Source organism: Flavobacteriales bacterium, from assembly GCA_016716605.1.
In the GTDB taxonomy this organism is placed as follows: Bacteria; Bacteroidota; Bacteroidia; order Flavobacteriales_F; family PHOS-HE28; genus PHOS-HE28.
Genome location: JADJWA010000002.1, coordinates 1 through 54,961, shown reverse-complemented (window position 1 = coordinate 54,961; position 54,961 = coordinate 1). Strand labels below are relative to the sequence as shown.

The window sequence follows — 54,961 nt, the reverse complement described above, 5'->3', positions numbered from 1 at the left end:
TTGCGGATGTGATGGTCGAAGCCGACTTCCAGCGGGAGCGACATCCGGTCGTTCAGCTTGTATCGGTCGGCCAATCGGTTGGTGCTGTCGATCACCACCTCGGCGATGCCCGATGGGATGTCCACTTGCAGCGTGTAGTCGCGGCGCAAGTCGCCGAAGCCGATCCAGCGCGGCAGCACGGTGGCATCGGTGCGCTTCACGAACCAGGTGTTTGGGATGTGGTAGCCGTAGGTCCTTCCATCCTTCGCGGTGATGTGCAGGTCGATGGGCATCTGCATGTCGCCCTTGCGCCGGAGCGTGATCACCTGGCCCATGTCGCGATGGCGCCGCGTGATGCGCTTCACGGCGTAGTCGACGGTCTTGTCGGTCTCGATCCACTGGTCGAAGAACCAGTTGAGGTCGGCGCCGGAGAAATCGATGAACGCCTGCCTCATGTCAGCTACGGTGGGATGGCACATGCGCCATCGGTCGAAGTAGTGCTGCATGGCGCTTTGGAAGAGCGAATCGCCGAGCACGTACTGCAGGTTGTAGAGCATCACGGCGGTCTTGCCATACACGTGTCCGAATCCGCCGTAGCCGCGATCGGTCCAGTAACCGAACTCGTCGCTGTGCGTGTTGATGGGTGGCACGCGCAGGCGCACGGCATCGCGCTGATAGCCGTAGTACACCTCGCTCTCGCGCGCGAGCTCTGGTTGCGTGTAGCGCTGCTCGTATGCCGTGGCCGACGGCTCGGCCACCATGGTGTCGCCGTCGATCAGCTCCAAACCCCATGCTGTGAGGAATTGGGTGAAGCCCTCGTCGAGCAGAGCGCGGTAGGTCTCGTTGTTGCCCACCATGCCATAGAACCAGTTATGCCCGATCTCATGCACGAAGAGGCCGCGGTAGTTGGGGTCGTTGCCGCTGTCGAGGGTGAGCATCGGGTACTCCATGCCGTCGCGCGCATCGGCCACGATCATCTTCGGATAGGCGTACATGCCGATGGATTCGCTCAGCGCCTGGATCGTCTTCGCGCAGTAATCAGCGGCGTTCTGCCATTGGCTGGCGTGCGGTTCCTGCGCCAGGGCGATGCACTTCACGCCGTTCCATTCGGCCTCGCCGATGCGGTAGGTGGGATCGGCCGTGAAGGCGAAGTCGTGCGTGTTCTCACTGTGGAATCTCCACTTCTTTCGCTTGCCTGCGGAAGGTTCGATCACGGTGCTCGGGGCCTCGTCCCACGGCTTGTCCTTGAAGTTGCGGATGTCCAGCTTGGCCCTCAGTTCCGCAGGGAGGCATTCGCTCGGGTTCTGCAGCACGCCCGTGGCGTCGAGGATGTAGTGGTGGGGGAGGTCGAGGGTGACATCGAAGGTGCCGAAGTCGCCATAGAACTCGTTGCCCAGGTGCTGCTGCGTGTCCCAGCCGTGCGTGCGGTCGTACACGGCGATGCGCGGGTACCAATGCACGCCGTCATAATGCTTCCAGCCCCATGCGCTGAAGAGCTTCATGCGGCGGTAGGCGGTGAGGCTCCAATGCGTGCTGAACGAAATGCGGAAGGTGGCGCGCTCCCCCGGGGGCAGCGGCTCGGCGAGCCAGGCCTTCAGGATGGTGTTGTCCTGCTCGGTGCGCAGGTCCGCATCATCGTGCTTGAGCTCCAGCACGCGTGTTCCTGCATACGGTCCGTTGGTGCGCGACCGCCAGCTCTCCCGCTCCTGATCCAGGTTATAGGAGCCGGGCACATAGGCTTCCTGATAGAGGTGGAAGAAGACATGCCGCAGCGTATCGGGCGAATGGTTCCAGTAGTGCAGCGTGGCTTCGGCGGTGAGCACGTCGGTGCTATCATCGAGCCGTGCGTCGATGATGTAATGGACATCCTGCTGCCAATAGCCCTCGCAGGGCGGCCGGTTCTTCCAGTAATGCGGGTTGTCCGCGTTGCGGAAGGTGTTGGGCGGGCGCGTGGCATCGAAGCGCTGCGCCTCCGCAGGGCCGCGGAAGGTGATCAGCAGAAGCACGCAGGCAAGTGGCGGAAGAAGGCGCATGATCGGGTTCGCAGGGCCCGGCCAAGGTATCCGTTCGTTCAGGATGCGGGCGCCTCGCGCACTTCGAGCCGGGTGCGGCGCAGGATCCGGGCGCGGGCGATGCTGGTGTTCAGCTCATAGCCCACCAGGATCGCGATCATGTTGAAGTAGATCCAGAACTGCACCGCCAGGATGGCGCCGATGGAGCCGTAGAGGGCGTTGTAGTTGGTGATGTTGCTGAACATGTAGGCCAGCGCCTGCGAGACGATCAGGATCAGCAGCACCGCCAGTAGGGCTCCGGGCGTGAAGAACCGGAAGCGCCGCGCGGTGGGGTCGCCCGCGTTGTATAGGAGCGATACCGCTGCGATGACAACGAAGATGGTGATGATCCATTTGCCGCCGAAGAGCGCGTAGGTGACCAGGCCGCCGGGCATCAGGCCGAGGTCCGTGACCCAGCGGATGGCGATGCCGCTCACGGTGAGCAAGGGGATGGCGATCACGGCCAGGGCGGTGAGCGCCACCAGCAGGCCCAAGCTCAGCAGCCGCTGCTTCAGCGGGCTGTGCCATTTGGTGATGTTGGTGCTGCCGCTGAAGCCGGCGAGGATCGCATCAACGCTGTTGCTGGCGAGATACAGGCCCACGAGGAAGCTCACCGACAGCAAGGTGCCGTGCTTCTTCACCACCAGGTCCTCCAGGGTGCTGTTGATGAACCTGAACACCTCCAAGGGCATCATGTCCTGGAAAGTGGCGAGCAGCCTTGCCTGGAAATCAGCGATTGGCACGTAAGGGATCAGCGTGAGCAGCACGATCACCGCTGGGAAGAAGGCCAGGAAGAGCTTGAAGGCGATGGCCGAGGCGCGCGTGACGATGTGCCCTTTGGCGAGTGCGCCGATGAAGAAACGGGCGATCTGGTAGAGGTTGAATCCCTCGAATCCGGGCAGGATGATCCGCGTGGCCCATGCGATGATCCGCCGGAATGGCCGGGAGAATAGGATCTTGCGCTGCAACCGCTCGATCATGGTTCAAGCGGCCTTCAAGCTCAGATCGAGGCTGGGGGCGCTGTGCGTGAGCGCCCCCACGCTGATGAAATCGACGCCCGTTTCCGCGAAGGACCGGACGGTATCCAAGGTGATCCCGCCTGATGCTTCGGTCTCGAAGCGGCCACTGATGAGCTCAACCGCTTTCCGGAGCACGCTCGGGGTGAAGTTGTCGAGCATCACGCGATCCACGCCGCCATGGCGCAGCACCAATTCCAGTTCATCCAAGCCGCGCACCTCCACCTCGATCTTCAAGTCGAGCTGCTTGCGATCCAGGTATGCGCGCGCCGCCGCGATTGCTTGCGGGATCCCGCCCAGCATGTCGTGGTGATTGTCCTTGATCATGACCATGTCGTAGAGGCCATGCCGATGGTTGGCGCCTCCGCCGAGCTGCACGGCCCATTTCTCCAGTGCGCGCAGGGTGGGCGTGGTCTTGCGCGTGTCGAGGATGGTGCAGCCTGTGCCGTTCACGGCATCAACGTACCGTCGCGTGAGCGTGGCGATGCCGCTGAGGCGCTGCATGAAGTTGAGCAGCACGCGCTCCACCGTGAGGATCGATCGCTGCGGCCCGATCAGGTGGAAGGCCACATCGCCGACGGAGACATTCGCGCCATCCATCAGATACGGGCGGATCTGCAGGCGGGAGTCGAAGTGCTGCGCGATGGACGATGCCAATTCGACGCCGGCGAGGATGCCAGGCTGCTTCACCAAGAGCCGCGCTGAGCCCTTTGATCCTTCCGGGATGGTGGCCAGCGTGGTGTGGTCGCCAGCACCGATGTCCTCCGCGAGTGCTCGCGCGATCAGCTCATCAGTGCCCGGCGGAAGCACGCTCAGAAGTCGTTCTTGCTGTTCTCGATCCGCAGCTGCTTCACCAAGAAGCCCGATTCGCCCTTCTTCAGGAAGAAGGTGGTGCGGAAATAGCCCGTGCGCGTGCGCAGGATGCCGATGAAGTACTTGTCTCCGCTCTTGCTCACGCCGCTGTGCTCGATCACCACATCCACCGGCGGGTTCTCATTGAAGAACTTGCGCAGGATCTGCTCCGCCTGGACCTTGCTGTACACGTCGTTCGTCTCCTTCACCGTGAGGTCGATGCTGTTGATGAACAGCGCGGCGAGCTCCTTGGCGTCGCCCATCTTCATGGCGTCCACTACGCGGTCCTTCTCGGCATCCTGCGCGGTTGCGCCGAGGGCGGGAAGGATGAGCAGGGCTAGGAACAGCAGGCGTTTCATGTGCGCTTGGATTGCGCTCCCAATTTTGCAACAACCGGGCCAGTACCCGATCGGATGATGCGGGGATTTACCAACAACCATCGGCCATGAGGATCAGGCTCTTGTTCGTCGGGCGCACCGAGCGCGGCTTCGTTGGCGATGGGGTGGCCGAGTACCTGGCCCGGATCGCACGGATGGCCGAGGTAGAGCCGGTGATCATTGCCGAGGAGCGTGGGGCTGATCCGGAGCGGCAACGGCGTGAAGAGGGCCGCCGCATCCTGGCCGCATTGAAGCCGGGCGAGCGCCTCGTGCTCCTCGATGAGCGCGGTGAGCTGCTCAGCAGCCCCGCCTTCGCGCAGCGCTTGGGCGCCTGGCGCGATGCTTCGGTTCGGCAGGTGGCCTTCGCGGTGGGCGGGGCGCATGGCCACGCGGACGAAGTGCGGTCGCGCGCCGACCTCATCCTGGCGCTCTCGCCCATGACCTTCCCGCATCAACTGGTGCGCGTGCTGTTCGCGGAGCAGCTCTACCGCGCGCTGATGATCCTGAACAAGCGCCCGTATCATCATTGAGCCATCCGCTCAGCGCGCGCGCGACGCAGCGATGATCGAAGTGCCGGGCCATGTGCCGGGGAGAAGCCGATGCTCGGCGCACAAGGCGCTGGCGATCACGGCGTGAACGACGGATGCAAGGCCCTCCGCAGGCGCCGTGAATCGCCTCCGATTGCGACCAAGCCTGGCCTGCAGCCATGCGGGCGGATAAAGCGAATGGAAGAAGTAGGAGGCGTGCCACTCCGTTTGATGTTCCGGATCGAGGTGCGCCCGAAGGGTGTCCAGGTCGTAGCGGCGGAAGTGCCGATTGAAGGTGTCGTGCGCGCTGAAGAGCTCCTGCCGGGCGGGCACGGTGGCTACGATCCAATCCACTCCGGTGAACGCTTCGCGCAACTGCTTGATGAATAGCTCAGGTTGGGCCAAGTGCTCTATCACATCGAGCAGCAGCAGGGTGCGGTAGATCCTCGCTTCAGTTCCTGGGAGCGCGAGCGCGTCGGTACCGGTGCGCACCCAGGCTGATGCTCCAGGCACAGCCTCGGCCTCGGCGATATCGACGCCCACGATGTCGTGGCCGCGGGCCCGTAGATCGCGCACCACCAGCCCTTTGCCGCAGCCCACCTCGATCATGGGGCCATGGGCGCCGATGCGCAGCAGCATGCGGTGGAGCACTCGGTTCCGGCAGCGGTTCCAATAATGCCGCTCCACGCCCGCGGGGTAGATCGCGTCGAACTGCTCGCTGTCGAATGCGGTGCCGGCCGACGCCATCGGTTCAGATCGATTCCTCGATGATGTAGCGCGGCCGATGCTTCACCTCTTGATAGATCTTGCCCACGTACTCGCCGATGATGCCGAGGCTGATCAGGTTGACGGATGAGAATGCGAGCAGGAGCAGGCTGAGGCTGGCCCATCCCTCGATGGGGCTCCCGGTGATCCGCGCGACCAGCACCCACGCCCCCAGCGCAATGGCCAGCAAGAACATCATGATGCCAGCCAGGAAGACCAGGCGCAAGGGCGCGGTGGAGAAGGAGGTGATGCCCTGCCAGGCAAGGCTTGCCAGTTTCCTAGTGGGGTATTTCGAACGGCCTGCCCGTCGCGCTTGTCGGATGAAGGGCACTTGGGCGGATGGGTAGCCCATGAGCGGGAAGATCCCCCTCAGGTAAAGGTTGACCTCGCCGAATCGCTCCAAATCGGCGATCACCCCGGCATCGGCGCTCCGGAAATCGGCGTGGCCAGCCACCATGCGTGATTCCATCGCGCGCATCAGCCGGTAGAACAATTGCGCGCTGAGCCCTTGCAGGAACCCATCCACCTGACGGTCGTGCCGCACCGCATACACTACGCGCTTGCCCGAGCGGTGATGCTCGAGCATGGCTTTCAGCACGGAGGGGTCGTCCTGCAGATCAGCATCGATGGTGACGAGGATATCGGCATGGGCCCGATGCGCGAAGAGCCCTGCGATGAGCGCGTTGGCATGGCCGAAGCGCGTGGTGAGCTTGATGCCCCGCACGCGGCTCGATCCGGCTGCCAGTCCGGAGATCACGGACCACGTGCCATCGGAGCTGCCGTCATCAACGCAGCAGATCAAGCTCTGCGCATGGGCCAGTCCCGAAGCGATGAGCGCGTCGATCTCGCCGAGCAGCGCCTGCACGGTGGCCGGGAGCACCTCCTGTTCATTGCGGCAGGGAAGCACGATGCACAGCTTGTATGGCGGCTTCGGCGTCGGACTCATGGCGGGGAAGGTACAGGCCGCCATGCTCGCGGCCTCTGATCGGGGCGCGGCGCGTCTTTCCGCCATGTGCCTTATGCTTGTGCCGGACCAACCCGGCCCTGTGCTGGCGATCGTCATGGAAGAGCCCCGCTCCCGTTATCGATTCTTCGCTGTTGAGCGCTGCAACATGTGCGGCTCGCCGGCCTCACGGCATCGCGTCATGGGCAAACGCCTTGACCGGCCCCAAGGCGTGTTCCCGCGCAAGCGCATCGGCGTGTGCACCACGGTGATGAAGTGCCGCGATTGCGGGCTCATCTTCTCCAATCCGCAGCCGGTCCCGTTCGACCTGCAGGATCATTACGGCGTGCCGCCTGAGAGCTATTGGCGCGAGGAGTACTTCACTGTTTCGGAGGCATACTTCCAGGAAGAGATCGCCGAGGCAAAGCGGCTCATCGGATTCTTGCCGGGCATGCGCGCGCTGGATATCGGCGCCGGGCTGGGCAAGGCCATGATCGCCATGGAGAAGGCTGGCTTCGAGGCGCATGGCTTCGAGCCTTCCGGACCCTTCCACGAGCGCGCCATTTCCCGCATGGGCCTCTCGGCAGAACGGCTCAAGCTGGGAAGCATCGAGGGGGTCGATTACCCGGAGGGCCGCTTCCACTTCATCACCTTCGGGGCCGTTCTCGAGCATCTCTACGACCCGAGTGCCGCGATCGCCAAGGCACTGCGCTGGCTGGCGCCCGGCGGCATCATGCACATCGAGGTGCCCTCGTCGCGCTGGCTGGTGGGGCGGCTGATCAACGCCGCGTATCGCGTGCAGGGCCTCGATTACGTCGGCAACATCAGTCCGATGCACCGGCCTTTCCACCTTTATGAGTTCGGTCTTACGAGCTTCGGGCGGAATGGCGCGCACAACGGATATGCCGTGGCGCATCATGCCTACGCCGTTTGCCCTACGTACATGCCCGCCTTGGTCGATCCCTTGCTCAGGCTGGCCATGCACCTCACGGGCACTGGCATGCAGCTCATGGTCTGGCTGCGGCGCACCGGTGCCGCGGAAGGCGCTGCGCCGGACCGACCTTAGCCGCGCCGGACCATGACACCGCTCGTTTATGTCTTCTACCATGGCGATGTCTCCATTGAGGCGTGGGAGTGGCTGCTTTCCGTGCTGCTGGTGGGCGCGATGTACGTGGGATTGGCGCGGCGCAAGAACAGGCTGATCCAGCGCTCGCCTGAATTCAAGTATTACCTCTCGGGCTTCCTGGCCAAGGTGTTCGGCGGCGTGGTCTTCAGCCTGATCTATTTCTACTACTACCCTGGCGGCGATACCACGGCCTACTACTATTCCGCGCTGGCCATGCGCAACCTGGCCTTCAGCGATACGCTGGAGTACATCGATCAGATGCTGGGCGATAACTCGATGCGCGCTTGGTCAGCGTACACCGTGAACACGGCTAAGCCCTTCCAGTACGTCTTCTTCGAGGACCGGACCTTCGCCGTGCTGCGCCTCACGAGCATCATCGTGATCTTCTCCTTCAAGAGCTACATGGTCACCACGGTGCTCATCGCCATGCTGTCCTACCTCGGTGTGTGGGCGGGCTACCGCACCTTCGTGGGCTATTTCCCGCAGATCAGCGGCAAGCTGGCCATCGGGTTCCTGTTCATGCCCTCGGCGGTCTTCTGGGGCTCCTCCATCCTCAAGGATACTTACACCTTCAGCGTGGTGTGCCTCTGGGTGCATGCGGTGGATGAGATGTTCTTCAAGCGCCGCAACTTCATATCGCGGTCCTTCATGCTCGCGCTGAGCGTGGTGGTCCTGGTGCTCATCAAGCCGTACATCTTCATGGTGCTGCTGCCCTGCACGCTGGTGTGGATCTCGTATTTCCGCGTGGTCCGCATCCGAAGCGTGCTGGTGAAATTCGTGCTGATCCCGGTGGCGGTGCTCATTGCGGTGGGTGGTTCGCTCTTCATCCTCCAGCGGATCGGCGGATCGCTCGACAAGTTCGCGCTCGATTCGGCGCTGGATACCATTTCGGCCACCCAGCGCGACCTCTCGGACGACCGGCAGTACAGCTCGAACCGCTTCGACCTGGGTGAATTCGATGGGACTTGGACTGGATTGCTGGCCAAGGTCCCGATCGCCACCAATGCGGCGCTCTTCAGACCGTACCTCTGGGAGTCGCGCAGCGTGGTGATGCTGCTCGCCGGCCTGGAGAACACCATGGTCCTGTTGCTCACCTTGTGGTGCCTGGTGCGCGCCGGCCCGGTGTTCACCTTGCGCGTGCTCACGGGCATCCCTCTGGTGCTCATGTCCATCCTGTTCGCGCTCATCTTCGCGTTCGTAGTGGGCGTCACCACGCCCAACTTCGGCGCGCTCGTGCGTTTCAAGATTCCCTTGGTGCCATTCTACATGAGCTGCGTGTTCATCGTCCTGTACATGGCACAGGTCAAGCGGACCATCAAGCAGCGGAACATGGGCTTCGTGCTTTCGGCCTTCCGCATGGGCACGGGTGGCAACCTGTACCCGGGCGCAAAGTCCGTATGATGGCTCCGAGGCGCATCCTGGTGATCACGTATTGGTGCTTCGACGAGGCGCTGGTGCAAGCCTACACGCTGCCGTATGTGAGGCTCATGCTGCAAGCCGCGCCACCCGGGAGCACGGTGCACCTCGTCACCCTCGAAAAGCATGAGGTTGACCTTTGCCCGCGCGAGTCGGATGAGGGCATCGTTCATCACCCGTTCGCCTACGCGCGCTTCGGCCTGGGCGGAGCCCTGATGGCGATCCGCGTGGTGCTGCGGCTGCTGCGCCTGGTGCGGCGCTCCCGGGTCGATGCCATCCATGCCTGGTGCACCCCGGCCGGCGCATTGGGCTGGGTCATTTCGACGCTGACCGGCAGGCCATTGGTGATCGATAGCTACGAGCCGCATGCGGAGGCCATGGTGGAGAATGGCACTTGGCCAAAGGGAGGCGCGGCCCATCGCCTGCTGCTGTTGCTCGAACGCATGCAGAGCAGGCGCGCCGCGCACTTGATCGCTTGCGCCCAAGGCATGCAGGCGTACGCCCACCGCACCTATGGAACGGCCCCGGACCGTCACATGCACGTGAAGCCCGCTTGCGTCGATCTCGAGCGCTTCATCTGGAGCCAGGTGAAGGATCCCGAACTGCTGGCCGGCCTTGGCTGGCAGGACAAGTGCGTGGCGGTGTATGCCGGGAAATTCGGCGGCATCTACCTGGAGCAGGAATCGTTCGACCTGCTCCGTGCCGCCGTTGATCAATGGGGCGATCGCTTGCGCGTGCTCCTGCTCACTCCGCACCAGCGCGAAGAGCTGGAGCCGATGATGGCTGCGGCCGGGCTCGACCCCGGGATCTTCGAGATCCGCTTGGTGCCGCATGCCGACGTGCCGCGATGGATGGGCCTGGCCGATTTCGCCATCACTCCGGTGAAGCCGGTGCCCACCAAGGCGCTCTGCACGCCGATCAAGGACGGCGAGTACTGGGCGCTGGGCCTTCCGGTGATCATCACGCCCGGCATCTCCGACGATTCCGCGATCATCGAGCGCCATGGCATCGGTGCGGTGCTCAATGGATTGAACGCGGAAGCCTACCGGCGTGCAGTGATCAAGATCGATGCGCTGCTGTCCTCGGGATCGCGCCGGGCGCTCTACGATCGGATCCGGCCGGTGGCGGAGCGCTACCGTAGTTTTGGCATCGCCCGTTCCATTTACCAGGAGATCTATGGCCGATAGCACGATCATCGTTACCGGAGCCGCCGGATACATCGGGTCGCACGCCCTCATCGAATTGATGGAACGCACGCCGTTCCGGGTACTTGCGTTCGACAACTTCTCCAATTCCAGCCCGCGCACCTACGATCGCATCGAATCCATCACGGGCAGGCGCGTGCCCTCTGTGGAGCTCGACCTTTGCGACCGTGAGGCCACCTTGCGCGCGGTGGGCGAAGCGGGCGACGTGAAGGGCATCATCCATTTCGCGGCGTTCAAATCAGTGCCCGAATCGGTGCGCGAGCCTGGGCGCTACTACCGCAACAACATCGATTCGCTGCTCAACGTGCTCGAGGCAGCGGCCTTGCACCGCGTGCCCAACTTCATCTTCTCTTCCTCCTGCTCGGTGTATGGCAACCTGGCGGAACTGCCGGTGCGCGAGGATTCGCCGCTGGGAAGGGCCGAGTCGCCATACGCGCACACCAAGCAAGTGGGTGAAGGCATCGTGGAGGCGCATGCCCGCGTGATGCCCGGGCTGAACGCGATCTCGCTGCGCTACTTCAACCCCGTTGGCGCGCACCGGTCGGGGCTGCTCGGTGAGGATCCCATCAACGCGCCCACCAACCTGGTGCCGGTGATCATGCGCGCCGCCGTGGGCCGCCTGCCCGGTGTGGTGGTGCACGGCGGCGATTACGATACCCGCGATGGGTCGTGCATCCGCGACTATGTGCACGTCTCTGATATCGCGGCGGCGCATGTGAAGGCCCTGGAGCACTCGATGCGCGGGCCCTTGCAACCGAACCATGCCATCCTCAACCTCGGCACCGGCCATGGAGTGAGCGTGCTGGAAGCCATCGCGGCGTTCGAGTCCGTGACCGGGCAGCGGCTCAACTACCGCGTTGGCCCACGCCGTGCCGGTGATGTGGCCGCGATCTACACCGATACGCGCCGTACCGAAGGGACCTTGGGCTGGAAGGCCGAGCACAGCCTCCATGAGATGATGGCCACGGCTTGGGCGTGGGAACAGCACCTCCTGAAGGAAGCCACGGCGTGAGCGCGATCAGCGCCGGAGCAGCTTGCCGATGACGAGTGCGGGGCTGATCAGCGCCGCTCGCACGATCCAGGGCAGCGCCTTGAGCGGCCGCTGCGCATTGCGCCACCAGCTGCCGCCGATGGCCCAGTACGCGCGCGCCATCACGCTGCGCCTGAAACCGGCATCGTTCAAGAGGCCGCGCTCCTTAGCCTTGCGCAGCATCAGCAGGTGGTCGCGCTCGAACAGGGCGATGTTGCGGCTCATGCTGCCGCCCACCGTTCGATAACGGAACAGCGCCTCTGGCACGTGCACGCCCTTGAACCGGCTGGCCAGCCCGAGCACCATGTCCTTGTCGGCCTCGTTCGAGAGGGCAGGGTCGAAGCGCAAGCCTTCAGCGAAGCAATGCCGGAGCGCCAGCAGGTTGCTTCCCGCACCGGGCACGGCATGGCGCTCGCCCAGCAGCACGGTGCGGACGAATCCGTCCCCGACGCCGCGCTCAGGGTCACCCGTCGGCCGCAGGTCAGCATCGCAAGGCAGCATATCGCCGAACGCCCAATCGGCACCGGAGCGCTGGAGCGCCTTCATTTTCAGCTCGATCGCGCGCGGCTCCAAGGCATCATCGGCATCGAGGAAGGCGATGGCCTCGCCGCGCGCCGCCTCGATGCCCGTGTTGCGCGCGCGGCTCACGCCGCCATTGGCCTGATCGATCACGCGCACGCGCGGGTCGCCGATGGCTGCCGCCGCCGCCGCCGTGGCATCCTTCGAGCCATCGTTCACCACGATCACTTCAATGGCTGGCCAGCTTTGGCCCAGCACGGAGGCAATGGCCTCATTGATGTAGCGCTCGGCGTTGTAGGCCGGCATCACCACGCTCACCAAGGGATTGTCCGTCATGATCGTGCGAGCGCGTTGCGATAAACGGCCATGGTGCCTTGCCACATAGCGTCGAAGGAGAACATGCGCAATGCGGTGGCACGCCCGGCTTCGCCGATCGCCTTCCGGTCGGCGGCGAGCAGGCGATCCATCGATGCTGCCAAGGCATCGCCGCTGCGCTCCGCAGCAAGGAACCCGTTCACGCCATCGGTGATCGCATCCTTCGCCGCGCCCGTAGCCGTGCTCACCACCGGAATCGCATTCATCATGGCCTCGGCGTACACCAGTCCGAAAGGCTCCAGCACCGCCGCATGCAGGTACGCATCGAGCAGGCCATAGAACGAAGGCATGTGCTCGCGGACGATCCGGCCGGTGAGCAGCAGGTGGCCTTCGAGCCCGGCTTCATGGATCCAACGCCGGACCTCGGGCTCTTGGTCTCCTTGGCCGCAGAGCAGGAATCGGGCATCCGGGTGCTTGCGCACGATGATCCTTGCCGCATCCACGATGTGCCGGTACCCCTTCCATGGGATGAAGCGCGCCACGGTGCCGATCACGGGCCCGTGCCCTTTGAGCCCGAAGCGCGCGCGCAGCTCGGCCATGGCCCTCGGGTCCTTTGCCGTGTGGCGCTCAGGGGGTATGCCATTGTGCACCAAGGCGATCTTGCTCGCGGGCAGTTTTTCCTGTTCGATCAGGTGCCGTTGCGATTCGGATGAAATGGCGATGATGTCCGTCGCGAGCCTTGCGTTCCACCGATCGACGAAGAGCCATTGCCGCGCATGCATCCAATGGTAGCCCGTATCCTGCCGTGTGATCACCCGGACGGGCACCCCGGCCATGCGCGCTGCGATCAATCCGGGAACGCTGTCATCGAACAGGTTGCAGTGAACGATCTGCGGACGGTGCCTTCGGATGTGCCCGTGAATGGCAGGCAGGGCGCGCAGCAGGCCTGCCTTGCGGCGCCTATCGTCATAGGGCACCCATTCGCACGGAAATCCGAGTGCGGCCATCTCATCGATCATGGCCGGGCGCTCGGGATGGAGATTCACGAAGGTGTAGCGAATGCCGCCTTCGCGCGCTGCGCGCTCGGCGAACCAGCTGAGGTAGGGCACCGAGCTGTTGTTCGCGAAGGTGTGCAGCACATGGATCGGTGATGGCATGGTGCGCAGTGATCACGGATGTTTCGGGGCTCCTGTCCTTTTCCGATCGCCGATATCAATCCGCTTGAGCCGATCCAGCAGCGGGCGCTCCGCGACCTGATAGAGCAGCTGCGCCGCGATCAATGCGAGCAAGGTGTACGCCAGGAGCAGCAACACCTTGCCCCAAGTCAATTCGTGCAGGCCGGTGAGGCGCTTCATCGCGCTCTCGGCGAAATAGCCCACCGGCACATGCACGATGTAGAGGCTATAGCTGATGGCGCCCAGCCAATCGGTGCGCTTCGAGCCCAGGGCGGGTTTCCAGAGCAGCAAGACCGTTGCTCCGGCTGAGAGCAGCACCGGGGCAAGGTCGTTGCGCGCCAGCAGCGCAGCGAGGGTCAGTGCGAAGACCGAGGCGAATTCCTTGGCGGTGATGCGGCCCTGCTTCCACAAGAAGGCGGCTACGCCGAAGATGAAGAAGCCGCAATGCCGGAAGAGAAGGTGATCGTCAACGAAGCTCAGGCTTAGGGCGCAAACCAGGATCATGGCATTGGCCAACCGGCGTCCGTGGAGCAGGATCGGGAGCGTCAAGGCGATGGCCAGATAGAATTCGAATTCAAGCGCGAGGGTCCAGAACGCGAAGTTGAACCAGCTGCTGCCGAAGATCTGAGGATGGAAGAGCAGGTTGCCGATCACGGAAGCGGCATCGATCCCTGGCCAGTCATGCGCCTGAACGGGCCTGCCTAACATGAACAAGGACAGCAGGTGATAGCCGATCATGAGCAAGGCCGAGATGTACGCCAGCGGCGCGATCCGCAAATAGCGCTTCCACATGAACGGGCCGATCGAGGACCAGGTGTACCCGCTGCGCACCAAGCTGTATGGGATCACGAAGCCGCTGAGCACGAAGAACACCTCCACGCCGTGCTCACCGAAGGCGAGCAAGGCTTCAAGCGGATGCGGCCTCAGGGTGGGCAGCACAACGCCACCATAGTGAAAGAGCACCACGCCTAGGGCGGCCAAGCCCCGGACCGCATCGATGGTCCGGAGCGCCATGCGTGGAGCGCTTCCCGGCTTGACTGTCATCAGCTCGCGTTCGTCTGGGTCAATGCGGTTCGTTCGCGCCGCAAGTTGGACTGAACCAAGACGAAGAGGAAGTGCCTTCGGATGCCGTTGAGGATGGATGCCCTGCTCAGATTCATGCGCGCTAGCCATGCCCGGTGCCAAGGCGGCCGCCGAGCAGTGCGCGAATATCGGATGCACGCACGAAGAACAGGTCACCCACGGCGATTCCCATGCGGTGCCGTATGGCATGCAGCACCACGGCCAGCACGGCCGCATAGGCAAGCGTGCTGGCAATGGCGGCGCCAGCGATGCCCATGGCCGGTATCAGCGCGAAATCGAGGCCGATGGTGAAGGCGGCACCGACCGCAGCGGCAAAGAGGTTGTAGCGCTGTAGCCCGCCCTGCACCACCAATTGGGCCAGCAGCTTGAACGCGCAATTGAGCACGATGCCCGGCAGCAGCAGGCGGAGCGGCAGCACGGAGGCGGCGAACACCTCTCCGAAGATCAGCGTCACGGCCCACGGCGCGATCAGCGCCAGCACCGCGGCCAATCCGAGCACCAGCGTGAAGTTGATGCGCGAGACGGCCTTGAAGCGAGCCAGCATGCCCGCGTCGTGCGATCCGAACAGGTACGGCTGCACCACGCGCGAGAACGGCTCGGGCACGTGGAAGAGCAACTGCGCCAGCCCGACTCCAACAGCGTACACGCCCAAGCTGGCTGTGCCGTGGTAATGGTTCACCACCCAGGTGTCGAAGCGGTAGTTCACCATATTCACCAGGATGCTGAGGTAGCCCACCATGCTGAAGGCCAGCACCGGCCGGATGGCGCTCCAAGCCCAAACCGGTGCGGGGCGCAGGCCGATGTGGATCGCATAGAGCAAGCCCGAGAGCCCGGTGATCACGCCCTGTGAAGCGATCGTGACGATGAGCACGGCTGCCAGCATGCGTTCGGGATCGATGCGGTCGCGAAGGATGAACAGCACGGCGAAGCCGGCGGCGCTCACGCCGGCCCCGGCGATGCTGGCGAGGTTGAGTTCCCGGAAGCGCTTGCGGCTCAGGAGCATCGACAGGCACGCCGTGTTGATCAGCGAGAGCATGATGCTCGCGTAGATGAAGGCCCAATAGAGCCAATGGCCGGCGCGCTGCGGCATCAGCAGCTCGTTCGCCGCAGGCACCGCGCGCACCCCGGCAAGCAGCAGCGGCGCGAGCAGCAGGTTGATCAGCAGCAGCGTGGCGGCCGTGCCCACCACATTGCGCGATTGGCCCTCCTTGGCCGCGAAGTAGCTGATGCCGTAGCCGATGTTCAGCGAGAGGAGCATGGAGAAGAGCGCGGACTGATTGGTGATCAGGGCGTACTCGCCGCGGCCCTCATCGCCCAGCAGGCGCGTCATGAGCATGCTCGCCGCGAAATAGAGCAGCAAGGTGGGCACCTGCGTGAGCGTGGTGTAGAAGATGCTCTTCTTCAGGCTCATGGCACGCGTGCTGGTGCGGTTGCGGAAGGGGCCATGAGCGATGCGCAGGTCATAGCACGAAGGGGAGGCGCTCCAAGAGGCGTTCGTAGCGCTGTGCTTGGGCGTGCGCGATCCGGTGCTCGGCGCTCTCCGGCGGCTCGCCATGGCGCCGCCAATGCGCGAAGAGATCCAGCGCCTCCTGGTGCGAATCGCTCATGTGCACAAGGTCGCGCAGATCAGCGTATTCAGAGAGCCAGCTGCAGAAGAACGGCTTGCCCTGCGCCAGGAACTGCACCACCTTCTGGCTCGATATGCGGTTGGCGGGCGAGTTCGGGTCCATATACAGGAAGCCGAATCCACTGGACGCGATCAGCCGCTGCAGCTCCGCGTATTCCACCTCGCCGAGCATCTGCACGTTCGGATAAGCCTCCTCGAGCGCGATGCGCCTGCCGATGGGATGGCTCACCTTCACCGGGCCGGCCACCAGCCAGCGCACATCCGGGTGCGCCAGGATCAGCTTCTCCCACAAGGCGAAGTCGTGCCGGTCGTTGAAGTTGCCGATGTATAAGCCATAGCCCTCACCGTGTGGGCTTGGGGCGGATGGCCGATCGAAATCGGCCGGCAGCAGGCCATGCGGAACGTGATGCACGGACTTGTTCCGCGCGGCGAACCGGGGCATGAGGTCCTTTGCGATGCAGAAGACGTGGTCCACGTTCGCGGCGAGCTTCGCCTCATCATTCACGCCGAGGCTGTGGTCGTCCGCGCAGTGGTAAACCGTGGTCACCGGATCAAGCCCGCTGAGGGCCACCAGCCGGCTCGGGTCGAAGGTCCAAACTAGGGGCTGATGCCGTCCGGTGCGCCTCAGGTGTCGTCGCAGGCGCCATTGCACCAGTGAGTCGTTCAAGCCGCGGAGGCGGCCGCCAAGGAATGGCAGCGCGTTGTTGTAGTTGAGCACGGCCACATCCTCGGCCGAGCGTTGCTCCTGGATCCGCCACTTCAGCAGGTTCACCGGCCGCCAGCGCTTGGCCTGGTTCACGAAGAGCACCTCACGCTGCTCGGCAAGCGACAGGGCCCAGCGGTGCTTGCTGTAGCGCGGCCCATCCCAGGCTTCATTCGAAACGATCATCACCGGGTGCCCTTGAGGGATCACCTTCCTTCCATCACGCACGGCCGGGATCGGCGGTGCATTGAACAGGCCGCTGATGATCCGCTCCGAGAGCGCGCCGTAGCCGACGGAGTCCAGGTAGGCATCAACAGCGGCTGCATCCACCTGGCGATGGCCGAGCAGCACCTCGTTCACCAGTTCGAGGAAGTGATCCGGATCCTCCGCCTTGAACAGGCCCTTGCCTTCCAGCGCGAGCACATAGCTGTTGTTGGTGGAGACCGTCGGGCAATGCTGGGCGAGGTAGGTGAGGGCCTTCAGCGGTGTCCTTCCGGCGCTGACCGGCACGCTCCGCGCCGGCTCGAATTCATAGGCCACCAGGCAAACGGCAGCGGCCTTCACCAGGCTCTTGAGCTTCTCCGGATGCAGCACGCCGAGGTAGTGGACGTTGGGCAGGCTGAAGAGCATCCGGTACTGCGCATGGGCGGCTTCATTCAATGGGAACTTCTTGCCGACGACCACCAGCTGCATCTCGGGCCTTGCTTGGGCCAGCTTGATCAGCAGCGGGAAGTTCAGGGATCCGCTCAAGCCGCTGGCCAGGAGCGCGAACCTGCCGTGCTGCGAGCGGTACGCGTTCACCTCGGCCTCTTGGGATCGCCGGTCCGACGCTTGCACGCCGTGCGGGATCAGCATGCAGTTCGCGTTGATGCGCCGGTAATGATCCAGGTACCACGGGTTGATGGCCACCACCAGATCGGCGGAGCGCGCGAAGAGATGATCCATCGGGCGCTCGATGTAGGGGTCCACCACATGGTAGATGACCTTGCTGCCGCCGTGCATGCGCGCCAGGTGCATGGCGAGCGTGGTGGGGAAGAAGGACCAGATCACATCGGCGGTGGATGGCAGGATGCGCGCCACTTTGCGCGCGTTGAGCCTGTTGATCCAACTGCTCAGGCTGCGGCCTAGCACGCGCAAAGGCAGGTTGTTCCGGTAGGCCACCACGTGCACGCCTTCCGGCACGCGCCAGGCCCGCGCCCGGAACGAGAAGAGATCGGTCCAGCGCCAACGGTCCGGGAGCCCGACGAAGTACACATCGTTCTCCAAGGCGAGCTGCGCGGCATAGTGGTGCTTGGAGTACCACATGTCGCCCCATGGCTCCATGCTGAAGATGACGATGCAACGGCGCATGCTGGGCTCAGGCCCAGAGGCTGCTCGCGCAGGACCGGGTCCGGGCGAATGTAAACCGGTGGTTCGGGAGCGCTGGTTCAAAGCCCGATGCCCGCAGCGACTTCAGGCCGGCAGATCAGGAAGTTGTAGTGCGCGCTACGGCTCAAGCGCTCGGTGCGCTGCGGAGGCCATGACTTGTCGTCGATGTTGTAGTAGGCGTAGCCCAGGCCATCGACCAACTCGGCTACTTGTGCGGCCACCGTGTCATTGAGCAGCTCGACCAGCATGGTCGGCCGGTCGCGGCGGATCAGGTCGATGAAGCCGCGCAGTACCGTGGGTTCGTAGGTCTCCACATCGATCTTGATCAGGTCCAATGAGGGCTGCTTCAGCTCATCGAGCACGTCCATCACGGTCAGGCAAGGAACCTCCACGGGGATCAGGTTGCTGTCCTCCTTGTTCCATTCGGGGTCGAGGGATACGGAGAGCACATGGTCCGACCAGCCCTGGTCGTACAACGTGGCCACGCCCTTGCGGTCACTGGCGGCCGCGCGGATGGCCGCTATGCCTCCGCCGTTCAACTCGAAGTTCATCCGCATCCGATCGAAGACGCGCTGTACGGGTTCCAAGGCTGCGATCACCGCTTGCGGGGCCACCGCCTTGGCCACGAGTGAATACACGCCGGTATTGGCGCCGACATCCAGGATCACGCGAGAGCGTCGGCACAAGCGCACCCACAGCTCCAGTGAGGTCTTCTCCCACCCGCCCAAGCCGCGCCAGAACAGCTCGTTCTCGATCAAATGCCCGTGATGCCGGATCCGGAAGGATGCGCGCTCATCGACCTTCACCGTGAAGATGCCTTTGAAGTGCAGGTGCCGGTACACCGGTTCTGGCAAGCGGATCACCGCGCGCAGCAAGGTGTAGAGGGGCTGCTTGAACGGCAGGGCGTCGTAGGCCCGCTTCGCCAATCGTTTCAATGCGCTCATTGCCTTAACATGCACGGCAAAGAACGCAGACGGCGCTGAACACGCAAGGATGCTCGCAAGCGGCCTAAACTTGCCCGCATGGAAGAGCGCTTCAATCGCAACCGGGTGCTGCTGGCCGTGCTGGCGCCTTTGGCCGTGCTGGCCTCTGGTATCGCTGGGCATCAGGCCTGGGGCAGCGTGGGCCTCGTGCTGCCCATGGCGCTGGCAATGCTGATCACCGTGTTGCTGCTGATCGATCTGCGCCACCACCGCATGCAGGTGTTCGCCAAACAGCATGCGGAAGCCCGCAGCGCTTTCCATCAGATGGAGTCCATCGTCGGCCTCCAGGAGGTGCTGCGACCCGTGCTGCCCTTGCCCGCTACGCGATCCTGGGCCGCGGCGCCTGATCTGCTCCGCGAACTGGCCGTCCATTGCCTCACGCGCGAGGTGCGCGTGGCCGTGGAGGCCGGGAGCGGGGTTTCCACCTTGGTGATGGCGTATTGCATGAAGCGCAAGGGACAAGGGCGCGTGATCGCCCTCGAGCACGATGCCAGTTATGCCGAGCGTAGCCGGCAGCTGCTGGCCGACCATGGCCTCAGCGAATTCGCTTTGGTGGTGCATGCACCCTTGGTGAAGCACGTGATCGACAACCGCGAATGGCAGTGGTACGATCTGTCCTGTGTGGACCTTGATGCGCCGATCGACCTCCTGCTTGTCGACGGCCCGCCCGATACCACGCAGGCTTTGGCGCGCTGGCCGGCATTGCCGCTGCTCCAAGCGCGTCTGGCGCCACGCGCCACCGTGTTCCTCGATGATGGCGATCGCGCTGATGAGCGCGAGACCGCACGCCGCTGGAAGGAGGCGCATCCTGAAGCCACCCTCGATCACCTGCCGCTTGAAGGCGGGTGCTGGGTGCTCCGATTCTGATCAACACCGGAGCCGGCCCCTGGTCGCGAGGCCATCATGCCCTCCACGGCCTCGATCACCAGCACGCTGGAGAGCATGAGCACGAAGGGGAACTGCAGCACCAGATAGCGCCATTCGCACATGCGCAGCCCGAGCGGGAAGATCAGGGTGAGGTAGATGGCCGAAACCGGGATCAGCACCTGCAGCATCGACGGCTGCTTGCGCCACCGCCACGCCAATACGGGCAGCGCCACCCAGAAGAGTCCGTAGATGCTCAGGAACATCGCGGATTGGGTCACCTTGAAGGCCTTCATCGGCCAGGAGAGGTCTTCAAATGCAGTTAGGACCATCGACTCCGTGCCGTGCTGCGCGAGCAGGTTGCGGAGCATGCGCAAGCGGCTCATCACGTGGTACTGGAACGGGGCTTCCTGCCGGAACAGCGCTGCGTACCGGTCGAATCGGGCATTCACCTCCTGCACGGCGCGCATGGAATCGGCGCTGCTCAGTGCACCGCTCTCGATGGCGCGCACCATCGGTCCGAACCACGCCAGGCTGTCGCGCGTGTATCCATCGACGTACGCATAGGGTGGCGGCTCCTTCGCCTTTCGGCCTTCATCGTCGATCGGCGCGCCTCCCTTCCAGACCCCGTACCAGCGGATGTCGGCGCCGGGGTTCCACCAGATGTAGTCGCCGCCGTAGCACTGCATGAACTGCATGGCGTGCCCGCGCACCTCTTGCATGAAGTAATCCGGCTGGTAGCCCTGATTGGTGAGCGGCCTGAACCGATGGTTCACCATCCAGTTGCGCGTGGTCCATGCCGCATCGAGCGTCAGGAAAGGCAGCAGCACCAGCACCGCCATGCGCCACTTGCCGCCGGTTGGCCAGAAGCGCCAGGCCAGGAACGCGACCGGCACGATGAGCAGCACGCTGATGGGGCGCAGGAAGATGAGCCAGGCGAGGATCAGCCCGGCGAGCAGCAGCAGCCCTTGCTTGCGCTCCTCTAAGGCCTTGTCGAGCAGCCAGGCGTGCAGGATCAGGGCCGAAGTGGCCAGGCTGTCGCTCGAGATGATCGAATCGTACCACGCGCTGTATGCGCTCAGCAAATACACCGCGAAGACGATCAGGCCAACCCGGTGCTTTCCGGTGAGTCGCCAAGCGAGCAGCGCCAGCAGGTAACAGGTGATGCCCGAGAGCAGCCACTGCAGGATCACCATGGCCTGACGGCTCCCGATCGGCCCAAGGAACTGCCTGAACAGGAGGTACGGCGCTCCCACGCCCGGCATGCGGTAATCGTCCTTATAGGTGCCGTGCTCGATCAGATGGTCGATCGGGTCCAGGTAAAGCGCGGCATCGCCCGATTCCACGTAGAACCAGCCATCGTGGTCAGCCGGCGTGAGCTGGGCCATCGAGAGCGCCCCGTACAACGCGCGTCCGGCCAGCGCGATCAGGATGAAGGTCAGGGGCCGCCTATGGAGCAGGTTGTTGCTCGAGAGCCAGGAAAGCATCGCTGAATAAGTGGAAGGCGGTCGGCAAGGTTAGCTGAAAAGGCCATAGCCCGGGCATTGCCATGCGCGCACCTAGCTTTCGCCGCCAACGTTCCCGGCCGGCGCTATGGCATCAGTCACTCTCCTCACCAGCGATCCACAAGCGGGCTATCGGGCGCTGCGCACCGAGATCGATGCGGCCATCCGCGAGGTGCTCGAAGGTCCGGCCTACATCCTCGGAGAGCCCGTTGCGCGTTTCGAGCAGGCATTCGCGGCGTATTGCGGTGCACGCTTCGGCGTCGGGGTGAACAATGGCACCGATGCCTTGCATCTGGCCCTGCGCGCCTTGGGCATCGGAGCGGGCGATGAGGTGATCGCCCCTTCGCATACCGCTGTGGCCACCGTCGCGGCCATTGATATGGCAGGGGCCACGCCCGTGCTCGCCGATGTCGATCCGCGCTCGCGCACCATCGACCCGCATGCGATCGCAGATCGGCTCACTGCACGCACGAAGGCCATCATCGCCGTTCACCTCTATGGCCACGCAGCGGACATCGGCGCTTTGCAGGCGCTGTGCATGGAGCGCGGCCTGCTGCTCATCGAGGATTGCGCACAGGCCCATGCCGCCGAATGGCAGGGCAGGAGGGTGGGCTCCTTCGGTCATGCGGCCGCCTTCAGTTTCTATCCCACCAAGAACCTCGGTGCCATCGGCGATGCGGGCATGGTGCTCACCAGCGATGAGGCGGTGGCGGACCGGCTCAGGCTGCTTCGGCAATACGGCTGGCGCACCCCGCAGCACAGTGAGCTGCGTGGTTGGAACAGCCGGCTCGATCCGTTGCAGGCCGCCATCCTCAACGTGAAGCTGAAGCACCTCGACGCGCACACCGCGCGGCGCAGGGCCATCGCGCAGCGCTATGCCGGGCAGCTCGCGGATCTGCCGATCCAGCTGCCCACCGTGGCCGAGGGCGTTGCGCACGCGTACCATCTCTTCGTGATCGAGGCCACTGAACAGCGCGTGCGCGATGCGCTGCGCGCGCACCTGGCGGCACAAGGCATCGTCGCGGGCATCCACTATCCGTTGCCGGTGCATCTGCAGCCGGCGTACGCCGATATCGCGCATGGCCCCATGGGGGTGAGCGAACGCCTCGCGCGCACCGTGCTCTCGCTGCCCCTCTACCCTGAAATGTCCGATGCGGATGCCGATCGCGTGATCAAAGGCGTGCGCTCCTACTTCAACCCCGCTCCATGACGGCCACCATCGACGATCTGCGCACCTTGCGGTTCCCGCGCTTCACCGATGCCAGTGGATCGCTCTCGGTTTATGCCGACTTGGGCGAACAGGCCTTGGGCATGCCGATCAAGCGGGTCTTCTCCGTGACCGGGGTTCCTGTTGGTGGGCAGCGCGGGGACCATGCCCACCGCTGGTGCACGCAGACCGTGGTCTGCCTCAAAGGCAGCGTGTCCATCGATCTCGATGACGCGCAGCGATCCCGCAGCATCGTGCTCGATGATCCGGGGACCGGGGTGCGCATCCCTCCGGGCATCTGGAACAAGCTCACCTTCGCTGGACCCGATACCGCCATCATGGTGTTCTGCGATCAGCCGTATGACGAGTCCGACTACCTGCGTGATCGCGCCGAATTCGAAGCCCTGAAGCGCGCATGAGCATGACCGACGCCGAGGTGGCGCGCATGGACGAGCTGGAAGGCTCGCTCTGGTGGTACCGCGGGCTGCGATCGCTGATCACCGCAACGCTCGAGGCGAACGCTCCCGGCGCCAGCGACGTGCTGGATGCCGGTTGCGGCACCGGGGGCATGCTCAAGGCCATCGGCGCCATGCGGCCGGGCTTGCGCCTGCATGGGATCGATCTCTCGGCGGCCTCATGCGCCTTCACGCGCAAGAAAACCGGCGCCCAGGTGCTTCAAGGCTCGATCGATGCGTTGCCTTTCGCCGATGGATCCTTCGACGCGGTGGTCAGCCTCGACGTGCTCGGGTACCGCATGGACCGCCTCGCCGCGGTGCGCGGATTCCACCGTGTGCTGCGCCCGGGCGGAACGCTGGTGCTGAACCTGGCCGCCTACCAGTGGATGCTGAGTTACCACGATGTCGCCGTGGGGCAGGTGAAGCGATTCAGCCGCCGCGAAGCGAAGGACCTGCTGCGTGCGGCCGGCTTCGAGGTGGTGCGCGCCACCTATTGGAACACCCTGCTCTTCCCCTTGATGGCCATCCGGCGGAAACTCTGGCCGGCTCCGGAGACCAGCGACGTGGCTCCCTTCCATCCGATCGTGGATAAGGTCTTCGGTGGCTGCTTGACCTTGGAGCGCATGCTCATTTCCTTCGGGGCGTCGCTGCCCTTCGGCGGTTCGGTGCTCCTGGTGGCCCGGCGCCCGCTCGCATGATCTCCCTCTCCATCGTCATCCCCGTTTACAACGGCGCCTCCAGCATCGAGCGGCTGGTGCACGAGCTCGCCGGCCTGCGCATCGATGGCGGCGTGGAAGCGGTGCTGGTGAACGATTGCAGCCCTGACGGGAGCTGGGAGGCCATCCGGCGCTTGTGCCTGGAGGCGCCCATGCCCATCATCGCCATCGACCTGGCGCGCAACTTCGGCGAGCACAACGCCGTGATGGCGGGCTACGCCGCCGCACGCGGGCAGTACATCATCAGCATCGACGACGATTTCCAGAACCCGCCCTCGGAGGTGAAGCGCCTCTTCGAGCACCACTTGCTGCATGCGGAGCTCGACGTGGTGTACACGTATTACGAGCGCAAGCAGCATTCGCTCTTCCGCAACCTGGGCAGCCGCTTCAACGATGCCGTGGCCAACGTGCTGCTCGACAAGCCCAAGGACCTCTACCTCTCGAGCTTCCGCTGCATCAACCGATTCCTGCGCGATCGCCTCCTTGAATACGGAGGACCGTACCCATACATCGATGGGATCATCCTGGAGAATACCCAGCGCATCGGCAGGCTGAAGGTGCTGCACGCCCCCCGCGAGGAAGGCAGCAGCGGCTACACCCTGCGCAAGCTGGTGCGCCTCTGGCTGATCATGTTCATCAACTTCTCCGTGATGCCGCTGCGCGTGAGCAGCGTGATCGGGGTCGTGGTGAGCCTGGTGGGCTTCATCATGGCCATCACCGCCTTCGCGGAGAGCCTGCTCACCGATACGCCCCAGGGCTGGGCCTCGCTCATGGCGGCCGTGGTGGTGTTCTCCGGGATCCAATTGCTCATGCTCGGCCTCATCGGGGAATACCTCGGGCGCCTCTTCCTCATGCACAAAGGCAAACCCATGTACACTGTTCGGGAAAGGCGCGATGCCGCTCCCGGTGCCTGATCGGCGATCGTGGGGATGTCCAACAGCGAGCGCGCATGAAGCTGGTCCTGTGCACGGGGAACGCGGGCAAGGTCGAAGAGCTCAGGCCGCTGCTGCCCGCCGGCATCGAAGTGATCTCCTTGACGGATGCCGGGCTTCCGCTCGACCTGCCCGAGACCGGCGATACGCTGGAGGCCAACGCGCTGCAGAAAGCCCGCTACGCGCACGAGCGCACGGGCCTGCCCTGCCTCGCCGATGATACCGGTCTTGAAGTGATGGCGCTGCATGGAGCGCCCGGCGTGCTTTCTGCGCGCTATGCCGGGCGGGCCAAGGATCCCGCGGCCAACATGCGCAGGCTCCTCGATGAATTGCGCGGCGCTGCGGACCGGACGGCGCGCTTCCGCACGGTGATCGCGTTCGTGGCGGCCGGTATGGAGCGCAGCTTCGAGGGCGTGGTCACGGGGACGATCACTGATGCGCCGCGCGGTGCCGGGGGCTTCGGGTACGATCCCATCTTCCGGCCGGACGGGCATGCGCGCACCTTCGCGGAAATGGGTCTTGACGAGAAGAACACGATGAGCCACCGTGCCCGGGCCATGCGCGCAGCAACGGAATTCCTCCGCGATCAGCCTTTGCGCTGAAGCATCTGCTCCACCAAGCCGTTCACCGCTGCCGTCACGCCGATGCCCGATACCTCGAGCATCTTCGGGAAGATGCTGGCCCCGCTGAAGCCCGGGGTGGTGTTCACCTCGATGGTCACCAGGCGATCGCCGGTCCAGATGTGGTCCACGCGCACCATGCCGCGGCATTCGAGCAGCGTGTAGATCGCCGCTGAACGCTCCTGCACCAAGCGCGTCACCTCATCGGGCAATGGCGCGGGCACCAGCTCCTGCGTATCGCTCGCGTGGTACTTGGCCTCGTAGTCGAAGAATTCCTTTGAATGCACGATCTCGCACACGGGCAGTGCGTGCGCAGTCCCGCCCAGGTCGATCACGCCGCAGGTGAGCTCGCGACCGCTGACTCCCGCCTCGGCCATCACCGTGGCGCACTCCGCGAAGGCGGCATCGAGCGCGGCCTGCACCTCGGCGGCTGACTTCACCTTGCTGATGCCGAGGCTGCTGCCGCTCCGGTCGGGCTTCACGAAGCAAGGGAAGCCGATGGCCGCCACGCGCGCATGCAGATCGGGCATGTGCGGCATGAGCAAGGCCGATGGGGCCACATCGAAGCCGAGATGCCGCAGCAGGGCCGTGGTGCCGTGCTTGCTCATGGTGAGCGCCATGCACAGCACGCCGCCGGTCTGGTAGGGCACTTCGAGCAGGTCGAGGTAGCCCTGCAGCAGGCCATCCTCGCCGGGGCTTCCGTGGATCGCGATCATCGCGCCGGCGAAGCGCTCAGGTCCTTGTCCGCGATCAACGGAAAAGGCGCCGCGATCGAATGCGCCCGGAACCTCTTCGGGCGTTTCGCAGCTCCAGCCGCTCCGCGAGATGCTCACGTAGAGCGGATCGAAGCGCGCGCGGTCGATGGCGGCCATCATGCGGGCCGCGCTCTGCATGCTGATGACCGATTCGCCGGTGTATCCGCCGCGGACAACGGCGATCAGTGGAAGTGGCATGTGTTGTAGCGTGCGCGAAGATGGAACGGGCATTCCACGCCCGGATTGCGGCGATGGGACGATTCGCGCACCTGTGATCGTGGATGGCGTGCGCGATCTTCGCCCGCCCCACAGGATCCATGGCCGCCGTCCGCCCGCTTCTCCTGATCATCGCCTGCGCAGCTGCCGTGGCGGTGCACGCGCAGGCCATCGCGCGCAAACAGCTTCACACTTCGTTGGGCGGGGGCATCGGCTTGCTCACCATCAACCACGCCGCCGACAGTGTTTCGGCGGATGCCGTCCTCAGCGGTGCCGTCGCCTTCCGCGTGCAGTATGCGTTCACCACGCGGTTCTCCTTGGGCATCCACTACGATCGCATCGGCTCGGACCGCATCGGCAAGGCCATCGACCAGGTGCGCTTCAGCACCTTCATGATCAGCGGTGCCTACCGGCCGTGGATCGGTGAGCGCGCATTCGTCGAGGTGCATGGCGCGATCGGCACGGCGGCGCTCTCGCTGGAGCTCCATGCGATCTCGCTTCCGGTGGTGGGCCGCAGCGCGTGCAATTCCATCGGCGCTCGATACGTGCATCTGCTGTCCAATACGGTGTGCGGCTTCGTCGGGATCGAAGCCACGGGCGGGACGCGGATCGCTGTGCAGCGCTACGACGGCATGCCCTTCACCGATGCCGACGGCCGGTCCGGCGGACTGGATTGGAGCAGCCAGCGCGCGGTGATCGGAATCGCGGTGCGGTTCTGAGAACGGCAGATTCCGCCTAGACCTTGCCCAAGGTGGTGGCCATCACCTCTGATGCTAGCGCGTCGGTTCCAGGTGCTGCCAAGGTCACGCGGGGTTGGCCGAGGAGGCGAGCGGAGGGTAGAGGATCAAGGCTGGAGACAGGGGATGCCAGCTTCAAGTGTTCAAGCACTAAAAGGCAAGGATCTTAATGCAAGCTTCAAGTGTTCAAGCTTCAAAGGGCAAGCTTCAAGTGTTCAAGCTTCAAAAGGCAAGCTTCAAGTGTTCAAGCTTCAAAGGGCAAGCTTCAAGTGTTCAAGCTTCAAAGGGCAAGCTTCAAGTGTTCAAGCTTCAAAGGGCAAGCTTCAAGTGTTCAAGCTTCAAAAGGCAAGCTTCAAATGTTCAAGCTTCAAAAGGCAAGCTTCAAGTGTTCAAGCTCCAAAGGGCAAGCTTCAAGTGTTCAAGCTTCAAAGGGCAAGCTTCAAATGTTCAAGCTTCAAAGGGCAAGCTTCAAGTGTTCAAGCTTCAAAGGGCAAGCTTCAAGTGTTCAAGCTTCAAAGGGCAAGCTTCAAGTGTTCAAGCTTCAAAGGGCAAGCTTCAAGTGTTCAAGCTTCAAAGGGCAAGCTTCAAGTGTTCAAGCTTCAAAAGGCAAGCTTCTTAATGGAAGCTCAAAAGCACAAGACTCAAGGCTCAAGCTTCAATGGCAGATCGGACGCAGGTCATTGACCCTTTCTTCGCTTGTTCACGATGACCTTCGCGACGATCCTGATCAGTTCCTCGCATTCCTGCGACAGCCAGATCGTGTCCGGGTCGGTTTCGGGCATCAGTTTAGCGAGACGCTGGATTCGCAGGTTCGCGCGCGACTCCTTCAGTTCCTTCAATGCGATCTTGCACTTGTGCACGAAATCGTTGTCGGATTCCGCCGCCTGTGATTCCCCATAATGCAGCGCAGGAGACCCGCCGCTTCGAAGCAGTTGACCGGCGTAGTACCGACCGGAAATGGACTTCGGCATCCGATCAACATAGATCACGATCCGCGCAGCGAACACCGTCAGCCGCTCCTCCAGGTCATAGATCTTCTCCCTCATGATGCGCCATTGTACCCACGGCTTTCAGTCTTCAATCTTGAGGCTTGAGTCTTGAATCTTGAAGCTTGAGTCTTGAATCTTGAGCCTTGAAGCTTGATTTCCCTGTCCATTCGCCTAGACTTTGCTCAAGGTGGTGGCCATCACCTCGGCTTCCAGCGCATCGGCTCGTGCCTTCAGCGCTTCGGCCTTGGCCAGCACATCCGCTTTGAACGCCGCATCATCAAGCCCTGCGCAATTGATGCGCACGTTGAGGTAGCCGCCCAAGGCCCCGGCTCTTGCGCAGAGCGCGCCTACGCCTGCATCGCTCACGCTGGCGGGCAGACCGTCCTTCGCCATGGCCTTCATCAGCGCCATGCTCTCTACGCACACCTGCATGGTGCGCAGCGGCGTGTTGATGGCGCCCTTGGTGGCCTCGGTGATCGCGGCCTTGCGCGCGGCTTTCTCCTCATCGTTCCCTTTCGGCAGGCCCATGGCGGCCATGATGCGGTCGAAGGCGCGCGTGTCCTCATCCACCAGGTAGAGCAGCTCGTTGCGCAGCGCCTCGCCCTTCACGGCCCACTCGCTGAACTCCTTCCAGCGATCGTCCCAGCCGCGCTTGTGCGCACTGAGGTTCGCCACCATGGTGCCCAGCGCCGCGCCCAGCGCGCCCACATAGGCCGCCACGCTGCCGCCACCAGGCGCCGGGCTCTCGCCCGCGGTCTCCTCGCTGAAGCGCTTCAGGTCCATGCGCACCAGGCGCTCGCTGTTGGCGTCTTCCAGCATGTACTCGATCACCTTCTTCTGCGGGTCGAAGGGCGCGAGGTCGTCGAGGCCCAAGGATTTCACGGCGATCTTGATCTTCTCGCGCTCTGCGATGCCCAGGCTGCGCTGCTGGCGAGTGAGGTAGAAGTCGGCGGCATCGAGCAGCGCCTGCTTCGGGATCAGGCCCACGAGCTCGCTGCCGGTCACGCGGATGCCGCGTGCATCGGCGGCCTTGCATGCTTCATCGAAGGCGATGTGCACCGGCGTCACCGTGATGTCGGTGAGGTTGAGCGAGAGCTGGGCGATGCCGTACTCCTCAATGAACCACCCGATGCCCTTCACGCTCTTCAGCTTGCCGGGCACCTGCGTTTCGCTGCCATCGGGCTGCTTCACTTTCCGGCCCGCTTCGCGGATGTCGAAGGCGATGGCGTTGGCGCGGCGCGTGCTGGTGGTGTTGAGGTTCACGTTGTAGGCCACCAGGAAATTGCGCGCGCCGATGGCGATGGCGCCGCTGCGGGCCACGCTGTCGGTGAATCCGGCAGGACCGGAATCGGGTTTCCACGCAGGATCCTTCAGCTTCTTCGGCAGTCCCTCGTATTCGCCGCTGCGGTTGTTGGCCAGGTTGCGGCGCTTCTCCTCGCTCGCGGCGGCTTCATACAGATAAACCGGGATGCCCAGTTCCTTGCCTACGCGCTCGCCCAGGCGCTTCGCGTGCGCCGCACATTCCGCCATGCTCACGCCGCTGATGGGCACCAAGGGGCACACGTCGGTGGCGCCGAAGCGCGGGTGCTCGCCGCTATGGCCGCGCATGTCGATCAGCTCCTGCGCCTTCTTCACCAGTCGGAAGGCCGCCTCGCATACCGCTTCGGGCTCGCCCACGAAGGTGATCACCGTGCGATTGGTGGCCTTGCCGGGGTCCACGTCGAGCAGGCGCACGCCTTCCACAGTCTCCACCACGGCGGCGATGGCGTCGATCTTGGCGCGGTCGCGGCCCTCGCTGATGTTGGGCACGCATTCGATCAGTCGGTTGGACATGGATGGCTTGGAATTGGGGCGCAAAGATGGGAGCGTGCTGGGAGCGGGCATGCGGGTCGCGCGCCCATCTTTACCGCCGTGCGCCCCCTGTACAAGCTCGTCTTCCTGAAACTGCTCGGTTGGGAGCTGCGCGACGAGCGCCCGGCCAAGCTCGACCGCTTCATCATCGTGGTGGCGCCGCACACCAGCAACTGGGATTTCGTGGTGGGCCTGTCCGTGCGCAGCATCGCGCGCCTCACCGATGTGAAGTTCCTGGCCAAGGATTCGCTCTTCGGGCCGCTCACCGGCTGGTTCTTCCGTGCGCTCGGCGGCTTCCCCGTGAACCGCAGCACCCACAACAACATGGTCGATGCCGTGGTGGACCTCTTCAAGCGCGGCGCGATCAAGAAGATCGCCATCACCCCCGAGGGCACGCGCAAGTACCAGCCGAATTGGAAGACCGGCTTCCACCGCATCGCCACCGGTGCCGGCGTGCCCATCATTCTGTGCACCTTCGATTTCAAGGAGAAGCTCGTGATCATCACCGCGCCCTTCCCGCTCACCGCCGATCCCGAAGCCGACATCGAGCGCATGAAGGACTGGTTCCGTCCGCACAAGGGCAAGAACCCGGAGGATGGCGTGCGCTGATGGCACGATGATCGAAGCGCTCCCCGTATGAAGCCCATCGCCCTCTTCAGTTTGCTGGCCTGCGCAGTGGCCGCCCACTCTCAGGATCGCTTCCCCACCATGCACGGCGAACGTGCCGACGGCAGCACCATCGAATTGCCCGGACAGCCCAGCACGCCCTTCATCGTGATCGGCCTCGCTTACGGGCAGAAGGCGCAGCCCGCGTTGGAGGAATGGTACGAGCCCGCCTATCTGCGCTTCGTGGCCAAGCATGGCCTCTTCGCGAACGCTTACAGCACCGAGGTGTACTTCGTGCCGCTCTTCACCGGCGCGAACAAGGCCGCCTATGCTCCCAGCTTGAAGAAATTCCGCCAGAGCGCCGAGCCCGAAGTGGCCGACCGCGTGGTGTTCGTGAAGGAGGATGCCGACGAGATCCGCCGAGCGCTGGGCCCTCACCGACAAGGACATTCCGTACTTCTTCGTGGTGGACCGCGAAGGCCGCATCGTGCATCGCGCGCAAGGCGAATTCACCGACGATAAGCTGGAGGCGATCGAAGAGGTGCTCTTGCGCTGAAGCATCCTGATCCCTTCGCGATGATGCCTGTATGGCTCAGGGCTTGCGTGCACAGGTCATCGCACGCGGAGGAAACCCTGCTTCTGCGTGATGCTGACCAGGTTGGGGTAAAAGGCGAGAGTCGTGCACCGAAGGCGCGAAGCCGCGCGCGGTCCCGTTTCACTTCAAGCGCTCCAGCACGCCTTTGCGCTTCACGATGTTCTGGTAGTCCCATTGGATGGCGCGCGCTTTGGCCAACCAACGCCCCAGCAGCGCCTCATCGATCTGGCCGGCGCTGGTGTAGCGTGCCTCGGCCGCCTGGAACTTGCCCTCGCTGCTCAGGCCGGGCTCGTTGAACGAACGTCCGCTCCAGAAGAGCAAGCGCACGCAGCCTTTGAGCTTGCTGTAGCCCACGATCGGATTGCCATCGAGGAACCATACGGGATGCGCGTGCCAGATGCGCTCCTCGGCCTCGGGCAGGTGACGGCGGATCACGGCCGCGAGCCGGTCGCCGATGGCGCGATCACTCGTCGAAAGTGACTTGTTGTATCCGTCGGCTTCCATGGGAAGGCATGCTTGCGATCAACCGTGCGCGTTCAAATGCTGCGCTAATGCCACGCTCCAATGATGGACCCTTGCAGCATGAGGAAGCACACTTGATAACCGGCATCGATGGCCCAGAGCGCAAGCGACTTCCGTTGGTACAGGTAATTGATGCCGGTGCTGGTGGCCACGAAGCACGCCCCGATGAAGAGTCCGTGCAGCAAGCCCACGCTCCAGGTGAGCTTGGCGGGATCCTCCGTGTGCCAGAGCATGGCCAAGCCCAGTCCCATCACGAAGGTGAGCACCAGGGTGCTGCCGAAGATCATGCCCATGTTGGCGCCCTTCTTCAATTCCTCCTCCGAGAAGCCCAGCTCCTTCATCCAGCGCTTGCCGAAGAGGAAGCTGTACCACACGAAGCCCAGGAAGAAAGCCGCGATGGTGGCCACGAGGACCGCGAAGAAATTCACGTTGCTGAAGTCCATGGTGAAGGGTTTGGTATCACGAACCTAGCGAATTGGGCGTTGGGGGGCGAATGGGGGGAGCGCATGTCTTCGAAGACAAAAGACGCTGCGGCGAGCTAGCTTCCTGGTTCGCGTCACGCGCGGCGCCTTGCGCCATCCTGCCGGCTACTTCCCCCCTTCACCGAACAGCACCCACAGCCGCACCGCCCCACCCACCGTCTTCACCCCCAGCTTGGCATACAAGCTGGCTGCGAGCTTGTCGAAGTTGCGCTTGCTCATGCGCATGGCGCCGGCGATGGCCTCGCGCTTCTCCTCATCCTTATGCGCGATGCGGCGCCACACCTCATACTCCTGCGGCGTGAGCTCGCGCAGCCGTGGAGGTGGCGGCTCGGAGAGCGCCAGCGCACGGGCGTTCAGCAGCGCGGCTTCCAATTGGGCCGTGAGCGCGCGCAGGCGGCGCAGCAGGCGGCGCGCATCGGGCGGTGCGTTCGGGCGGCTCCTGGTTCCCATGGCCATTGATCATTCTGCAATACGCAGCGCGCGGCCCGCTAGTACGCAAGGACCCCGCCGCTTGAGCAACGGCAGGGTCCCCATGACGCAGGCACGGTTAGCGCGGCCTCTCGGCGGCCGGGTCGCTCCAGGGCCCGGCGCCAGCAGCGCCCACCGCGCGCACCCTGAAGTAGTAGAGCTTGTTGCCGGTAAGCCCGGTGGCGCTGTAGGTGTTGTCGCTCTGGTTCACCAGCGACTTCCAGTCGGCCTCCACGGCGGGGTCGGTGGAGTTCGACTGCGCCTCGTAGAACATGCGGCCCACCACACGGTCCCAGGCCAGGTCCAGCTGGCCGGCCAGCTTGTTCACCTCTACGCGCAAGTTGCCCGGCGCGGGCAGCGGGCCCACGGGCTCCGGTGCTTTGCGGTACGGGTAGCCCGCGCTCAGGATCTTCTCCGGGTCGCCGCCGCTGGTCACCTGCACGTAAGCGCCCAGCAGCACGAGCAGGTCGCGCAGCTCCTGCACGCGCAGGTTGCGCGCCAGGTAGTCCTGCTTGCCGCCGTTGTTCAGCACGGCGGTGTCGGCGGCCTCCACCGCATCGGCGGCGGCGCCCACGGCGGCCAGCGTGGGCACGGGCGTGGTGAAATCGGCGTTGCCCGTAAGCGCCGCGATGATGGCACGGGCGCGCTCCACGAGCGCGGCGGGGCTTAGTCCGCTGAGTGCGAGCTTCACGATATACAGCAGTGTTGCCATGGTACGGGGCCGTGCGTGGACCAACGATTGGTTGATGAGGAAGCGCCGCCGCGCGCCGAATCGTATGCCGGCCACAGGAACAATCGCTGCCGTTCGCCTGGCAGCGTTCGCTGCCGTATCCCTTCGGGAACCCTTGGCGCGCAAGGGTCCTGGAGTGCGCGTATGCGGATTCAGGACGTGCCGGCGGCATGCGCCTTCACGCGCGTAATAGCCGCGCTCGTATCACGAGGACCTCGTCTCACCAGTGCGAGACGAGGCGAAACCATAGTGGCGCGTGGTCATGCTATAGCGAGACGACGCGACACCATAACGAGGCGACGCCATGCGATAGCGAGCCGACGCGTCACCATAGCGAAGCGACGCGTCACCTTAGTGAGGCGACGCGATACGATAGCGAGGCGACGTCATGCAATAGCGAGGCGATGCGATACGATAGCGAGGCGACGGCTCATCATAGCGAGACGACGCGATACAATAGTGAGGCGACAGCACGCAATAGCGAGGCGACATGATCCTATCGCGAGGCCACGCCACGCATTAGCGAGGCGACAACGATTCATAGCGAGGCGGCATGATGCAATGGTGAGGCGCGGGCATCCAAACCTCGACAGGGCCTCTCGAAGAGGACTCTGTCGCTCGTTAGCCAAGGACGCAGGGTCCCCGAAGTGTTTCATCCCGGTTCTGCGGGAACGGAAGGGCCTGCGGCAGTGGAAAATGCGTGGGACGGTCCGGCGCGGTACCTATTCCTTGAACCGCTCCGTGAATGTCTCCTCGATCCGCCTGTCGTTGTCGTTCTTCTCCCACGGGCCGTAGGTGATCGCCATCTTCGTGATGGCCTCCACACTGATGTCCCGGAACTGGAACCAGAGGATCAGGTTCTCCTGCTCGCCGATGGCGTCCAACCGGGTGCCGATGCGGGCGAACAGCTTCGCGTTCTTCTCGGCGATGGTGGACTTGTCATACAGGATTAGGCGCACATGATCCGGCCCCGGACCGTCGTCCAGGGGCAGGTAGGTGATGCTGTCCTGCTCGTTGATCCGGATGCCAACGCGCATGCTCAGCAAGGGAGGCCACTCGTTGATCTCCAGCGGCGTTACCAGGATGGACGCCTGGATGTCGTTGCGGCCACGCGTGGAGTCCGACCGGATCATGGACAGCAGCTCCAGCTTGTATTTGGAGGCCGGCGGCGTTTGACCCGCGGCCGAAAGGCCGAGCAGCAGAATGAAGGGAAATGCCAGGTGGCGCAGCATTGGGGTGGGCAGGAACCAAGGTAGGCGCCTCACGCGAAATGCGGGGTTGACCGGAGGCGGTTGGTGCCGTGGGGAGTGACACCCGCCGGATGATTGGTAGACTTCTTTCGTTTCCTGCGATCTTGGCATCGATGATTACTCCTTGGGGCCATTTCGCTCAGGTGTTCCTTCTCTTCAGTGTAGGGGTGACCGGCCTAGTGTTTCTCCTGAAGCACATGGCCAAGAAATGGATTGACAGCGCGTTCGAGGTCAAAATGAAAGAACTAGAGCATCAATACGCCCTGATCCAGCAGCGAGAGAATGTGAAGTATGCCAAGACCTTTGAAAGCCGATGGGAGGCCTTCAGAACAATGACCAAAGACTTGGTGAGTATGAAAGAGTGCGTCAAGAAGGTTCTGTGGCACCTTGACTCAACCTGGTTGCATAAATGGGAAGAACGTACCAAAGGGAAGGATCCAATTCTGCGAGGTGGTATACGCCTTGAGACCTTAACCAAAGAGTCGCTCGAATACCTCGACCGAATCCCCGACCCTCAGAAGAAATGCGCTGTACTGGTGGCACACAACGCACCATTCCTTACAGAGGCCTTTCTGTCCAAGTGCAATGACATTCTCGACAAAGTGTGGCGCTACCACTATGTGATAGATTCTCTTCGAGGTGAACAGACCATAGAGCTTAACCTGATTCGTATTCGAGAGGATGCCAAGTATATCGAAGACGGCATTGAGGAAATTCTCAAGATGATACGAGAGATGGTAGGGGGTGACATCACATGAGGCTGAACACAGCGATTCGCTTACCCATTAGCGCGGAACGCTTGTATTAGGAAGCGTGGACCTACCAAGTTCCAAGCTCCTTCAGATACTCAATGCCTTGAAAGGCCGCCATCTTGGCATCATCCAAGTCTTTGAAGCGTTTCTTGCCCCAGGTTTCGTCGACCTTCACCTTGTATTGAGAACTTGACTTATCACGGTAGATGAGCACAAGTTTGCCGTCAAGCTTCAGATAGTAGCTGCCCTTGTCACTGACTTTCCATTTCTTCTTCGTCCAGTTCCGCCGACGGCTTGCTCTGTTCCTTAGTTCAGTTTCACGACGCCGTGGTGTCGAATAATCGCTGGTCATTTTCTCAGCGCAAACACACCCTACCCTAAGTTCTTCATCATGCTCCGGGTGGCTCACGGTATGAACGAAGCGGATCTTTTCATTGCCGCACATTTGGCAAGTCTCGTAGTCCGTCTCCGACTCTGACTGTCCCTCAGAGCGGATGTCTTCTACATCCACCAATCGCCATCCCTTGTGCGGCAACCCTGGGTGGTTCCAACGACTGGACATAGTAGAGTCTATTTCTCAGGGAGGTCCTGTTCCGGAACTTGCTTCTATCCATGCTTCCGCCAAACCAAGCTAAGCACCGTGTCGCGATTGGGGTAGCTCAACTCGTACATTGGCTCGTCCCTATCCACCTCGTCACCGTTGAACCAATCATCGGGACGAAGCTCATCCTCTTTGTCGTACTTCGTGCCCTTCTCGAAATACTCAGCGGCATTTGAATTGGGCGGTACAGGCGTATTCTTCTTAGGAAGCCAGTAGCGATACTTAAAGCCCTCCGTGTTTCTGGCCCATTGAACAATCCCATTCTTGGTCTTGATCATGGCCATTGGGAACATGTCAAGTTCGAAGTACCGATAGATGGTGGCCGAGATACTAGTGCCGAAGGTGCTGGCCAAATGTTGAATTGTCGCCGCCGAGAGTGGCCGCGTCATACACGCCCGACGAAAATGCGAAGAGGGCATGAGAAGGCATGAGGAAAAGAAGTCAGCCTCGCGTTCCGCTTCGTTCGTCTGCTCAGTTCGATTGAATGAGGCATGTGCAGGTATCCCGGCGGCCAGCGCGTTCCTGTGTTCGTCGATATAGAAGTGCCCAAGCTCATGCCCGAATGTGAATCGGCCACGAGGAGAGTCAGGCTCTTTCAGACGGGTCAGGTTGATGTAGATGTGAAAGTGACCGAACCTGTGCTCTAGTAGCCCGTCAAATGATTGGCCATAATCCCCATACGAGAAGGTAATTTGGTTGCCACGAGCTATCGCTTCGACATCGAGCGACTGCCCTTTCCAATAGGAAGCGGCGACATATTCGGCGAGATCGATGATCTCCTGTTTACGATATTCATTCAGCATTCCCACCGGACTCCTCGGTACTACTTCTGTCCTTCTTCATTTGCGCTGCAACATCATCGGGTATCACGCCACCTTCCCTCGCAGCTCTCGCCAGATTCTCTTCAATGGACTTGTTCGAATAGTCACCCATTGAATTCAATGAGATTGATTCACCTCTGCGTAACACTTCGAATGGGTCATTTAGATGACTTGGAAGCTCGATTTTTTCCTTCGCGAGTTCTTTCTCAAAGCTCTCTAACTCCTCTTTCGTGGTTGGAAAGACGAACCCGAATCGTCGAAGTGCTTTCAGCCAGCCCTTCTCGAAGGATGCGTCATCCGGGCCTAGGCCAGAGTTCAAATTGACCTCCTTGCTCATTTCCTCTTCGGTTGGTAGTTCGCCTTCAGGTAGTCAAACACCTTTCTATTACACCGGGAGATGATTTGGCGGATGTTCTCTGGCGTTGTTTGGTAGCGCGCCACCAAACCTTCTAGTACGTCGGATGGAAGATTCCTTGCTTGATTTCCCCTGTCCAGGCTCGTGATACTCCCAATAGACCATGAGTATGTGCCGGTCGCGTTCGTTACCAATGGTATTCATGGCGTGCGTAACCAACTCGCGGCCGAATGAAGGAGTTGTTTCATCCTCCTCACTCGCGATGTCCTTCCCCTCTTCAAGGCTTATCTCAGCATTGGCCCCTGTTCTTTTGTTTTCCTCGCGGAGCACCTGTAAGAGCGTGTTCTTTGCAATGCGCATCAGCCAGCCCTTTATCGTCCTCACTACTTCTGCTTTATCGGATACGCCGCGCGTGCTGAACGTACCGGCATGTGCCAAAACACGGACCGTCACCAGCGAAAAGATGTCGTCTGCAGTGTGAGGGCCGTTCGAGATGTTCTTGCACACGAGTCTGACTGCTCCATACAGAAAGGTGCGATAGCGCCTGTAGAATTCTCGGAAGGCCGCATTCTGCTCAGCAGGGGCATCTTTCATTGAGATGACGACCAAAAGGTCCTCATCAGCGTAGTCCGTGAAGGACTCCGAGATCGTAGCGCCTGCTTCTGCCATCGTCCGGCTTTCCGCTCACAAGGTAAATGCGGAACCGTGACAGCTCCTAAATGTCACGGTTGTGAGTTCTACTGAGAAACTAACTCACATGAAGAAGAACTATCTGAAGATCTCCGAGCACGTCAGGCATAGGCTCACCACTATCGCCTCGAACGACGTCGTCGTTGCCGCATCACGGAGCATAAGTGAACAGGAACTGTCCCGTGGAGCGCTCGCTCACTTGGGTGTGCGGATGGAAGACGGCCGCGTTGTGGTGCCCGAGGGTGAGATGCTCCCTGCCGAAGGCCGCGGCCGCTACAGCCGACGCAACAGGCTGGGGTGGGAGGTTGTCCTTCGTGATGAACCCAAGGTCCTCAAGACCTTCTACCTGGGTGAGCGACCGATATGGGGGGACTACAGCAAGGGTACGTTCTCCCTCCACCAGACGAGGTCGGTTTTCCAACGGGAGTACCACGCCCCGCGTGAGCTGAGCCTTTCCCTGGAACTGATCGAAACGAAGACCGACAACGGCATCAATCTGTACACGCTGAAGTGCCAGGTCAACGAGGTGCTCACCAAGACCGCCCCCAACTTCGATGCACTGCTGCTGTTCGACCTGAACCTTTTGCTCGAGAACTTCGGTGAGGCCGATGTGTTCAGTTCCACCGCCACCGCCGAGGACTACAAGCGGACTCTCTACGTGCGCTGGGAGTTCCTCCCTCCGGGTCAAGGGGAGGAGAACATCCGACGGATCGCCGGACGCCATCGTAACCCGGACCCATTGATCTTGGCCCGCATCAAGGACCGCTACGAGTTCATCGAGAGCCTAAGGCCGGTGCAGTGGGTGAACGGAAGCAGCGGGTTCAGGCGCTACTTCGGGGCCATGTTCGCGGCCAACCTGATCGTGCTGGAGAACACGGAATACGGCAATGCGGTCTATGTTATGTTCGAGGACTGGCAGGAGCTGAGCAAGCTCTCACGGCTCGAGCTGCTCGCTCGGCCGGATGCCAACTTCATCCGCGTGAAGCACCATCAGAACTGGAAGACTGGGTAAGATCATTGCCGAGCGGCGACCGTCAGATCAGAAGCGCGCATGACCTGCACGCTGTCACGGTTCTGCATTCTACAGGTGGGGCGCAACAAAAGCCCCAAGAACAATGGCAGAGACACATCAAATTCGGTGCATCAACAAGAGCGACAGGTACAACCCTCACGAGCGCATCCAGTATGTGGGAGGCGTGAACGACAACGGCACTCGATGGCGCCTGACGCAGCAAGAGGCCATCGCGGGCATCGAATCCGGGAAGTGGCGGTTCTTCGTGAGCGTTCGCGGGGACTTCGTGTGGGTCATCGTGGCGACTAGCCAGTACGGCAACAAGTACCTGAAGACCCAGAGTGACGGTGATCAGCCGAACAATCTCCTGAGCCTACCGGAGTGCCCGGTTGCGTGATTTGCGTGAGCGATCGTAGAGGGTAGACCGCAACCGTCGAAGGAGGCGAGGACTAAGAGGGGAAAGCGCGACCCGAGTCCCGGCTCATGAGCCGGAAGAGGGGCACGCCCACATCGATGAACGCCCCGTTGATCGCCGCGCCCTTGCCTTGGTCACTATCTACTTACGCTCCAATTCCTCCGCCCGCTGCTCGCCCTCGCCCTGCTTACGTCCTCCTTCGTTGCGCGCGCGCAGGTCTTCGCGTGGGCCGCGCCGGTGGGCTATGGGGTGGGCAAGGCCGTGGCCGTGGATGCGCAGGGCAACGTGTACGCCTGCGGCAATGCCAACACCCAGGTGGACTTCGACCCCGGGCCCGGGGAGGCGCTGAGCCCGGCGGGCAGCGGCGTGTACGGCGACAACTCAAACCTCCGCAGGTCTCGCCCGCGTGCATGCTTGTGCGCGTGGGGCGGGCCCTGCGGTTCGTAGGCGCGTTGAGCTATCTCGTGTGATCGATCCGGTGGGCATCCTTCTTCCGCAGCTTTTCCCACAGCTGCCGCTCCTCCGGGCTGAACATGTCCGGTCCCTTGAAGGTATCGCAGGAGATGATGCGTTTGCCGTTGAGCCTGCCGAAGACCAGGCCCTGGTCGATGGCGGCGGCGAACTCCGGCTGGGCGGGGTAGAAGCGCTTGCCTTGCCGCATCGGCAGGTCGGGGTATTGCTTGAAGAAGCCCATGAGGTTGGTGAGCTTCACGCCCATCACCTCGGTGCGCAAGCCCCAGCGGCCCCAGAAGTGGCTATCGAAGTGCAGGGGGAATTTGTGCCCGCGCAGCAGGATGGCGTCCAGCGCCTCGTTGCGGTAGGCCTCCGGGCCGTGCCACCACCACATGAGCGCATGGGTCTGCAAGCCGGTGGGCGTTACGCGCACGCGGCAGCGCCATTGCGTGTGCTTGTAACGGTACATGTAGTCGCCGCCAGTGGAGGCCTGCGGGTTCTTCTGGAGGGCGTGCTGCAGGATGGCGCCGCGCAAGCGCATGCTGCGCTCCACATCGGGGTAAAGGCGCCGGGCCTCGGTCAGCTTTGCTTCCAGTTGCTCCAGCGGGATGGCCATGCCACCCAAAGGTTGGGTTGCGCCGGTCAACGGCTCAGTGGCGGGTGTGTCGTTCCCAACAGGGAGCGGTGAATTCGATCGCCACTCCGACAGGGTCTCCTGAAAGGGACCCTGTCGCTCATGTCGGAACGAAGAGCAGGCATCAGCGGTCACTTGGCCCCTGTCTCACTCCCGCACCACCCGTACGGCCCCTGGGCTCCCCGCTTCGCGCAGCAGGTACAGTCCGCGTGGCAGATCCTCCAGGGTGAGCGTGGCACTGGATCCGATTACGCGTTCGCTCCGCACCACGCGACCCTGCGCATCGCAGAGCAGCACGGTGTGCGGACCATCGTTCGCGAACGAAAGCGTGACCGTCGAGCTGGTGGGGTTGGGAAAGACCGTTAACGCATCCGCCACGCGCTCTTCCACTGCTGTGCTGATGATCTGCACCGGCGTTGACGGCGCGCTGGTGCACCCGAGCGCATCGGTGACCACCACGGTGTAGCTGCCGCTCGCCGTGGCGGTGATCCAGGGCCAGGTGGCATCGGGCAGCGGTGCGCCATCGAGGTACCATTGGATCTGCGGTCGCCAGGCGGTCCACAGGATCTCCCCGCTCTGGAACACGATCGGCACGTCCGGTTCGGCGGGGCATTGCAGGGCTGCGCGGTACACATCGCCGTAGCGCCCCACGGCGATCAGCGCGCCATCCACCATCGTCGCATCACCGATGAGGACATCGAAGGGCTCGGGCACCACGTAGGTCCAATCGTCGCCGCCGTTGGTGGTGCGCAGCGCGTAGCCGCTCACGCTCACCGCATAGCCCGTATCGGGGTCGGTGAAGAAGATGCTCATGGTGTATTGCGGCAGTGAGAAGAGGGGCGTCCAGGTGTCGCCGCCATCGGTGGTGCGCCCGCCCCCGTTGCCCGCGTAGAAGCCGAGCGTATCGTTGAGGAAGAAGATGCTGTTGATATCGGCGTTGGTGGGCGGGTCCAGCCATTCCCAGGTGATGCCGCCATCGGTGGTGCGCGCCAGCAGGCCGCCCTCGCCACCGGCGAAGCCCAGCGTGTCGTTCACGAACCAGAGGTCGTAGATGTTGCCGCCATCGAGCGTGTGCTGCCACGAGGCCCCGGCGTTGGTGGTGCGGTAGCAGCCGCCGTTCACGTAGCCGCCGCCCACCACGGCCGTGGTGGCATTGAAGGCCCAGGTGCAACGGATGGCCACATTGGGTCCGGGGTGGTTGGTGCTCGTGGCGAAGAAGTCGGTGGTATGGCGGTTGGCGCCTACACCACCGCCGAGCCAGCCGATGCCATTCGGGCGGAGATGCACGCCGAGCCATTGCCCTGCGCCCGTGCTCGCATTGGTCCAGCTGCGTCCGCCGTCCGTGGTGCGTACCACGCCATTCTCGAGGCCGCCCATGGTCTGCCAGCCCGCGGAGGCGCCGTTCGCTTCGGTGCCGAAGCTCACCTTGTTGAACATGGTGTGGTAGGTGCCGATCTGCACGGGCGTCCACGTGGCGCCGAAGTCCAACGTGCGGTACACGCGTGCCTCGCCACCGATCAGGCCGATGCCGCTGGGATCGATCCACGCGCTGTAGAGGTCCTGGAACTGGTCGAGGGTCTGCGCGCTCCAGCTGTTGCCGCCGTTGGTGCTGCGGATCACGGTGCCGTTGTTGCCTGTGGCGATCAGCGTGCTGCCCTGCACGAAGAGGCTGAGCAAACTGTTGGTGGTGGGACTGCTTTGCATCGTCCAGCTATCGCCGCCGTCGCTGGTGCGGATGATCTCGCCGCCAAGGCCAACCGCGATGCCGTTGAGCGCATCGAAGAAGTGGATGCCACGCATGTTGTAAGTGATGGGCGTGGTGAGCGGCACCCAGTTGGCCCCGGCATCGGTGGTGCGCAGCAGGATGGCGCCGGTGGCCGCCGCGAAGCCCAGCGTGTCGTTCACGAAGTGCAGGGCCACGATGGCGTTGGTGGTGCCGCTGGTCTGCAAGGTCCACGTGGCGCCGCCGTCGGTGGTGCGCACGATCTTGCCGCTCTCGCTGCCGGCCCAGCCCAGGGTGTCGTTCACGAAGTGCAAGGTGCCCAGGTTGCCGTAGGTGGGCTGATAGACCGAGCTCGCCGAGGCCCAGCCATCGGTGGTGCGATAGAAGCGGCCGGAGTTGGCGCCGATGATGCCGCGCTGATCGTCCCACATCCACAGCACGCGCGGCTTGTCGATGAGGTTGTAGGGCTTGCGCTCCCAGCTCGCACCGGCATCGGTCGTCTTCATCACGAAGCCGAGCACGCGGTCGATCATGAAGCCCGTGGTGGGATCCACCATGCGCACGGAAGGCAGTTCGCTCCGGGTCTTCACGGGCGTCACCAATTCCCAAGTCTGCGCGGATGCAGATTGGACGAGGAGCAGCGGCAGGAGCAGTGCGGAACGATGGAGCATGGGGCAAAGGTCGGGCAGAGGGCTCGCCGCAGATTCAGCCTACAAGCGCCAGTCGGCGCTGAAGACAGAATGCAACAAACCACGGATGCGCACTGATGGACGCGGATTCAAAACGCGATTGATCATTACAAACTGAACGGATGCGCCTACCCAGCCATGAAATGGTTGTGCTATTGCTCTTTTAAAGACCCCAACGGCAACATCCAGGTGATGTTGACCATCGTGCAGCGGTTCCTGCTATTCAGTTTCCCACCGGTTACCCAGTTCAGGTCCACCATGGTGAAGCCGTTGTGAATGTTCGCCATGCCTTGTTGGTAGCGGAACTCCGCGCCGATCCAGGTGGCGCCAAGGGGCAAATTGACACCTGCCCCGACGCACCATCCCATGTCCACGGTGTTATAGCCCAACCACCTGGGTCGATGGCGCGGACAGGTCCACTTTGCACAACGGTGGGGGCCGTGGGGCTGAAGGGGCCCGCCTTCATGTCACGCACGCGTGCGCTGAGCATGGACCCCACCCATGGTCCCGCACCCAGATAGATACCGCGCGGTGCGGTGCCGGTGTAATACCGCAGCATCACTGAGAGGTCGAGGTAATCGTAGGTCCAGCGGTGGTGGTAGGGATTGCCGGGGGCGTTCTTCGCAGGCAACTCATCGAAGCCCTTCTGCCTGTATGCGAGCTCGATGGTAGGCCCAGGTGCTTCGCGATGGGCAGGCTGAGTTGCACGCCTGCGCTCATGCCCCAACGGCGGTCGGTGTTCACCTCAATGCCATCGTAGAACTCGGCCCGGGCGTTCACTGGTCCGGTCATCACACCGAAGGTGACCTGTGCGCATGCGAGCATGCTGGTGATGGAGAGGACGAATACGAGGGGGCACGAAGGCGGAGGTGGTGGCGCATTGCACGAAGATATTCGAGGGTGGTCCCGGTCGAGTCTGGGATGGCGGCCCGGAGCAGGCCGATCAGATTTGGATAGCTCAGCTACCGCGCGGATGCGCCTTCCTGCGCAGCGGTGGCCGGCCTGCTGTAAAAGAGTGCGGCTGCACCGATCGCGAGATGAGGTAGCTCATGGAGGTGGCCAGCATGAGCGGCACGAACAAAGCATAGCCGCCGGTGATCTCCGCGATGAGGAAGATGGCGGTGAGCGGCACGTGGATGGTTCCGCTGAGCACCGCCGCCATGCCCACCACGGTGAAGTTGGTTTCGTTGAGTTGGGCGATCCCCAAGAGGTTGGCCGCATGGGAGAAGGCGAAGCCGCACATGCCGCCGATGAAGAGCGATGGGCCGAACATGCCGCCATTGCCGCCGGCGCCCAGTGTCAGGGAGGTGGCCACCACTTTCAGGAGCATGAGGGCGATTACGAGCCCTTCCAAGTTCCAATCGCCGAGGCCCAATTGCAGGGGGGCGTGCGCCGCGAGCCGGTGCGCGTCGCCGCTGAGGAGGCTCTCCACGCCGTGATAACCCTCGCCGAGCAAGGGTGGGAAGAACAGGATCAAGGAGCCGAGCAGGAGACCGCCCACCACTGCCTTGGCGTAAGGCGCCTTCCACCGTCCGAAACGGGCACCGATCCAGAAGTAGACGCGCACGTTGTACAACGAAAGACCCGCTGCCACCAGCGCCAGTCCGAAATAGTAGGGCAGGGCGGCCGCGTTCCACGAATCGGTGATCAGCACGAAGGGCGTATCGCGATAGATGAGCGAGGAGACGAAAGCGGAGGAGGCCGAGGCGATGAGCACCGGCACCACCATGGGGATGGCGATGTTCAGCAGGATGGCCTCGAGCGCGAAGATGGCCCCGGCGATGGGCGCGTTGAAGATGGCCGAGATGCCGGCGGCCGCGCCGCAGGCAAGGAGCAATTGCCGCGAGGGCTCATCGACTTTCAGCCAGCGCGCCATGTTGCTGCCCTAAAGCCGCCCCCGTTACGGCGATGGGTGCTTCCAGCCCCGCCGATCCGCCGGTGCCCATGGTGAGTATGCTGGTGACCACCTGCGAATAGAGCTTATGAGAATTCGGGTCACGCCCTTGTTCTCCTTCGTCCTTGAGCACCGAGGGCAGTCCGCGGCCCAGTTTCCCCTGAGCCAAGACTTGCGTGAAGAGCACCGAGAGCAGGATCCCGCTGGTGGGTATCAGCAGCACGAGCAGTCAGCGCGGCGCGAGCCGAACAGCCAATCGTGCAACAGCCGCGTCAGTTCCGACACGCCCTGTTTTTCAGGGCCACCGCGCGAGCGCGGAAGATCCCGGTCGGGATGCCCGCGATCGCCAGTGAGGTGTTCTCCCCGGAAGTAGCGCCCGCGCCAGTACCGGATCTCATGCGATGGCAGGAATGTGAGCCGCAATAGCGCTGGGCAACGCTGCGAAGTTCTTGCCTGGCAGGGTATGCCACCATGCGCCACATCCGGTGCAGGCCCGATGATGGTGAACGGGGAAGAACATGGGTCAGGCCTTGCGACAGTAGGAACGTGCATGGCGAACTTTGCCGCGAGCGGAACCCCGCTTCGTGACCGCAAAAGTCCAACACCCGCGCACACCAGACCATGGAGCCACAACCTCACGCACCAAAGTATCGCGGACCATGGGCTGATCGGCGTTGCCGGACCGCTGCCCTGGTCAGCAGCCGGGGAGAAGATCGCCTGGGTGTTGCGCGCCGCATTTCGATTCCCCTTTTTTCGCGCGCTTGCTCGATCGTGCGCGCGGTGGCAGCTGGGAACTGCAACCTACGGAAGCGTTCCGCTCGAACCACGAGTATGCCCGGCACGAACGTGCTGGTGACCACCTACCTGCGATGAGGTCGTGTGCGGACATTGGATTTCATGGATGTGACCCCGAAAGCGGAAGCATGGAGCCAGGCCCGGCGCATTGTTCCGCATGCATTGCTTGGCGAAACGGTGCGGATGCGTTCGGTGCATGCCGCGCCCTGGCAATGGCAGTGATTGAGCCCGTGTTCAACCTGCATGGCAACGACGCGCATTTCGGCGCTTTCCACTGCACGGCACCCGGTGCGTGGGAAGTCGACGCGCAAGCGCATGCCATCGAGCACGCGATGACGATGAGCGCGAGCGAGCGCTCCGCCTATGCCTGGCGGACCAGGAATGGAAATCACTGGGGACGCGTTTGAGGCGTGGACGGAACATTGGCCTACTGGCACGGTTGGTCGGCGCGCTGCGGTACATCGGTCCTTACCGGACGGCGGTGAGAGTGGTGTGCGCGCTGAAGTTGCTGCAACGACCAGGATTCCGGTGCCATCGCGGCGGCGCCCACCCCACCTCGCTGCCGGAGGAGATCGGCGGCGTGCGCAATTGGGATTACCGCTTCTGCTGGATACGCGATGCCTCCTTCACCCTGAACGCTATGATGAAGGCCCGGCTACCTGGAGGAGGAGGAGGAACTCTTCAAATGGCTCTTCAGGGACAGGAAGTTAGGCCGGAATTGCAAGTGCTGTACCCCGCTGAGTGCGGAAGGCAGCGTGGCGGAGATCGAACTCGATCACCTGGAAGGATACCGCCGTTCCAAAGCCGGTTCGTGTGGGCAAACGCGGCTGCCCGGCAGTTGCAGCTTGATGTGTTCGGAGAAGTCTTCGATGCCATCCACTTCGCCGTGCACGAAAGCCCTCCGGATCCGCGTCCCCTTTGGCAGCACGTGCTTCCGTTGATCGATTGGTGCTCGAACATTGGCAGTTGCCGGAGAACGGGATATGGGAGGTGCGCGGCGGCCACAGGCACCTTCTTCGGCAAGGTGATGTGCTGGGTGGCGCTCGACCGCGCAATCCAGCTGGCGGAACGGTACCGTCTGCCGGGAGATGTGACCATTGGAAGGACCATCGTTCGCGCATCAAGAACGACGTGCTGCACCATGGATGGAGCGACTGCTGCAGGCCTTCATGCAATCGTATGAGGATGTACGGCTGGACGCCGCGAACCTTATGCTGCCGATCCTGGGCTTAATCGACGGCGCCGACTGCCGCGCATATTCGCGACCATCGAGGCGACCAACACACGCTTGGTGGACAACGGTCTGTGCTATCGCTACCTGGACGCGCCGGACGGCGTGGAGGAGGAGCGAGGCCACCTTCGTGCTCTGCAGCTTCTGGCTCATTGAAGCGCTGATCCTCGCCAGCCGAATGTGGACGAGGCGCGCAACCTGTTCGAGCGGATGCTTTGCGCGCGCGCCACTGGAGCGTATGCCGAGGAATTGGACGCCGTCACGGGCGAACACCTGGGAAATTTCCCGCAGGCCTTCTCGCACGTCGGCTTGATCAACGCTGCCGTGGCGCTGGATCGGCAGCGACCGCCTGCATGATGGACCTGTGCATGCGTGCATGCGGATCAAGCAAACACCATCACCACCGCCGGATGGGGTGGCGGCAAGGGTTCCCAACAGGGCGAGGACATCCTCGTGGCTGCGCACGTTGTAGCGCGCGCGCAGGGGACCATGCCCACCTTGATGCTCATGGCATCGATGGGCAGCACCTTGAAAGATGTCCTCATCCGTGCGGTCGTCGCCGATGGCCATGACCATTCGCCAAGGGGCGCTCCTCGGGGCCCTTTACCGCCGTTCCTTGTCGATGCCCTAGGCCGCACCTCGAGACCATGTTCCTTCGATGTTCTGCAAATCGAACGGGCGGGCCATGTCGTTCAACACGTTCACCGGTTCGCGGGGCATAAAGCCCAGTCCTGCGCGGCACCGCGATTATCCGAGGCGACCGCGGTCGTCTTCTCCACAGTGAGCCCGGGCGGCGTCGTGGAACTGCTGAACAAGATGCGGACTCCTTCCATTCGGTCCTCCAGTCTGGAACTGACCATGAACCTCAGGGGCCTGGCATCAGCCTGTGCTCGGCGATCGTGCACGGGCAGACCGCCGTACCAGGCGTAACGCGTGTCTCTCGGTCGCGCTCGCTCACAATCGCCACGGCGTTGCGCGGATGCGGCGAGCTGATCCGGGAGGACCGGAGCGCGGTTTGCCTGGCGCAGCTCGGCGGGCCGTTTGGAAAAAGGGAACCAAAGGGTGCCGTCTTGATGCGGAAGATCCATCGCGACCGGGCCTTGGCATAGGCGCTCAGGAATGTCTGGCGTACCTCGGGGTGGCTTCCTTCACCTGCAGCTGGCGGCGGATGGCCACCGCGCCGTCCAGCTGGTCAGGAGGATCCTCTCGCCCAGCGCACCACGTCGTGCCGCGCGTGAGTCGTTGCTGCGTCTCGGCCGTGCGCGGACTGCTCCCTCGGGTGGCATGTCTCAATGCGGCGAGCAGCGCGCCAGCGATCGCATCGCGGTCCCGCGTGGGGTTGATGATGATGGCGCTCCCCGGCTCAATCTCGCGGCCCTGCGGTCTCACTCAGGATCGGCCGCGCGCGCGGTCATCGCCCGCCGCCACAGCTCTTTCGCCACCAGGTTCATCCCATCGCGCAGCGGCGTGATCGACGCCACATCGGCGGACTGGTAGAGTGCGCACAGCTTCTTGTGGATCACCGATCGGTACTGGTACCCACCGGTTGCCAGTCCACGCCTCCGAAAGCGCCCGTTGATCGAAGTCCGTCCGCGGCTTCGATGCCCTCCTACAGCTCGCGGTGTTGGCGTCGCTCGGCATCTCGCGATGATGGGACGATCGACAGGATAGAAGGTCACCCTTGCCCCCATCTCGGGATGCGTATCAAGGCTCGTAGCCCTGCGTGTCGTTTGGCACGCCCCTTGATGTAATCGGCCGGTCGTTGGAGAGGATCAAGCGACCCATGGTGCTTCGGCGCAACAGGTTCTTCTCGGCCACCACGGCGTGGTCGTCAGAAAACCTCCGCGGAACCGCGCCGGATCGATGCTCACGGGAAGGCATCCACCACCGTGGAATGGGCGCGGCCGCGCACGGCGCGCAGGTCGGTTCGCTACCCGAGCGGCTGCCGCACTCTTCCAGCAGGTAATGCGCGTGGTCGTGCGCTTACGGCTTCGCCAGGTCGGCGCCAGGGACCTCGAGCAGTTCGGTTGCGCCGTGCGGCGGGCAGCAGGCGGAACATCTCGTAGGAGGAAAGGGATGTGGAGGGGCTGATGGGCATGTCCGAGGAAGCGCTCGCGTTACACTGGCCGGCAAGAGCATCAGATGATAGTCGTGTATCCACACCCGGTCGCGGGGTCGTGCGGTCTGCTCCAGCGTTTCAAGAAAAAGCTGATTGGCCACGCGGCGTGGTCGAACCAATCCTGCTCCTAGCGCCACCGAAGGGGAAATAGTGGAACAGCGGCGCAAGGTGCTATTGGAGAAACCGTTGTCGTTGCCGGTCGCGCGTCACATCGGCAGCAGTGCCACGGGGCGCACTTCATAGCGCCCGCCATCAGGCTGGGCACCGGAGGCGACGAACGTTGCCAGTCGGCGCGTGCGCACTTCGGTGGCGCCTACCCCTACTGGGTCGCGCCTGGTCCATCGGTGCCGGGCCCGTCGGCTGTCAGGAGGTAGGATCCGATGCTACTCACCAGGCCTCCTGCGCTGGGCGTTACGATGGTTCGGCCTTCGCGCTCGGTGTAGCGGAATAGCAGGCGGTTGGAAGCGATGAGTCGAGGCGGTTCTCACTCTTCATGATTCGGTGTTTGCTCACATCCATTTCACGGTGCGTATCGGATGCGGGATCGCAATGCCTTCCTCCCGGTACTTCTGGTGAAGGGCCTTGATGAAATTCGCCATCAGTTGGAAGCGCTCGGTAATTCCGCGGCGCAGGATCGCCGAAAGCCGATGCTCGATTCGGCAGGCGTGTGGTACCGAACGGATGACGCAGAAATCCTTCAAGGTGGGATTGCAGCCGACGCAGCACCTGGCCAGCGGTCGCAATGGTCACCTTTTCGACGTGGTCCAGGTCGCTGTCGTAGCTCACGCCCACTTGCACGAGAACCGCCCTCCGCATCCGGGCTGATGGTTCTGCACGATGGAGGAGGCCAGCTTGGCGTTGGGCACCACGATCGTGTGTTGGAAGCGTCGCCGGATGGTAGTATTGCGCCAGGTGATCTCTCCGTGAGGTAGCCTTCTTCGCCGCTCTCCAGCTTCACGTAGTCGCCCGTTCACTGGCGAAGCGTCGACTACAGGCCCGCGAACAGATTTGAGCGTATCCCCGCAACGCGAAGAAGAGCGCCACCGCAAACCGCCCCGCCGAGAGCGGTTACCATCGGCGCGATGGAGATGTGCCGAGTCGTGGAGGACGATAAGTGCTCCGACGGAAAGATGAGCACACGCGCGCGATGATGCGAGATCAGGCCGTTGCTGTTCAACCTCCGGGGCGCTTTCGTGGATTGCAGATTTTGGGCCGATACGCGCGCCGCCACTCGACGGCAGATGGTGAGCACGTGAGCATCAGCATCACGCCACGGGTTCGATGCATGCCTCTCGCCTTCCGGATTCGGCGGAACGCATAATGTAGGTGGACGTCTCGTCGAAGGCGCACCAGATCCGGCAGCATGCCGTTGAACGCCGAACGATCGCCATCGTCAATGGGGCTCTCGGTGATTAGAGCCAACTTCCCGCAACATATCCGGCAGACCAGCAACCAGCCCAACCCGGTACCGCCAGTGCAAGCCAACGCCATCATGAGATCGCTGGAACTGCGCATCCCATTGCGGTTGGATTGCGGCCAACAACGGCTTGGCGAGTGAACAAGAGGCTCGCGCGTGAAGCCCAGGTAACGAGCCAATCCGATCGGGAAAGCCTCATGCATACGTGGGCGAGGTGCCCAGGTTGAGCCCGCTCACGCGATGTCGCACTTCGGCACGACAAGCAATGCGAGATGGAACGCTCGGCAAGTTAACGCCTCGGGAGCGTGGAGCGTGATCGGGCAGTTGCTCCTGGCTGCAGGGATCAAGCAAGCTCACGTGAGGCGGGTTGTTGCACGGGCAATAGCGCCTGTTAGGTGGCCACCAGTGCCGGCATCGACTGCGGGCACTTGCCGAGTCGATGAGGCGCTGGAAGCCGTCGACGCAGGCAACCGGTGTGCTTCTTCGCACTGCTTGGAGCCAACCAGGGCGAAGGCTTCAGCGGTGGTTGATTGATGGTGTCTCGCGGTTTCCGATTCGGTCAGTTCGGCACCGCTCCGATCGGCAAGGCGTCTCGCTGTTGGTTCGTGGCTCCGTGTCCCGCCCGCCCACGCTACGCCGGCGCGTCCACCTCAGCCGGTCGCCGCTCCGGATAAGCGCGACCCGGAGCCTCGCGGAGGCCCCAGGCACGGTCAGGCACCTATGAGACGCTGGATAGCTGCCCCTGAGCCGAGCGGGGGTGTCTCAACAACACCCTTCCAGGGGCTACGCGAGGAGGTTCTTTCCACATCTGGCGTTACGGAAGGCCGCACAAGAGCGACCGGCTATGCTCGGTTTCCGCGCTGCCTGGTCGCGAAATACCTCGTGCTCCTTCCGCCCATTCCTGAGATAGCCCTCTCGCCTGGCGCGCATGCGCTTCCAGCATCACGCGCGAACCAGTAGAAGCGCTCACGGCTTCTACATTTCGCCGCCCATGGCCGCAAGCCTTCATTCCCAAAGGCTCCCGCGACTTCGGTCCCGTGGAATACTGCGCCGCAAATACATCTTCGGCACCATCGAGAAGGTTTTTCAGAAGTGCGGTTACCTCCCGTTGGAGACGCCCGCCATGGAGAACCTGGAGACGCTCACCGGCAAGTATGGGGAGGAGGGGACAGGCTCATATTCAAGATACATGAAGCTGCGGCGCCGGTACGGGCAGCGCGGTACAGGATCGAAACCAAAGGGCCTCGCCGGGTGAGACGTTGGGGTATGACCTCACCGTTCCTTCGCGCTGCGTGGTGCAGAACCAGAACGAGATCGCCTTTCCCTTCAAGCGCTACCAGATCCGGCCGTGGCGCGCCATTCGTCCTGAAGGGCAGGTACCGCGAGTTCTACCAGTGCGATGCCGATGTGATCGGGAGCACGAGTTTGCTGAGCGAAGTGGAACTCGTGCAACTCTTCGATGAGGTCTTCACGGCGCTCGGCACGAAGGTGGTGGTGGTCCGGCAGCCGCAAGGTGCTCAGCAGCATCGCCGAGGTTTGCGAGCCAGCCGGAGAAGGTGGTGGACATCGTCACCTGCGATCGACAAGCTGGACAAGATGCGAAGTCGCGAGGAAGTGGAGGAGGAGATGCGAACGAAAGGTGTGAGCGACGGTACGACCGACATCGCGCCGCTCTTCGCGATTTGAAGGGCAGTTGGAGCGAACCAGCGGCCATTGCTGGAAAAGTAGCTGGCCTCTCATCCATCATCGCGCAGCAAGGGTTGAAGGACCTCTCCTTCACCTTCGATAACGTCGGCACGATGAAGGACGCGACGCTCAGAGTTCGACCCGACGCTCGCCCGCAGCCTCGACTATTACACTGGCGCCATCTTCGAGGTGAAGGCCGCCGAAGGCACCTTACCAAAGCAGCATCTGCGGCGGCGGTCGTTACGATGACCTCACGGGTGTCTTCTTCGGCCTGAAGGGCATGAGCAGCGTGGGCATCAGCTTCGATTGCGATCGCATCTACGATAATATGCTGGAGTTGAACAAGTTCCCGGCGGAATTGGCGACAGCACCAAGTTGCTCTTCTTCCTTCGGCGAGGAGGAAGCACTGCATTGGGTAAAGGCTGTTGCGGCGGGTGCGTGAAGCGGGCATCGCAGCGGAGCTGTATCCCGACCAAGTAGAAGCTGCCCAAACAGATGCATCTGCGCCGAGAAGAAAGGAATCCCTACGTGGCCATCGTGGGCGAGACGGAAATGAACGTGGGTCTGAGTGACCCTATGAAGAGAGAAGATGGGGGCAGGGGAGAAGGGCGAGGCCGTATCAATAGAGAATATGATCAGATCAATTGTCCCCGCTTCCGTAGCGTCGAAGCCACTGGGGTCCGACCACGCGAAAACACACCCACCGAGACCCAACGCCATTAACGCCTAGGCCTGAGCCTTACAGGGCTGAGTGCCATCCTGCGCGGGAAAAGCCCGTCATCGCCCTGGCGAAGGATGCCGTAGGCGCCGTGAAGCGCAGCCATGCCTGGTTGCTGCAGAAGCTGAAGGACAGCGATGCGCCGATCGCGGCGTGAACGCACGGCTTCGGGCCTTGCGCTGATCGCGCGCTCGCGAAGCGCGACCTGGCGCAATTGCAGAAGAAGAACCTGGTGATGACCCACGCCTGCGGCAGCGGCAGGCCCGTGCCGGCGGGAGATGCGTGCGCTGCATGCTCGTACTGAAGGTGCAGAACGGGGCTTTCGGCCACAGCGCCGTGGCGTTCTCCACCCGTTCAGCGCTTGGTCGACAGCCACAATGCCGATGTGCTGCCCGTGGTGGCCGCAGGCGCGGCTCGCTCGGCGCATCAGGAGACCTCAGCGCCGCTCGCGCCCCTCGCGTTCACCGCTGCTTGGTCTTGGCGAAGTGGTGATGGGCGGCAGGCGCATGACGGCGCTTGCTGCCGCGTTGAAAAAGCTCGGTTGGGCGCCGTTGGAGCTCAGCGGACCGAAGGAAGGGACTCGCGCTGCTCAACGGCACGCAGTTCGCGAACACTTCGCCGCGCTGCTCACCGTGAAGAGCATGCGCCTCGCGCATCGCCGACATGATGCGCAGCGGTCTCGATTGATGCAACCCGACAGCCGCACGGAGCCTTTCCCATCCGAGCGTACCACGCCGTGCGCCATCCCAGTCGAAAGCGCAAGTGGCCGGGCACGTACGCCGAACTGCTCGCCAGCAGCGCGATCGCTGTGCGCGAGCCGCACGTGCAGGATGCGTATTCGTTCCGCTGCGTCCCGCAGGTGCATGGCGCCCAGCCGCGATGCCATCGCATGCAATGGCCACGGTGGTGCAACGCAATTGGAATCCGTCACCGACAATCCGACCGTCTTCGACGACGACGACCTGATAAATCCGCGCAGGCAATTTCGCCCGGACAACCGTTGGCGCTCTCGCTCGATTGCTTCGCATCGCGATGGCCGGGCTCGGCAGCATCGGCGAGCGACGCATCTACAAACTCATCAGCGGTCAGCGCGGCCTGCCGCCTTTCCTGGTAGCGAAGGACGGGTTGAACCGCGGCTTCATGATCCGCAGTACACGGCCGCATCATTGGTGAGCGCCAACAAGCAGTGCATGCCCAACAGCGTCGATACCATCGACAGCACCGACGGGCAGGAGGACCATGTGAGCATGGGCGCCGCAGCCAGCCATCAAGACCTGGGATGTCGTGCATGATGTGGAGCGTGTGCTCGCTATCGAGGCTGCTCACACCGCAGCGCAAGCGCTGGAGTTCCGCAGGCCTTTGCGCAGCGCGAAGCCCGGTGGAAGCCCTTGGTGACCGGTGCAGAAACGCGTGCCCTTCATCACCGACGATGTGGTGATGCACGGCCCGGTGGAAGCGGCAGTGGCGATGCTGCGCGAGTTGGCGTAGGCCATGGATCTCTACCTGCTCCCCGGTCTCGGCGCCGATGGCCGCCTCTTCCAGTAAGCTGGAATTGCCCGGCCATGAGGGGCACGCATTGGATTCAGCGCAGATGCCGGAAAGCGGCACGCTCCGCGACTACGCCGAGGTGCTGGCTCGCCGCGTGAACGCCACGAAGCCACGCATGCCCTCATCAGCGGCGTGAGCATGGGCGGCATGGTTGCGCAGGAGGAGATGGCTGCGATAACCCAACCCGTGCGGACCATCACCGTGAGCAGCTGGAAGGGGCCGCACGAGATGCCCCCGCCCACGCACTTGCTCCCGCGGCACGCATGCGGAGAGACTTCTCGCGGCGACCCCCCCCGAACGCGTGATGCCCATGGTGCGCTACCAGATGGGGCTGGAAACGCGGGAGGACATCGCGCTCTTTGATGCCTTCACCGCCGCGATGCCGCGTTGGCCCAGCTGCGAATCCAGATGGCTGCCGTGCTGGGGTGGGAAGGCCAGCTCAACCGGTATGAAGGGATTGGCGCATCCACGCTGATAAACCGGCTGATGCCCATCGCGCACGTGAAGAGCGCCGGTGGTGATTCCGGACGGTGGGCGCTTCGTGAGTCTTCAATCGCGCACTGGAGGTGAGCTCGGCGGTGCAAAGACGGCTTTCGTCGATGGTTGAAGGCAACGGACCCGCTGGACGCTCGATCCATCTACAGCGGCACGATTGATAACCCGGGATCTCGCTCTGCCCATCCGAAATGAATGCCCCGGTAGTTTTCACACCCACAAGTGCGCCCACATACGCGACATTCACTCAGGGCCTTGGCCCTTCGCGGTCACCAGGCTTCGCTTGCAGCGAGGGGTGGGCGCAGCCGTGCAACATGACCGTGAATGCCACGCCGAACGGCGTGCAGACGATC

The 54,961-nt window shown here is 63.0% G+C and carries 58 protein-coding genes (1 of these 58 cut by a window edge); 21 read left to right on the top strand and 37 right to left on the bottom strand.

The window, feature by feature from the left end:
- From IPM12_15155 to IPM12_15140, 4 genes are all read right to left on the bottom strand, one after another.
- A protein-coding gene (locus tag IPM12_15155) for a M1 family metallopeptidase (protein ID MBK9149141.1) crosses the window boundary here: on the bottom strand, nt 1-1,985 show its 5' portion. The gene continues 1,225 nt to the left of window position 1, outside the view; 1,985 of the gene's 3,210 nt are visible here — the first part of the coding sequence; the start codon lies at nt 1,983-1,985; its stop codon lies off the left edge, out of view.
- Between the two features lie 65 nt (nt 1,986-2,050).
- Entirely contained in the window at nt 2,051-3,010 is a 960-nt protein-coding gene (locus IPM12_15150) for a YihY/virulence factor BrkB family protein (protein ID MBK9149140.1), read from the bottom strand.
- Nucleotides 3,011-3,013: 3 nt separating this feature from the next.
- Complete coding sequence (gene nadC, locus IPM12_15145) at nt 3,014-3,862, bottom strand: carboxylating nicotinate-nucleotide diphosphorylase (protein MBK9149139.1); 849 nt, start codon at nt 3,860-3,862, stop codon at nt 3,014-3,016.
- Nucleotides 3,859-4,257: a DUF4783 domain-containing protein gene (locus IPM12_15140; GenBank protein ID MBK9149138.1), complete on the bottom strand. Its 399-nt coding sequence runs from the start codon at nt 4,255-4,257 to the stop codon at nt 3,859-3,861. Before IPM12_15140 ends, nadC begins: the two co-directional genes overlap by 4 nt.
- Nucleotides 4,258-4,343: 86 nt before the next feature.
- Between IPM12_15140 and IPM12_15135 the strand changes: the two genes are divergently transcribed.
- The gene (locus IPM12_15135) at nt 4,344-4,805 is read left to right on the top strand and encodes a 23S rRNA (pseudouridine(1915)-N(3))-methyltransferase RlmH (GenBank protein MBK9149137.1); all 462 of its coding nucleotides are present in this window, start codon (nt 4,344-4,346) and stop codon (nt 4,803-4,805) included.
- Nucleotides 4,806-4,814: 9 nt separating this feature from the next.
- Here IPM12_15135 and IPM12_15130 read toward each other — a convergent pair whose 3' ends face one another.
- Together IPM12_15130 and IPM12_15125 are read right to left on the bottom strand one after the other, a co-directional pair.
- Nucleotides 4,815-5,549 carry a methyltransferase domain-containing protein gene (locus IPM12_15130; protein MBK9149136.1) on the bottom strand — a complete coding sequence of 245 codons (735 nt, stop codon included), beginning with the start codon at nt 5,547-5,549 and terminating at the stop codon, nt 4,815-4,817.
- 4 nt (nt 5,550-5,553) lie between these two features.
- Nucleotides 5,554-6,513, bottom strand: coding sequence for a glycosyltransferase family 2 protein (locus IPM12_15125; GenBank protein MBK9149135.1), 960 nt, complete (start codon nt 6,511-6,513; stop codon nt 5,554-5,556).
- A 115-nt stretch (nt 6,514-6,628) separates the two neighbouring features.
- Here IPM12_15125 and IPM12_15120 point away from each other — a divergent pair, with 115 nt between their 5' ends.
- The 4 genes from IPM12_15120 to galE are packed head-to-tail and all read left to right on the top strand — an operon-like array spanning nt 6,629 to nt 11,269.
- Entirely contained in the window at nt 6,629-7,576 is a 948-nt protein-coding gene (locus tag IPM12_15120) for a class I SAM-dependent methyltransferase (protein MBK9149134.1), read from the top strand.
- A 12-nt stretch (nt 7,577-7,588) separates the two neighbouring features.
- Nucleotides 7,589-9,037, top strand: a complete 1,449-nt coding sequence (locus IPM12_15115) for a hypothetical protein (protein ID MBK9149133.1) — start codon at nt 7,589-7,591, stop codon at nt 9,035-9,037.
- A complete protein-coding gene (locus IPM12_15110) occupies nt 9,037-10,239 on the top strand; it encodes a glycosyltransferase (protein ID MBK9149132.1) in 1,203 nt (400 codons plus the stop codon). Before IPM12_15115 ends, IPM12_15110 begins: the two co-directional genes overlap by 1 nt.
- Entirely contained in the window at nt 10,229-11,269 is a 1,041-nt protein-coding gene (gene galE / locus IPM12_15105) for a UDP-glucose 4-epimerase GalE (GenBank protein MBK9149131.1), read from the top strand. Before IPM12_15110 ends, galE begins: the two co-directional genes overlap by 11 nt.
- A gap of 6 nt (nt 11,270-11,275) precedes the next feature.
- Here the strand turns inward: galE and IPM12_15100 are convergent, their stop codons facing one another.
- From IPM12_15100 to IPM12_15075, 6 genes are all read right to left on the bottom strand, one after another.
- Nucleotides 11,276-12,142 carry a glycosyltransferase gene (locus IPM12_15100; protein MBK9149130.1) on the bottom strand — a complete coding sequence of 289 codons (867 nt, stop codon included), beginning with the start codon at nt 12,140-12,142 and terminating at the stop codon, nt 11,276-11,278.
- Complete coding sequence (locus IPM12_15095) at nt 12,139-13,278, bottom strand: glycosyltransferase family 4 protein (protein MBK9149129.1); 1,140 nt, start codon at nt 13,276-13,278, stop codon at nt 12,139-12,141. Before IPM12_15095 ends, IPM12_15100 begins: the two co-directional genes overlap by 4 nt.
- Before the next feature lie 12 nt (nt 13,279-13,290).
- Entirely contained in the window at nt 13,291-14,310 is a 1,020-nt protein-coding gene (locus IPM12_15090) for an acyltransferase (GenBank protein MBK9149128.1), read from the bottom strand.
- Nucleotides 14,311-14,461: 151 nt separating this feature from the next.
- A complete protein-coding gene (locus tag IPM12_15085) occupies nt 14,462-15,790 on the bottom strand; it encodes a polysaccharide biosynthesis C-terminal domain-containing protein (protein MBK9149127.1) in 1,329 nt (442 codons plus the stop codon).
- Nucleotides 15,791-15,839: 49 nt separating this feature from the next.
- Complete coding sequence (locus tag IPM12_15080; GenBank protein ID MBK9149126.1) at nt 15,840-18,059, bottom strand: glycosyltransferase; 2,220 nt, start codon at nt 18,057-18,059, stop codon at nt 15,840-15,842.
- 77 nt (nt 18,060-18,136) lie between these two features.
- A complete protein-coding gene (locus IPM12_15075; protein MBK9149125.1) occupies nt 18,137-19,021 on the bottom strand; it encodes an FkbM family methyltransferase in 885 nt (294 codons plus the stop codon).
- A gap of 78 nt (nt 19,022-19,099) precedes the next feature.
- Here IPM12_15075 and IPM12_15070 point away from each other — a divergent pair, with 78 nt between their 5' ends.
- Nucleotides 19,100-19,927, top strand: coding sequence for a class I SAM-dependent methyltransferase (locus IPM12_15070; GenBank protein MBK9149124.1), 828 nt, complete (start codon nt 19,100-19,102; stop codon nt 19,925-19,927).
- On the opposite strand, the gene IPM12_15065 is transcribed toward IPM12_15070, so the two are convergent.
- Nucleotides 19,885-21,411, bottom strand: a complete 1,527-nt coding sequence (locus IPM12_15065; protein ID MBK9149123.1) for a hypothetical protein — start codon at nt 21,409-21,411, stop codon at nt 19,885-19,887. The two genes, IPM12_15070 and IPM12_15065, sit on opposite strands and share 43 nt — an antisense overlap.
- Nucleotides 21,412-21,517: 106 nt before the next feature.
- Here IPM12_15065 and IPM12_15060 point away from each other — a divergent pair, with 106 nt between their 5' ends.
- The 5 genes from IPM12_15060 to rdgB are packed head-to-tail and all read left to right on the top strand — an operon-like array spanning nt 21,518 to nt 25,341.
- Nucleotides 21,518-22,639, top strand: coding sequence for a DegT/DnrJ/EryC1/StrS family aminotransferase (locus IPM12_15060; protein MBK9149122.1), 1,122 nt, complete (start codon nt 21,518-21,520; stop codon nt 22,637-22,639).
- Nucleotides 22,636-23,055, top strand: coding sequence for an FdtA/QdtA family cupin domain-containing protein (locus tag IPM12_15055; GenBank protein MBK9149121.1), 420 nt, complete (start codon nt 22,636-22,638; stop codon nt 23,053-23,055). Before IPM12_15060 ends, IPM12_15055 begins: the two co-directional genes overlap by 4 nt.
- Nucleotides 23,052-23,789: a class I SAM-dependent methyltransferase gene (locus IPM12_15050; GenBank protein ID MBK9149120.1), complete on the top strand. Its 738-nt coding sequence runs from the start codon at nt 23,052-23,054 to the stop codon at nt 23,787-23,789. The genes IPM12_15055 and IPM12_15050 overlap by 4 nt, the downstream gene beginning before the upstream one ends.
- The gene (locus IPM12_15045; GenBank protein ID MBK9149119.1) at nt 23,786-24,721 is read left to right on the top strand and encodes a glycosyltransferase family 2 protein; all 936 of its coding nucleotides are present in this window, start codon (nt 23,786-23,788) and stop codon (nt 24,719-24,721) included. Before IPM12_15050 ends, IPM12_15045 begins: the two co-directional genes overlap by 4 nt.
- Nucleotides 24,722-24,756: 35 nt before the next feature.
- Nucleotides 24,757-25,341, top strand: coding sequence for an RdgB/HAM1 family non-canonical purine NTP pyrophosphatase (gene rdgB, locus IPM12_15040; protein MBK9149118.1), 585 nt, complete (start codon nt 24,757-24,759; stop codon nt 25,339-25,341).
- On the opposite strand, the gene IPM12_15035 is transcribed toward rdgB, so the two are convergent.
- Entirely contained in the window at nt 25,326-26,312 is a 987-nt protein-coding gene (locus IPM12_15035) for an ATP-grasp domain-containing protein (GenBank protein ID MBK9149117.1), read from the bottom strand. The two genes, rdgB and IPM12_15035, sit on opposite strands and share 16 nt — an antisense overlap.
- A 119-nt stretch (nt 26,313-26,431) precedes the next feature.
- On the opposite strand from IPM12_15035, the gene IPM12_15030 reads away from it, so the two are divergent.
- Together IPM12_15030 and IPM12_15025 are read left to right on the top strand one after the other, a co-directional pair.
- On the top strand, nt 26,432-27,049 hold the full coding sequence (locus IPM12_15030; GenBank protein ID MBK9149116.1) for a hypothetical protein: 618 nt from the start codon (nt 26,432-26,434) through the stop codon (nt 27,047-27,049).
- Nucleotides 27,050-27,100: 51 nt separating this feature from the next.
- Nucleotides 27,101-27,751, top strand: a complete 651-nt coding sequence (locus IPM12_15025; protein ID MBK9149115.1) for a hypothetical protein — start codon at nt 27,101-27,103, stop codon at nt 27,749-27,751.
- On the opposite strand, the gene IPM12_15020 is transcribed toward IPM12_15025, so the two are convergent.
- Together IPM12_15020 and ftcD are read right to left on the bottom strand one after the other, a co-directional pair.
- Nucleotides 27,745-28,113: a four helix bundle protein gene (locus IPM12_15020; protein ID MBK9149114.1), complete on the bottom strand. Its 369-nt coding sequence runs from the start codon at nt 28,111-28,113 to the stop codon at nt 27,745-27,747. The genes IPM12_15025 and IPM12_15020 overlap by 7 nt on opposite strands.
- Before the next feature lie 114 nt (nt 28,114-28,227).
- Nucleotides 28,228-29,889 carry a glutamate formimidoyltransferase gene (ftcD, locus tag IPM12_15015; GenBank protein ID MBK9149113.1) on the bottom strand — a complete coding sequence of 554 codons (1,662 nt, stop codon included), beginning with the start codon at nt 29,887-29,889 and terminating at the stop codon, nt 28,228-28,230.
- A gap of 78 nt (nt 29,890-29,967) precedes the next feature.
- On the opposite strand from ftcD, the gene IPM12_15010 reads away from it, so the two are divergent.
- Nucleotides 29,968-30,516 carry a 1-acyl-sn-glycerol-3-phosphate acyltransferase gene (locus IPM12_15010; protein ID MBK9149112.1) on the top strand — a complete coding sequence of 183 codons (549 nt, stop codon included), beginning with the start codon at nt 29,968-29,970 and terminating at the stop codon, nt 30,514-30,516.
- Between the two features lie 27 nt (nt 30,517-30,543).
- The gene (locus tag IPM12_15005) at nt 30,544-31,035 is read left to right on the top strand and encodes a hypothetical protein (protein MBK9149111.1); all 492 of its coding nucleotides are present in this window, start codon (nt 30,544-30,546) and stop codon (nt 31,033-31,035) included.
- 193 nt (nt 31,036-31,228) lie between these two features.
- Here the strand turns inward: IPM12_15005 and IPM12_15000 are convergent, their stop codons facing one another.
- The 5 genes from IPM12_15000 to IPM12_14980 all read right to left on the bottom strand — a co-directional run bounded on the left by IPM12_15000 (nt 31,229) and on the right by IPM12_14980 (nt 34,542).
- Nucleotides 31,229-31,612, bottom strand: a complete 384-nt coding sequence (locus tag IPM12_15000; GenBank protein ID MBK9149110.1) for a DUF1801 domain-containing protein — start codon at nt 31,610-31,612, stop codon at nt 31,229-31,231.
- A gap of 44 nt (nt 31,613-31,656) precedes the next feature.
- Nucleotides 31,657-32,073 carry a DUF1761 domain-containing protein gene (locus tag IPM12_14995; GenBank protein MBK9149109.1) on the bottom strand — a complete coding sequence of 139 codons (417 nt, stop codon included), beginning with the start codon at nt 32,071-32,073 and terminating at the stop codon, nt 31,657-31,659.
- Nucleotides 32,074-32,217: 144 nt separating this feature from the next.
- Nucleotides 32,218-32,562 (bottom strand): hypothetical protein, encoded by a 345-nt coding sequence (locus tag IPM12_14990; protein ID MBK9149108.1) that lies wholly within the window; start codon nt 32,560-32,562, stop codon nt 32,218-32,220.
- A 97-nt stretch (nt 32,563-32,659) separates the two neighbouring features.
- Nucleotides 32,660-33,292 carry a fibronectin type III domain-containing protein gene (locus IPM12_14985; GenBank protein MBK9149107.1) on the bottom strand — a complete coding sequence of 211 codons (633 nt, stop codon included), beginning with the start codon at nt 33,290-33,292 and terminating at the stop codon, nt 32,660-32,662.
- Nucleotides 33,293-34,032: 740 nt separating this feature from the next.
- Nucleotides 34,033-34,542, bottom strand: a complete 510-nt coding sequence (locus tag IPM12_14980) for a hypothetical protein (protein MBK9149106.1) — start codon at nt 34,540-34,542, stop codon at nt 34,033-34,035.
- A 215-nt stretch (nt 34,543-34,757) separates the two neighbouring features.
- Between IPM12_14980 and IPM12_14975 the strand changes: the two genes are divergently transcribed.
- The gene (locus IPM12_14975) at nt 34,758-35,318 is read left to right on the top strand and encodes a hypothetical protein (protein ID MBK9149105.1); all 561 of its coding nucleotides are present in this window, start codon (nt 34,758-34,760) and stop codon (nt 35,316-35,318) included.
- 61 nt (nt 35,319-35,379) lie between these two features.
- On the opposite strand, the gene IPM12_14970 is transcribed toward IPM12_14975, so the two are convergent.
- From IPM12_14970 to IPM12_14955, 4 genes are read right to left on the bottom strand one after another with little or no spacing between them, the layout of a single operon-like run.
- Nucleotides 35,380-35,874, bottom strand: a complete 495-nt coding sequence (locus tag IPM12_14970; GenBank protein MBK9149104.1) for a hypothetical protein — start codon at nt 35,872-35,874, stop codon at nt 35,380-35,382.
- Between the two features lie 44 nt (nt 35,875-35,918).
- Nucleotides 35,919-36,716 (bottom strand): ImmA/IrrE family metallo-endopeptidase, encoded by a 798-nt coding sequence (locus tag IPM12_14965; protein ID MBK9149103.1) that lies wholly within the window; start codon nt 36,714-36,716, stop codon nt 35,919-35,921.
- Complete coding sequence (locus IPM12_14960; GenBank protein ID MBK9149102.1) at nt 36,706-37,071, bottom strand: hypothetical protein; 366 nt, start codon at nt 37,069-37,071, stop codon at nt 36,706-36,708. Before IPM12_14960 ends, IPM12_14965 begins: the two co-directional genes overlap by 11 nt.
- A 48-nt stretch (nt 37,072-37,119) precedes the next feature.
- Nucleotides 37,120-37,758: a sigma-70 family RNA polymerase sigma factor gene (locus IPM12_14955; GenBank protein ID MBK9149101.1), complete on the bottom strand. Its 639-nt coding sequence runs from the start codon at nt 37,756-37,758 to the stop codon at nt 37,120-37,122.
- 88 nt (nt 37,759-37,846) lie between these two features.
- On the opposite strand from IPM12_14955, the gene IPM12_14950 reads away from it, so the two are divergent.
- A complete protein-coding gene (locus IPM12_14950) occupies nt 37,847-38,791 on the top strand; it encodes a hypothetical protein (GenBank protein MBK9149100.1) in 945 nt (314 codons plus the stop codon).
- Between the two features lie 103 nt (nt 38,792-38,894).
- Entirely contained in the window at nt 38,895-39,188 is a 294-nt protein-coding gene (locus IPM12_14945; protein MBK9149099.1) for a DUF3892 domain-containing protein, read from the top strand.
- Nucleotides 39,189-39,663: 475 nt separating this feature from the next.
- Here IPM12_14945 and IPM12_14940 read toward each other — a convergent pair whose 3' ends face one another.
- From IPM12_14940 to IPM12_14890, 11 genes are all read right to left on the bottom strand, one after another.
- Nucleotides 39,664-40,275, bottom strand: coding sequence for a hypothetical protein (locus IPM12_14940; GenBank protein MBK9149098.1), 612 nt, complete (start codon nt 40,273-40,275; stop codon nt 39,664-39,666).
- A gap of 165 nt (nt 40,276-40,440) precedes the next feature.
- Nucleotides 40,441-42,687 carry a T9SS type A sorting domain-containing protein gene (locus IPM12_14935; GenBank protein MBK9149097.1) on the bottom strand — a complete coding sequence of 749 codons (2,247 nt, stop codon included), beginning with the start codon at nt 42,685-42,687 and terminating at the stop codon, nt 40,441-40,443.
- 170 nt (nt 42,688-42,857) lie between these two features.
- Entirely contained in the window at nt 42,858-43,073 is a 216-nt protein-coding gene (locus IPM12_14930; protein ID MBK9149096.1) for a hypothetical protein, read from the bottom strand.
- 190 nt (nt 43,074-43,263) lie between these two features.
- Complete coding sequence (locus tag IPM12_14925; GenBank protein MBK9149095.1) at nt 43,264-43,530, bottom strand: hypothetical protein; 267 nt, start codon at nt 43,528-43,530, stop codon at nt 43,264-43,266.
- A 133-nt stretch (nt 43,531-43,663) separates the two neighbouring features.
- Nucleotides 43,664-44,581, bottom strand: coding sequence for a chloride channel protein (locus IPM12_14920; GenBank protein MBK9149094.1), 918 nt, complete (start codon nt 44,579-44,581; stop codon nt 43,664-43,666).
- Nucleotides 44,556-44,822: a chloride channel protein gene (locus IPM12_14915; protein MBK9149093.1), complete on the bottom strand. Its 267-nt coding sequence runs from the start codon at nt 44,820-44,822 to the stop codon at nt 44,556-44,558. The genes IPM12_14920 and IPM12_14915 overlap by 26 nt, the downstream gene beginning before the upstream one ends.
- A 1,692-nt stretch (nt 44,823-46,514) precedes the next feature.
- Entirely contained in the window at nt 46,515-47,195 is a 681-nt protein-coding gene (locus IPM12_14910) for a hypothetical protein (GenBank protein ID MBK9149092.1), read from the bottom strand.
- A gap of 543 nt (nt 47,196-47,738) precedes the next feature.
- Complete coding sequence (locus IPM12_14905; GenBank protein MBK9149091.1) at nt 47,739-48,014, bottom strand: hypothetical protein; 276 nt, start codon at nt 48,012-48,014, stop codon at nt 47,739-47,741.
- Nucleotides 48,011-48,316 (bottom strand): trehalose-6-phosphate synthase, encoded by a 306-nt coding sequence (locus IPM12_14900; protein ID MBK9149090.1) that lies wholly within the window; start codon nt 48,314-48,316, stop codon nt 48,011-48,013. The genes IPM12_14905 and IPM12_14900 overlap by 4 nt, the downstream gene beginning before the upstream one ends.
- A gap of 292 nt (nt 48,317-48,608) precedes the next feature.
- A complete protein-coding gene (locus tag IPM12_14895) occupies nt 48,609-48,845 on the bottom strand; it encodes a trehalose-6-phosphate synthase (GenBank protein ID MBK9149089.1) in 237 nt (78 codons plus the stop codon).
- Nucleotides 48,846-51,487: 2,642 nt separating this feature from the next.
- A complete protein-coding gene (locus IPM12_14890) occupies nt 51,488-51,688 on the bottom strand; it encodes a hypothetical protein (protein MBK9149088.1) in 201 nt (66 codons plus the stop codon).
- A 439-nt stretch (nt 51,689-52,127) separates the two neighbouring features.
- Between IPM12_14890 and IPM12_14885 the strand changes: the two genes are divergently transcribed.
- Nucleotides 52,128-52,289, top strand: a complete 162-nt coding sequence (locus IPM12_14885; protein MBK9149087.1) for a hypothetical protein — start codon at nt 52,128-52,130, stop codon at nt 52,287-52,289.
- A 761-nt stretch (nt 52,290-53,050) separates the two neighbouring features.
- A complete protein-coding gene (locus IPM12_14880; protein MBK9149086.1) occupies nt 53,051-53,857 on the top strand; it encodes an aromatic amino acid lyase in 807 nt (268 codons plus the stop codon).
- Between the two features lie 30 nt (nt 53,858-53,887).
- Here the strand turns inward: IPM12_14880 and IPM12_14875 are convergent, their stop codons facing one another.
- Nucleotides 53,888-54,058: a hypothetical protein gene (locus IPM12_14875; GenBank protein MBK9149085.1), complete on the bottom strand. Its 171-nt coding sequence runs from the start codon at nt 54,056-54,058 to the stop codon at nt 53,888-53,890.
- Nucleotides 54,059-54,090: 32 nt separating this feature from the next.
- On the opposite strand from IPM12_14875, the gene IPM12_14870 reads away from it, so the two are divergent.
- Nucleotides 54,091-54,249 (top strand): hypothetical protein, encoded by a 159-nt coding sequence (locus IPM12_14870; GenBank protein MBK9149084.1) that lies wholly within the window; start codon nt 54,091-54,093, stop codon nt 54,247-54,249.
- Nucleotides 54,250-54,961 lie beyond the last annotated feature (712 nt).

What these genes read in the sequence shown, in the direction of transcription:
- IPM12_14975 (MBK9149105.1), top strand. Translation starts at nt 34,758, where the DNA reads ATGGCCAAGAAATGGATTGACAGCGCGTTCGAGGTCAAAATGAAAGAA.
- IPM12_15055 (MBK9149121.1), top strand. Translation starts at nt 22,636, where the DNA reads ATGACGGCCACCATCGACGATCTGCGCACCTTGCGGTTCCCGCGCTTC.
- IPM12_14885 (MBK9149087.1), top strand. Translation starts at nt 52,128, where the DNA reads ATGAGCAGCGTGGGCATCAGCTTCGATTGCGATCGCATCTACGATAAT.
- IPM12_15065 (MBK9149123.1), bottom strand. Translation starts at nt 21,411, where the DNA reads ATGCTTTCCTGGCTCTCGAGCAACAACCTGCTCCATAGGCGGCCCCTG.
- IPM12_15025 (MBK9149115.1), top strand. Translation starts at nt 27,101, where the DNA reads ATGCTAGCGCGTCGGTTCCAGGTGCTGCCAAGGTCACGCGGGGTTGGC.
- IPM12_15140 (MBK9149138.1), bottom strand. Translation starts at nt 4,257, where the DNA reads ATGAAACGCCTGCTGTTCCTAGCCCTGCTCATCCTTCCCGCCCTCGGC.
- IPM12_14930 (MBK9149096.1), bottom strand. Translation starts at nt 43,073, where the DNA reads ATGGGATGGTGCGTCGGGGCAGGTGTCAATTTGCCCCTTGGCGCCACC.
- IPM12_15125 (MBK9149135.1), bottom strand. Translation starts at nt 6,513, where the DNA reads ATGAGTCCGACGCCGAAGCCGCCATACAAGCTGTGCATCGTGCTTCCC.
- IPM12_15070 (MBK9149124.1), top strand. Translation starts at nt 19,100, where the DNA reads ATGGAAGAGCGCTTCAATCGCAACCGGGTGCTGCTGGCCGTGCTGGCG.
- IPM12_15005 (MBK9149111.1), top strand. Translation starts at nt 30,544, where the DNA reads ATGAAGCCCATCGCCCTCTTCAGTTTGCTGGCCTGCGCAGTGGCCGCC.
- IPM12_15000 (MBK9149110.1), bottom strand. Translation starts at nt 31,612, where the DNA reads ATGGAAGCCGACGGATACAACAAGTCACTTTCGACGAGTGATCGCGCC.
- IPM12_14925 (MBK9149095.1), bottom strand. Translation starts at nt 43,530, where the DNA reads ATGCTCGCATGCGCACAGGTCACCTTCGGTGTGATGACCGGACCAGTG.
- IPM12_14890 (MBK9149088.1), bottom strand. Translation starts at nt 51,688, where the DNA reads ATGCTGCTGAGCACCTTGCGGCTGCCGGACCACCACCACCTTCGTGCC.
- IPM12_14960 (MBK9149102.1), bottom strand. Translation starts at nt 37,071, where the DNA reads ATGAGCAAGGAGGTCAATTTGAACTCTGGCCTAGGCCCGGATGACGCA.
- IPM12_15090 (MBK9149128.1), bottom strand. Translation starts at nt 14,310, where the DNA reads ATGGCGCTCCGGACCATCGATGCGGTCCGGGGCTTGGCCGCCCTAGGC.
- galE (MBK9149131.1), top strand. Translation starts at nt 10,229, where the DNA reads ATGGCCGATAGCACGATCATCGTTACCGGAGCCGCCGGATACATCGGG.
- IPM12_15085 (MBK9149127.1), bottom strand. Translation starts at nt 15,790, where the DNA reads ATGAGCCTGAAGAAGAGCATCTTCTACACCACGCTCACGCAGGTGCCC.
- IPM12_15060 (MBK9149122.1), top strand. Translation starts at nt 21,518, where the DNA reads ATGGCATCAGTCACTCTCCTCACCAGCGATCCACAAGCGGGCTATCGG.
- ftcD (MBK9149113.1), bottom strand. Translation starts at nt 29,889, where the DNA reads ATGTCCAACCGACTGATCGAATGCGTGCCCAACATCAGCGAGGGCCGC.
- IPM12_14910 (MBK9149092.1), bottom strand. Translation starts at nt 47,195, where the DNA reads ATGGCCATCGGCGACGACCGCACGGATGAGGACATCTTTCAAGGTGCT.
- IPM12_14900 (MBK9149090.1), bottom strand. Translation starts at nt 48,316, where the DNA reads ATGGGGGCAAGGGTGACCTTCTATCCTGTCGATCGTCCCATCATCGCG.
- IPM12_15080 (MBK9149126.1), bottom strand. Translation starts at nt 18,059, where the DNA reads ATGCGCCGTTGCATCGTCATCTTCAGCATGGAGCCATGGGGCGACATG.
- IPM12_15115 (MBK9149133.1), top strand. Translation starts at nt 7,589, where the DNA reads ATGACACCGCTCGTTTATGTCTTCTACCATGGCGATGTCTCCATTGAG.
- IPM12_14935 (MBK9149097.1), bottom strand. Translation starts at nt 42,687, where the DNA reads ATGCTCCATCGTTCCGCACTGCTCCTGCCGCTGCTCCTCGTCCAATCT.
- IPM12_14985 (MBK9149107.1), bottom strand. Translation starts at nt 33,292, where the DNA reads ATGGCAACACTGCTGTATATCGTGAAGCTCGCACTCAGCGGACTAAGC.
- IPM12_14965 (MBK9149103.1), bottom strand. Translation starts at nt 36,716, where the DNA reads ATGCTGAATGAATATCGTAAACAGGAGATCATCGATCTCGCCGAATAT.
- IPM12_15150 (MBK9149140.1), bottom strand. Translation starts at nt 3,010, where the DNA reads ATGATCGAGCGGTTGCAGCGCAAGATCCTATTCTCCCGGCCATTCCGG.
- IPM12_15120 (MBK9149134.1), top strand. Translation starts at nt 6,629, where the DNA reads ATGGAAGAGCCCCGCTCCCGTTATCGATTCTTCGCTGTTGAGCGCTGC.
- rdgB (MBK9149118.1), top strand. Translation starts at nt 24,757, where the DNA reads ATGAAGCTGGTCCTGTGCACGGGGAACGCGGGCAAGGTCGAAGAGCTC.
- IPM12_15130 (MBK9149136.1), bottom strand. Translation starts at nt 5,549, where the DNA reads ATGGCGTCGGCCGGCACCGCATTCGACAGCGAGCAGTTCGACGCGATC.
- IPM12_14995 (MBK9149109.1), bottom strand. Translation starts at nt 32,073, where the DNA reads ATGGACTTCAGCAACGTGAATTTCTTCGCGGTCCTCGTGGCCACCATC.
- IPM12_14875 (MBK9149085.1), bottom strand. Translation starts at nt 54,058, where the DNA reads ATGGCCTACGCCAACTCGCGCAGCATCGCCACTGCCGCTTCCACCGGG.
- IPM12_15135 (MBK9149137.1), top strand. Translation starts at nt 4,344, where the DNA reads ATGAGGATCAGGCTCTTGTTCGTCGGGCGCACCGAGCGCGGCTTCGTT.
- IPM12_15095 (MBK9149129.1), bottom strand. Translation starts at nt 13,278, where the DNA reads ATGCCATCACCGATCCATGTGCTGCACACCTTCGCGAACAACAGCTCG.
- IPM12_15050 (MBK9149120.1), top strand. Translation starts at nt 23,052, where the DNA reads ATGAGCATGACCGACGCCGAGGTGGCGCGCATGGACGAGCTGGAAGGC.
- IPM12_15075 (MBK9149125.1), bottom strand. Translation starts at nt 19,021, where the DNA reads ATGAGCGCATTGAAACGATTGGCGAAGCGGGCCTACGACGCCCTGCCG.
- IPM12_14970 (MBK9149104.1), bottom strand. Translation starts at nt 35,874, where the DNA reads ATGTCCAGTCGTTGGAACCACCCAGGGTTGCCGCACAAGGGATGGCGA.
- IPM12_14940 (MBK9149098.1), bottom strand. Translation starts at nt 40,275, where the DNA reads ATGGCCATCCCGCTGGAGCAACTGGAAGCAAAGCTGACCGAGGCCCGG.
- IPM12_14990 (MBK9149108.1), bottom strand. Translation starts at nt 32,562, where the DNA reads ATGGGAACCAGGAGCCGCCCGAACGCACCGCCCGATGCGCGCCGCCTG.
- IPM12_14955 (MBK9149101.1), bottom strand. Translation starts at nt 37,758, where the DNA reads ATGGCAGAAGCAGGCGCTACGATCTCGGAGTCCTTCACGGACTACGCT.
- IPM12_15110 (MBK9149132.1), top strand. Translation starts at nt 9,037, where the DNA reads ATGGCTCCGAGGCGCATCCTGGTGATCACGTATTGGTGCTTCGACGAG.
- IPM12_14980 (MBK9149106.1), bottom strand. Translation starts at nt 34,542, where the DNA reads ATGCTGCGCCACCTGGCATTTCCCTTCATTCTGCTGCTCGGCCTTTCG.
- IPM12_14870 (MBK9149084.1), top strand. Translation starts at nt 54,091, where the DNA reads ATGGCCGCCTCTTCCAGTAAGCTGGAATTGCCCGGCCATGAGGGGCAC.
- IPM12_15035 (MBK9149117.1), bottom strand. Translation starts at nt 26,312, where the DNA reads ATGCCACTTCCACTGATCGCCGTTGTCCGCGGCGGATACACCGGCGAA.
- IPM12_14945 (MBK9149099.1), top strand. Translation starts at nt 38,895, where the DNA reads ATGGCAGAGACACATCAAATTCGGTGCATCAACAAGAGCGACAGGTAC.
- IPM12_14950 (MBK9149100.1), top strand. Translation starts at nt 37,847, where the DNA reads ATGAAGAAGAACTATCTGAAGATCTCCGAGCACGTCAGGCATAGGCTC.
- IPM12_14920 (MBK9149094.1), bottom strand. Translation starts at nt 44,581, where the DNA reads ATGGCGCGCTGGCTGAAAGTCGATGAGCCCTCGCGGCAATTGCTCCTT.
- IPM12_15030 (MBK9149116.1), top strand. Translation starts at nt 26,432, where the DNA reads ATGGCCGCCGTCCGCCCGCTTCTCCTGATCATCGCCTGCGCAGCTGCC.
- IPM12_15020 (MBK9149114.1), bottom strand. Translation starts at nt 28,113, where the DNA reads ATGAGGGAGAAGATCTATGACCTGGAGGAGCGGCTGACGGTGTTCGCT.
- IPM12_15045 (MBK9149119.1), top strand. Translation starts at nt 23,786, where the DNA reads ATGATCTCCCTCTCCATCGTCATCCCCGTTTACAACGGCGCCTCCAGC.
- IPM12_15100 (MBK9149130.1), bottom strand. Translation starts at nt 12,142, where the DNA reads ATGACGGACAATCCCTTGGTGAGCGTGGTGATGCCGGCCTACAACGCC.